The sequence below is a fragment of the Pseudomonas sp. HLS-6 genome (assembly GCF_002753995.1).
GTDB classification, from domain to species: domain Bacteria; phylum Pseudomonadota; class Gammaproteobacteria; order Pseudomonadales; family Pseudomonadaceae; genus Aquipseudomonas; species Aquipseudomonas defluvii.
In genome coordinates, this window is the sequence record NZ_CP024478.1 from 802,202 (window position 1) to 858,809 (window position 56,608).

The window sequence follows — 56,608 nt, forward strand, 5'->3', positions numbered from 1 at the left end:
GGTAGTTCAGTGACGAATAGCCAGTACCGAAGTCGTCGACCGCAATGCTCAGGCCGAGGTTTTTCAGGCTGGCGAGTATCTGCATGGCCTCGTTGACCTCGCGCATCAAGATACTTTCGGTCAGCTCCAGTTCCAGGCACGCCGGTGGAACGCCGGTTTCGTTGAGGATCGTGGCGATGCGGGTACCCAGTTGCCCATCGGAAAACTGTCTCGCAGAAATGTTCACCGAAACTTTCGGTACCCGTACCTTGGCCTGGTGCCACTCTTTGAGCTGACGACTGGCTTCACGCAGTACCCAGTCACCGACATCGACCACCAGCCCCAACTCCTCAATCACCGGAATAAAGTCGCCCGGCGGTACCAGGCCACGGGTTGGGTGGCGCCAGCGCAGGAGCGCTTCGGCGCCGGTCAGGCGTTTGCCGTCGCCGCTGAACTGCGGTTGGTAGTACAGGATGAACTCGTTCTGCTCCAGTGCATGGCGCAGGTCGCTTTCCAGCTCCAGGCGCTCCAGCGCACTGGCGTTCATATCCGCCTGGTAGAACTGGAAGTTGTTCTTGCCGCGCTCCTTGGCGTGGTACATCGCGGTGTCGGCGTTTTTCATCAGTTGGCTGAGTTCGCTGCCATCCTGAGGGCTCAGGGCAATACCGATACTGGCGGTGACGAAGAACTCGCGGTTTTCCAGCACAAAGGGACGAACCAGGCTGTTGAGGATCTGTTCGGCCACATTGATGGCGCGGTTCAGCGCCATCTCGCGGGTTGCGCGTGGTTGCAGCAGCAGCGTGAATTCGTCGCCGCCCATGCGCGCAACGGTGTCGTCAGTGTCGACACAGTCGAGCAGGCGTTCGGCCATGTCCTTGAGCATACGGTCGCCGGCCGCGTGGCCAAGGGAGTCATTGATCGGCTTGAAACGGTCCAGGTCGAGGAACATCAGCACCACCCAGGCCTTTTGACGATCAGCTTGCTGCAGTGCGGTGTGCAGGCGGTCCTGGAACAGCGTGCGGTTCGGCAGGTGCGTCAGGGCGTCGTAGTAGGCCAGACGGTGAATGCGTTGTTCGCTGGCCTTGCGCTCGCTGATGTCGGTAAAGAAACACACATAGCTGGCCAGGTCGCCTTCGTCGTCGAGCACAGCGGTAATGCCGACCCAGGCCGGGTAATGCTCGCCGGTGCGACGTTTAAGCCAGACTTCACCTTCCCAGGTGCCGCGGATGTGCAACTGTTTGACCACGTAGCGCAGGTGCGCTTCCTGCTGTTCGTCGACCGTCAGCATATTTGGCAGTTGGTCGAGCACCTCTGCTGCGCTGTAGCCGCTGACGCGGCTGAAGGCTTCGTTGGACTGGACGATATAGCCCGCCGGGTCGGTGATCAGGATGGCCGAAGTCGAGTGCTCAAACACTGTCGCAGCCATGCGCAGGTCTTTTTCAGCGCGGCGCTGCTGGCTGATGTCACGGCCGACGCCGAGTATGCCCTCGAACCGATTGTGCTCATCCCAGACCAGTACCAGGCGCAGTTCGATCGGGATCTTGCGACCATCGGCGCGCAGGCAGTCGAACAGGAACAACTGAGTGGGAAGCTGGGTACGCAATTGCTCCAGTTGTTCTGGAGCGTGCAGGGCACGGTTGAGGCGTTCGATCAGGCTGTAGATGCCGGTCAACTGTGCCGGGTTGGCAATGGTCGATTGCCAGCCGTTCTCGAAAATCCAGTCGACCTCGTAGCCCAATACCGCGTGTACCGAGGGGCTGACATAGTTGGGTTTCAGCATGCTGTCGGTGGAGAAGATGACGTCGCTGATACTTTCGGCAAGCATGCGGTAACGCTGTTCGCTGTCACGCAGCGATTCGCTGGCCTCTATCTGCTCGGTAACGTCTTTGGCCACGCCAATGATGCGGGTGACGTTGCCATCGTTGTCGCGGGTCAGGACCTCTTCGCGAATATCATAACGACGCCAACCCTGGTCACGGTGACGGAAACGTAGCTGGCAGTGCAGTTGTTCCAGGTAGCCACTCTCGCGCTGTTGCTGACGCATCCGGTTGTAGAGTGTGGCGTCTTCAGGGTGCAGAAGGATTTCCCAGAATCGCTCGCCCATCGTCTCCAGTTCGGTACGGGAGTAACCCAGGGTCTGGCCCAGGTGCCGATTGCTGAAGATCATCCGTTGGTTTTGCACGTCCTGCACGTAGAGTTGATCCGGTACGGTACGGACCACGTTCGACCAGAAACTTTCACGCTCCAGCAGCGACAGCTCGACCTGCTTGCGGCTGGTAATATCGCTGATGCTGAGGGTTACCGCTTGATAGTCAGCGCGTTGCTCGGGGAAACGCACCGTCAGCCACAGGTGCAGCTCCTGGTCATCGGCACCACTGAGGCGAACCTCCAGCTCAAGCTGATGTTGATTGTTCAGGACGGCTTCGACCAGTTGCAGGCCAATCCCTTCGTTGCGTGTATCGCCAGCAATCAGGCGTTGCCAGGCACCGTTGCGGCATTCAACCCCCAGCAGTTGCAGGGCGACTTGATTGACCTCGGTGACTTTCAACTCCTGCAGCAACGTGTTGCGCAGGGACCGGTCAAGCAGCAGGCGGTGCTCAAGCTGGTCTTGGCCACGAAGGCGCAGTCGTTCAAGCGTATTGATCAGGCCGGACAAGTCCAGCACACAAAGGGCGACCCCTGTCCCTTCAAAAATATCCTGGTAGCGTCGGCGTCCTTCTTGCAGTGCGCGTTGGCGCTTGCGCATGCTGGCCAATGCCAGCAGCGGCAGCAGGGCGCAGATCAGGCCAAGCAGGCATTTACTGATCAGAGCAGGCAACAGTTGCTGACGACTCAATTCGGCATCGTAGAGGCCGCGCAGTTGCCAGTCGCTGTTATCGAGGAATGTCAGCAGTACGCTCTGCAGTGGCTCGGCGTTGGCTGGCCGTGGCGTTTCAGGTGAGCGATGTTGATTGATGATTTCAGCCGTTCGGCTGTTTTCCAGCAGCCACAAGGGGCGGGTGGGGTTGTCCAGGTGTTCGGCCAGCGCGCTGTAATACTCAGGGCTCAGGCGCAGCAGCCAGTAACCGCTGGTCGGCCGATCTGATTGGCGTAGCAGCAGGTAGATGTAACTGTTGTCACTGTTGTTGCTGAAGTAGTACGGGTGGCCATTGCTCAGCCGTATCAATTCTTCAATAGCATGCTGGTCAGGCGATTCGCCGAGGCTGTCGCGCAACGGGCGTGCCTGGCTGTCGAACCAGGCGATGCTGCGCAGTGAGGGCAGTGCGCGCTGCAGATTGGCCACCACCTTCGGTAGCGCGCGGTCGTCAGGGGGCAGCGGATAGGGTTGGACCTGATTGAGTGCGGTCTGAGCCTTGAGGGCCATGTTCAGGCTCAGGTGATCGGCCAACTCGTTGCTGGAATCCAGGCTGTGTTGGCGCTCATCGGCAAGGGTATGGTGGTACTGATCAATCAATAGCCAGAACAGCAGGCCGAGCAGCAGCAATACCAGGATGGCCAACACCCCTTTCAACGAACCGCGCAACAATGAACCCGAGCTGGAGGGTGCGGTACGCAGGGAGGACGGCTGAGTAAGATTGGTCAAACGTTGATCCTGCGGTATGGCTGGCTGTGGCAGGTTTGAGCTGCTTATTGGGTGCGCACCCTCACGCTCAGCCGTGCAGGCCGATGCGTACTCATAAGCTGGACGCCCGAAGGGCGCTTAGCATGCCTTGAGTTGTGGCGAAGTGCCAGTCCTGTTCGCAGATCCCGACAAAGTGCTATGTCGGCGGCCCAGGCCTGCCTGGGCCAGAGCTTGGGCCTGACGGTTGTCGGTTGGCCAAGTTAATAGTCGCTTTTACTTTTTTACGTCATACAATTGGCCCCTTGAATTTACTTGCTTACAGGAGCTCAACGTTTTGGCTCAATACGTCTACACCATGCATCGGCTGAGCAAAGTTGTTCCGCCGAAGCGGGAAATCTTGAAGAACATCTCCCTGTCGTTTTTCCCCGGCGCCAAGATCGGCGTGCTCGGCCTCAACGGTTCGGGTAAATCCACCCTGTTGAAAATCATGGCGGGTGTTGATACCGAGTTCGACGGTGAAGCACGGCCAATGCCGGAGCTGAATGTCGGTTACCTGCCGCAGGAACCACAGCTCGACCCAACCAAAACCGTGCGTGAAGTGGTCGAAGAAGCGGTCAGCGTGATCAAGGATGCCCAGGCTCGCCTGGACGAAGTCTATGCGGCGTATGCCGATCCTGACGCCGACTTCGACAAGCTGGCCGCTGAACAGGCCAAGCTTGAGGCGATTCTGCAGGCCAGCGATGGTCACAACCTGGAGCGTCAGCTGGAAGTGGCGGCCGATGCCCTGCGCCTGCCTGCCTGGGACGCCAAGGTCGAACACCTGTCGGGTGGTGAAAAGCGTCGTGTAGCACTCTGCCGTCTGCTGCTGTCGGCACCGGACATGCTCCTGCTCGACGAACCGACCAACCACCTGGATGCCGACTCTGTCGCCTGGCTCGAGCACTTCCTGCACGACTTCCCGGGTACTGTGGTAGCGATTACCCACGACCGTTACTTCCTCGACAACGTCGCCGGCTGGATCCTCGAACTCGACCGTGGCGCCGGTATTCCGTACGAAGGCAACTATTCGGGCTGGCTGGAAGCCAAGTCGGATCGTCTGGCCCAGGAATCCAAGCAGCAGTCGGCCCATGAAAAGGCCATGAAGGAAGAACTGGAGTGGGTGCGCAAAGGCGCCAAGGCACGCCAGTCGAAATCCAAGGCTCGTCTGCAGCGCTTCGAAGAAATGCAATCGCAGGAATTCCAGAAACGCAGCGAAACCAACGAGATCTACATCCCGGCTGGCCCGCGCCTGGGCGACAAGGTCATCGAGTTCAAGAACGTCACCAAGGGTTATGGCGACCGTGTACTGATCGACAACCTGTCGTTCAGCATGCCTAAAGGCGCCATTGTCGGTGTGATCGGTGGTAACGGTGCCGGTAAATCGACCCTGTTCCGCATGCTGATGGGCAAGGAAACACCAGACTCGGGCACCATCGAGATCGGTGAAACCGTGCAACTGGCCTGTGTCGATCAGAGCCGCGAAGACCTGGACGGCAACAAGACCGTGTTCCAGCAGATCTCCGATGGTTCCGACCAGATCCGTATCGGTAACTACGAAATCCCTTCGCGTACCTACGTGGGTCGCTTCAACTTCAAGGGCGGCGACCAGCAGAAGTTCGTCAAGGACCTCTCCGGTGGTGAGCGTGGCCGTCTGCACCTGGCCCTGACCCTGAAGGAAGGCGCCAACGTCCTGCTGCTCGACGAACCGTCCAACGACCTGGACGTGGAAACCCTGCGTTCGCTGGAAGAAGCCCTGCTGGACTTCCCGGGCGCCGCTATCGTGATCTCTCACGATCGCTGGTTCCTGGACCGCGTGGCCACCCACATCCTGGCCTACGAGGACGATTCCCAGGCGGTATTCTTCGAGGGTAACTACACCGAGTACGAAGCCGACCGCAAGAAGCGTCTTGGCGAAGCTGCTGCCCAGCCGCACCGGGTACGGCACAAAAAACTGGCATAACCGCTCGCGGTTTTGCACTGGAACGGGGCCTTCGGGCTCCGTTTTTTTTTTGCCGAAAAATGTGGCGTACCTGTTGCCTGAAAGGCAGGCTCTCTAAGGCTAAGCATGCGCTGGCTCAGGCAAAACAGCCTGGCTGAAGACGCGCTTGAATGTGTATACATTTACATAAATGCACCATTTAATTTCAAAAAAACGACATTTTGCACTGTCGCAGTGCGCCTTGACTTGATAAAGTCCCGGGAAAAATTCTTACAAGCTAATCATCTGCCGAGACCTTCCCATGATCGAATCCGTCGAAGACTTCCTCGCACGCCTGAAAAAACGTGACCCAGCCCAGCCTGAATTCCATCAGGCGGTGGAAGAGGTACTGCGCAGCCTCTGGCCCTTCCTGGAAGCCAATCCGCACTACCTGCAGGCCGGTATTCTTGAGCGTATGGTCGAGCCTGAGCGCGCGATCCTGTTCCGCGTGTCGTGGGTCGACGATCAGGGCAAGGTCCAGGTCAACCGCGGTTATCGTATCCAGATGAGCAGTGCCATTGGCCCTTACAAGGGCGGCCTGCGTTTCCACCCGTCGGTCAACCTCGGCGTGCTGAAGTTCCTGGCCTTTGAACAGGTGTTCAAGAACTCCCTGACCTCGCTGCCCATGGGCGGCGGCAAGGGCGGCTCTGACTTTGACCCCAAAGGCAAGAGCGACGCTGAAGTGATGCGCTTCTGCCAGGCGTTCATGAGCGAGTTGTACCGCCACATTGGTGCCGACCTTGACGTACCAGCCGGTGATATCGGCGTCGGCGCACGGGAAATCGGCTTCATGTTCGGCCAATACAAGCGCCTGGCGAACCAGTTCACCTCCGTGCTGACCGGCAAGGGCATGACCTACGGCGGCAGCCTGATACGCCCTGAGGCGACCGGTTACGGTTGCGTGTACTTTGCCGAAGAGATGCTCAAGCGTCAGGACCTGCGCATTGACGGTCGCCGTGTTGCCATCTCCGGTTCCGGCAACGTGGCCCAGTACGCCGCGCGCAAGGTCATGGACCTGGGTGGCAAGGTGATCTCCTTGTCCGATTCCGAAGGTACCCTGTATTGCGAAGCGGGCCTGAATGATGAGCAATGGGACGCGTTGATGGCGCTGAAGAACGTCAAGCGTGGCCGCCTCAGTGAGATGGGCGGGCACTTTGGCCTGGAGTTCCGTGCCGGCCAGCGTCCCTGGAGCCTGCCGTGTGACATCGCCCTGCCGTGCGCCACCCAGAACGAACTGGACGCTGACGATGCCCGCACCTTGCTGAGCAATGGCTGCCTCTGTGTGGCCGAAGGTGCAAACATGCCGACCACCCTGGAGGCAGTGGATATCTTCCTTGAGGCCGGCATCCTCTTCGCTCCAGGCAAGGCGTCCAACGCCGGTGGCGTGGCCGTGAGCGGGCTGGAGATGTCGCAGAACGCCATGCGCCTGTTGTGGACTGCTGGCGAAGTGGACAGCAAGCTGCACAACATCATGCAGTCGATCCACCACGCCTGCGTGCATTACGGTGAGGAAAACGGTCGAATCAACTACGTCAAAGGCGCCAACATTGCCGGCTTCGTCAAAGTTGCCGATGCCATGCTGGCTCAAGGCGTCGTTTAAGCCTCCGGTTCGATGGCGATGATCTCGATCGACTGATCACCGGCCGGTCGTCGCCACACCACTTCGTCCCCTGGCTTGGCGCCCAGCAGCGCCCGGCCCAGGGGGGAACCCCAGTTGATCAGGCCGCTTGCGGCATAGGCCTGATCTTCTCCGACCAGTTGAACCTGATGCTGCTGACCGCTTTCATCGGCAAAGGTCACGTGGCTGCCAATCTGCACCTTGTCCCGTGATGCCGCTGGTGCAACCACCAGCGCACTCTGCACCTTGGCATTGAAATAGCGCAGGTCACGCTCGGTCTCCACGAGCCGCTGCTTGTCTGCCTGCTCACCTTGGGCGAGCAGTTCACTGCGCAGCGTGTTCAATTCGGCGACACGCTCATGCAGCAAGGTAAGACCTCGGGCGGTGACGTAGTTGGGTTGCTCGCTGATCTGACGTTCAACGGGCTGATCAGCCTGGTCACCGGCTTGATCTTCATTGACGAATGCACGACTCATGAACGGCTCCTTCTCAGGAGACCCTGCTGACAGACGTGCGCACTCTGGCTGACCCGGTTGCGACCTGTTTGCGTCGCCGCATCGCGGTCTTTCTCCTGCTGCCATTGTTCTTCGTGATCGTCCCAATGGCGGGCACGGTAGTCTCGCAGGTCCTGATGCTCCTGCATGGCCTGGCACTGGCGAAAGCCATTGTCCCAGCCGGCCTCATATTGGCGGTTGTGCAGGTAGCGTGGTACATCTTTGCGAAAGTCGCCAGCTATTAACGCTGCGGCCTGACAACCGTCACGGTCGTCTCCCGAGTGGCATTGGCAATCGCCGAAAAGGCCAGTGCACAAAGATCCGTACACAGGGGCCAGTACACTGCGGCTAATCAGTAGTTGTACCACTTGAGCTCAAGCATCACCTCGTTCTGCGCTGTGGTGAACGCGCTGAAATCGCGTTTTGCGCTCAGGCGCAGGCCGAGGTTGTTCGACAGCTCCCACTGCTGGTTCAGGCTCAGGCTTCGGCGCACTTCGCCATTGGTAAAGTAATCGCCCTTGGCCTCCAGGCTCAGGTTGCCCAGCCCGTTACGCCACAAAAGGCCGGTGTTGAAGCCCGCTGCTGGCGCAATGAAGCCGGCGAAGTCGGCGTTGTGCTCGACCCTTACGGTTCCAAGGGCAAAGCCGAGCATTTCGTCGCTCAGCGCCCAAGTACCGCCAGCGCCGCCATTTACATGACTGACCAGGGTTTCGTCACCCTCCCTGCCAAGCACCCGCTCCAGGCCGCCTGCGACTTGCCATGACCAAGGTTGCAACAGGGCGTTGCGCGGGGTCAGCGAGCGAATGGTCGCCAGGTCCAGGCGTTGCAGTTGCCACTGGTTGTTTTCGTACTGGCGTAGTTTCAGCTGGAGGATTTCGATTTGCGCCCCCAGCGGGAAGCCATACATATTGTCGTTGAGGTCGTGGTAAGCCATGCGCAGGCCATACTCGGCGAACGCACGGTCTTCTCGTGTGCCCACCCCTAACTGCCAGGTGCGCGACTGATGGCCATCTTCGGGCAGCCCTGGCCGCTTTATATCGAGCTCAGGTGGAGGGTTGCGGTTGATCGCTCGCAGCAGTTCAAAGCTGCGTTTGGCGCGCGCCGGATCACGCTCCTGGCCATTGGCACGGTAGCGTTCCAGGCGGTAGGCGGCGTCTTGCACCAAGGCCTGGCGGTCACGTGGCAGTGCGCTGAACGCCGGGCTTTGCAGTTGTGCGGTATCGGCACTGACGGCCAGCACCTGGCGCTGCTCCTCGGCATCCAGTGGCGCTGCGCGCTCCAGCAATTCACGTTCGCGCGAAGGCCGATAGTCGATACGCTCCACCAGCCCCGATTGCTTGACGGCCTTGACGGTGTCGGTAGGAATGGCCGTGAGCGGGAACTGCGAGGTCAGGTCCAGGCTTGGGCGAGCCACCTGCAGCAACTCGAGCAAACGGTAAGAGCAGTTTTCGTCAAAGAAAAAGTAGTCGAAGCGAATCTGTTTGAGTTCCCACACGTGCTCGACCATGCGCCCGGTTTCTTCCGGGGTCAGGTTCAAGCGGTACTCCCACAGGTCGCGGTTTTCCAGGCTGCGGTATTCCGAAAGCTTTTCCTGATAGGGCACCAGTGCAAACAGGCCCGGATAGCCGCCCATCAGGCCTTTCCAGGCATAGAGGATGCTGTTGTCGTTGCCTTCTATGTAGGCGCCAAAGTTGATCGCGTAACTCAGTAACGCCGTGTCGTTCTTTTGCACATCGGCCTGATCGATACGCAGCAGGGTATGGCCGAACATTGATGAGGGGCTGTTCAAGTAGGCTGCCGGGAAGATCATCACCGCACTGTGTGGCGAAACATCCTTGAACCACTGGGGGTATTCCTTGCAGTCCGGTGCGGGCAGGTCATTCAACTGCAGTTGTTCGCGCAGCCAGCGGGTGCGTGCCGGGAACACGCACTGCGCATGTTTGTCACCCAGGCTTGCTGGTGCATAGAGCGCCTGGAGCGTGGCCTTCAACTCCAGATCAGGGTGATGCCCTCCGTCTTTGGCGAGAAAGAAACGTTGGTCGTCGACATAACTTCGCCAGCCACCAAGCTTGGCGGTTTCGTAGTGACCCAAAGCGATCCAGTAGCGATCATTGGCCAACTGGTTCAGGCGGTTGTCGTCGAAAACGGGAGCTGCATGCAACGGGGCGCAGGCACAGAGCGCCAGGTAGGCAAGGCGTTTGAGCATGTCGGGCAACTACGTCTGAATGATGCCGATAGAGGCGAAGAACAACCCGCCCCATCAGGGGCGGGTAGGCCGAGCTTAAGCCTGGGTCGCGTATTTGGCCAGGCGTGGGTCGCTTTTCAAAACTGCCAGGGTATTGGTGTGGACATCTTCAGCGGTGATGTCTGCAGTCTTGAAGATCTCCTGGAAATGTTGGTGGGTGACGGCGGCGAAGTGCGCGCGGTCTTCGGGCGCTACGCCGAGAACGACGGCGTACGTGGTCAGTGCTTCACCTTGGCCTTTGGCCATGTCTTCAGACAGTTCGTTCATCATGCCATTCATGGCGAACCACGACTTGCCGCCATACGTCAGCGCGGCATTGGTCGCGCAGCCGTTAGTGCCGGACGTCATGCCGAACGTTGCGTTACCGGAGGTGCCATTGGTGGTCGATGCAAGGAAGTGGGCCGGTGTACCGCGCTGGCCCTCGAACAGCAGGTTGCCCCAGCCGCAATCCGGGCCGCCAGGCGCCTGGGCCATGGCGTTCAGGGATGCGGCGGCGAACAGAGTACCCAGAAGAATCCGTTTCATAGCATTGTTCTCTTTCTAAGAAGTACAAACCAAAGGTCAGGGTTATCTGGCATATCGGTGAGACCAGTAGCCAGCGCGGGTCGGTTATTTACCCAGCCGCGCAGCCTTCAGTTTAGGCACGATCTAACAGTTCGCTGGTTAATTGCGAAAGATTGCTGGCGGCGCACGTGCAGCGCAGGTTTCGCCCTGTTGCAGAAAGCGTTGAAGAGCCTTGCAAGCCGCAGGTTCCCGGCGCCAGAATGCTTCATCTGCCCCGCCGAAGTAAGGAAGCCCGATGCCCGATCCTGTTGCTGCGAGCCTGCGTCTTGCGCCAGAAGCCTTGACCCGGCCGTTTTCCGCTGAACAGTTCGCTTTTACCACCACCAATGATCTGGAGCCCTTTCGCGGTGTGCTTGGCCAGGAACGTGCCGTCGAAGCCTTGCAGTTTGGCGTCGCCATGCCGCGTCCTGGGTACAACGTTTTTGTCATGGGTGAGCCCGGCACCGGGCGCTTCTCATTCGTCAAGCGCTACCTGAAAGCCGAAGGTAAGCGCCTGCATACCCCCTCGGACTGGGTCTACGTCAACAACTTTGATGACCCGCGTGAAGCCAAGGCACTGGAGTTGCCGCCTGGCAGCGCCGGTGCGTTCATCGCTGATATTGGCGGCTTGATCGACAACCTGCTGGCAACCTTCCCGGCGGTGTTTGAGCACCCCTCGTTCCAGCAGAAAAAAAGCGCCATCGACCGCGGTTTCAATCAGCGCTATGACCGTGCCCTGGATGTCATCGAGCGGGCGTCCCTGGAAAAGGACGTTGCCCTGTATCGTGACAGCAGTAACGTTGCCTTCACCCCGATGAGTGACGGCAAGGCGCTGGATGAGGCCGAGTTTGCGCAGTTGCCTGAAGTCGAGCGTGAGCGTTTCCACGAGGACATTGCCGCACTGGAAGAGCGTCTGAACGAAGAGCTGGCCAGCTTGCCGCAGTGGAAGCGCGAGTCGAGCAACCAGTTGCGTCAGCTCAACGAAGAAACCATTACCCTGGCCTTGCAGCCGCTGTTGTCGCCGCTCTCGGAAAAGTACGCGGAGAACGCCGCCGTCTGCGCCTACCTGCAAGCCATGCAGGTCAACTTGTTGCGCACGGTGGTCGAACAACTGGTCGACGACAGCAAAAGCGACGCGGTGGCCCGCAAGATGCTGGAAGAGCAATATGCGCCAAGCCTGGTGGTTGGGCATCCGGTCAGTGGCGGTGCGCCGGTGGTGTTTGAGCCGCACCCGACTTACGACAACCTGTTTGGCCGTATCGAATACAGCACCGATCAAGGGGCGCTCTACACCAGCTATCGGCAACTGCGCCCCGGCGCGCTGCACCGTGCAAATGGTGGCTTCCTGATTCTTGAAGCCGAGAAAATGCTGGGCGAACCCTTTGTCTGGGATGCGCTCAAGCGTGCCTTGCAATCGCGCAAACTGAAAATGGAGTCACCGTTGGGCGAGCTGGGGCGCGTCGCCACCGTCAGCCTCACACCGCAGATGATTCCGCTGCAGGTCAAGGTCGTCATCATTGGGGCCCGCCAGCTTTACTACGCCCTGCAGGACCATGATCCGGACTTCCAGGAAATGTTCCGGGTGCTGGTGGATTTCGACGAAGACATTCCAATGGTCGACGAGAGCCTGGAACAATTCGCGCAGTTGCTCAAAACCCGTACCAGCGAGGAAGGCATGGCGCCGTTGACTGCCGATGCGGTCGCACGCCTGGCAACCTACAGTGCGCGTTTGGCCGAGCATCAAGGGCGTTTGTCGGCGCGAATCGGTGACCTGTTCCAGCTGGTCAGCGAGGCGGACTTCATTCGCCACCTGGCCAACGACGAAATGACCGACTGCGGCCATATCGAGCGGGCGCTCAGGGCCAAGGCCACGCGTACTGGCAGGGTTTCGGCGCGGATTCTCGACGACATGCTTGCCGGGATCATCCTGATCGACACCGAAGGTGCGGCCGTGGGCAAGTGCAACGGCCTGACAGTGCTTGAAGTGGGTGATTCGGCGTTCGGTGTGCCGGCGCGGATTTCCGCCACGGTTTACCCGGGTGGAAGCGGCATCGTCGACATCGAGCGCGAGGTCAATCTGGGCCAGCCGATTCACTCCAAGGGGGTAATGATCCTGACCGGTTACCTGGGCAGTCGTTATGCCCAGGAATTCCCGTTGGCCATTTCCGCAAGTATTGCGCTGGAGCAGTCCTACGGTTATGTCGACGGCGACAGTGCCTCCCTCGGTGAGGCCTGCACCCTGATTTCGGCGTTGTCGAGAACCCCGCTCAAGCAGTGTTTCGCTATTACCGGTTCCATCAACCAGTTCGGTGAGGTGCAGGCTGTCGGCGGGGTCAACGAGAAAATCGAGGGCTTCTTCCGGCTCTGCGAAGCCCGTGGCCTGACCGGTGAACAGGGGGCAATCATTCCGCGTGCCAACGTCACGACACTGATGCTCGATGAGCGTGTACTGCAGGCCGTGCGCGCGGGGCAGTTCCACATCTATGCGGTCAGCCAAGCCGATGAGGCATTGAGCCTGCTGGTGGGCGAACCCGCCGGTACGCCCGATGCCGAAGGTCAGTTCCCCGAGGGTAGCGTCAATGCCAGGGTGGTCGAGCGGCTGCGGGAAATTGCCGAGATGATCAGCGACGAGGAGCTCAAGGAGGCGGAGAAAGAGCACGCTGAACAGGCGTTGGTCGAGGTCAAGTCGTCCTGACGTGGGGGGGTGGGCGCCAGGGTCGGTATGACCATTCGGCGCCCGCTGCTGTGCTACCGCTTGTCGCTGTCGGTTTTCTTCTATTCTTCAGATCATGGACAGTCGTAGGTACAGGATAGAGACAGCTTCCGATGGGAGCTGAACAGGGTTTCTCCGAGGATCGTCGCCATGCCGCGCAGCCTCAGCCTTACTCGTCAATGCCTGGGTCTGGTCACCCGCATTGAATGCAGCATTCGTCCGCTGGCCGGTGACAATGGTATGTGGACGCTGCTTTTCGCCGCCGGCATGGCTGGCGAGCAACCTTCCGCGATCAAGGCTCAGGGGCCGTTCCACGGTCCTTATGTCGCAGAGTCAGTACTTAATGCCATCGTCGATAGCCTGACCTTGCATGGCTATCAAATTGCGGATGGGCCACAGATCTGGTGCATTCACTTGCAGGCACAGCTCAGACGGATCAACGGCGAACGGGTGCATCACGTGGGTGATTTCCAGTTCCATCCAGAGACCTGAGGGCTGCCCCCGGTTGCCTTGCGGCAACCTGACGCGGGCTTTTTCTGTCATTCGTGGCTGGTATACTTGTGCCCGTTTTCTCGCCACCGATGAGTTTTTTAATGGAACGTTTTATCGAAAACACGATGTATGCCTCTCGCTGGCTGCTCGCGCCCATCTACTTTGGTTTGTCCTTGGGGCTGCTGGCGCTGGCACTGAAATTTTTCCAGGAAATCTTCCACGTATTGCCCAACGTGTTTTCCATGGCTGAAGCCGACCTGATCCTGGTGATCCTTTCGTTGATCGACATGTCCCTGGTGGGTGGCCTGCTGGTCATGGTGATGTTCTCCGGCTATGAGAACTTTGTCTCGCAACTGAACATCGATGACGACAAGGAAAAGCTCAGTTGGCTGGGCAAGATGGACTCCACCTCGCTGAAGATGAAGGTGGCGGCCTCGATCGTGGCGATCTCCTCGATCCACCTGTTGCGGGTTTTCATGGACGCGCGGAACATCGAGACGCAGTACCTGATGTGGTATGTGATCATCCACATGACCTTTGTGGTGTCTGCGTTCGCGATGGGTTACCTGGACAAATTGACCAAGCACTGATTGCGTCTTGCTCGGTGCGCTTGAAACCGCCCGTCCGTTACAAAACGGACGGGCGGTTGCGTTTCTGGCTTGTACTTTGTTCATCCCTGTACGAAGAATGAACAGTCGCTCGTATGTCCCAGTAGTGAGGTGCTGCAATGAACCTGCACGATCTGAATACCGAGGCCAGGGCTGGTCATGTCGAGGAACTCAACCTGATCGCTATCGAAGGGGGGGATTACCTGCTTGAGGCACGCGTACATGGGCGCGCCCACCCGTTGTCTGATACACGAGGCCAGCGCTTGCGCGTGCACTCTGTGGAAGAGGCGCGCGGGCAGTTGCAGGGGTTGCCAGACCTGCCGCTGAACCTGGTGCATTGGTCGGTGCAGGACGAAATGTGCGGCATGAGCAGCACAGCGGAAGAGGATCTGAAAGTGCCGATTTCCCGGCGTTCGGCCTGGTAGCTGAACTGCTGCGCCGCAGTGTGCTAGGCTGCTCGCCCTTTTCATGAAGGGCGCGGTGTTCGTGCGCCCTGTAGCGGAGCAAGCCAATGTCCGAAATCAACCTGTCTACCGACGAAACGCGCGTCAGCTACGGCATCGGCCGTCAGCTGGGTGGTCAACTGCGTGACAACCCACCACCAGGCGTCAACCTGGAAGCGATCCTGGCCGGTCTGACCGACGCGTTCAATGGCCAGGCCAGCCGTGTCAGCGAAGAAGCGCTGTCGGCCAGCTTCAAGGTCATCCGCGACATCATGCAAGCGCAAGCGGCTGCCAAGGCTGAAGCTGCGGCCGGCGAAGGCAAGGCCTTCCTGGCTGAAAACGCCAAGCGTGAAGGTATCACTACCCTGGCTTCGGGCCTGCAGTTTGAAGTACTGACCGCTGGTGAAGGTGCTAAGCCGACTCGCGATGACAGCGTCCGTACCCACTACCACGGCACCCTGATCGACGGCACTGTCTTCGACAGCTCCTACGAGCGCGGTCAGCCTGCTGAGTTCCCTGTTAGCGGCGTGATCGCTGGCTGGACCGAAGCCCTGCAACTGATGAACGCTGGTAGCAAATGGCGCCTGTACGTACCGAGCGAGCTGGCCTACGGCGCTCAGGGCGTTGGCAGCATCCCGCCGCACAGCGTACTGGTCTTCGACGTCGAGCTGCTCGACGTTCTGTAAGCCCTGGCGTTGCTGGGGGCTCGGCTCTCCGGCAGCGGCAATGCCGGCTTCTGCGCAACCGTGCGGGAGCCAGCGTTGCTGGCGATTACAGCGGGCGCAACGCCCGTGCGTAAGAAAACAGAAACAGGTTGCGCACCAGTTCCTTGAGCACATTCGGCTCGTTTGAATTCAAACCATTCAGGTCCAGATCACCCTGGGCGTGTAGCTCATGCAGTGCGTCTTCTTCGAGCACGGCACAGACCTCACCGGTTTCCCGGTGCAGGATGCGCAGGCAAGGGTGAGGGCGTTCCAGCCAGGCGTCGATCAGATAGGTCATGACTATTCTCCTTGAGGTTTCAATGAGAATAATTCTTATTAGCAAAATAGCAAGAAGTGATTGGCAGTTGCTGCCAGAAGGTCGATCCGAGGCCGTTGCACGGCCCCGAATCCAGGTGCGGGTCAGACTTTACGGACGAACTCGGACTTGAGTTTCATCGCGCCGATGCCGTCGATCTTGCAGTCAATGTCATGGTCGCCGTCACATAGGCGGATGTTCTTGACCTTGGTACCGACCTTGACCACCAGGGACGAACCCTTGACCTTGAGGTCCTTGATCACGGTAACGGTGTCGCCGTCTTGCAGGACGTTGCCCACCGAGTCCTTTTTCACTGCCTCGTCGTTGCCTGCTTCGGCCTCACCGCTGGCGGACCACTCGTGGGCGCACTCGGGGCAGATCAGCATGGCACCGTCTTCGTAGGTGTATTCGGAGTTGCATTTTGGGCAGGGAGGCAAAGTGCTCACTAAGGTTCCTCTGGGGGTGCGTGCAAAAACCCACATTGTATAAGGTTTTGTTGCTCAGAGGGCAAGCGGGCCCATCCGAAGATGGGCCGGGGAGGGATCAGTGGGTGCGGGCGACGGCGAATTCGCTGAGTTCAACCAGCGCGTCACGGTACTCGCTGGCAGGCAGCACTTCCAGGCAGGCAATGGCGCGAGCGACATAGTCACGGGCCAGTTGCGCAGTGTAGTCCAGTGCGCCGGCAGCCTCGACGGCTGCGCGGATGCTTTCCAGATCTTCGATACCGCCCTTCTGGATGGCCTGACGAACCAGGGCAGCCTGCTCGGCAGTGCCTTCGCGCATGGTGTAGATCAGCGGCAGGGTTGGTTTGCCTTCGGCCAGGTCGTCACCGACGTTCTTGCCAAGGGTTTGCGCATCGCCCTTGTAGTCGAGCAGGTCGTCGACCAGCTGGAATGCTACGCCCAGGTGGTCACCGAAGGTACGCAGGGCTTCACGCTGAGCGTCACTGGCTTCAGCCAGGGCTGCGGCGCTGTGCGTCGAGGCCTCGAACAGCATTGCCGTCTTGCCGCGGATGACATCCATGTAGACGTCTTCGGTCGTGCTGGCGTCGCGGATCTTGGACAGCTGCAGTACTTCGCCTTCGGCGATCACGCGGGTCGCCTTGGAGAGAATCTGCATGACCGGCATCGACCCCAGCTCGACCATCATTTCGAACGAGCGCGAGTAGAGGAAGTCGCCGACCAGTACGCTGGGCGCGTTGCCCCACAGGGCGTTGGCGGTGGAGCGGCCACGGCGCATGCCGGACATGTCGACGACATCGTCATGCAGCAGGGTCGCGGTGTGCAGGAACTCGATGGTGGCAGCGAGCAGGCGCAGTTGGTCGCCATCGCGGCCCAGTGCCTTGCCGCACAGCAGCACCAGCAGCGGGCGCAGGCGCTTGCCGCCAGCCGACGTGATGTAGTCACCGATTTTCGAGACCAGCGGCACACGTGAAGTCAGCTGCTTCTTGATAATCTCGTCAACGGCGCTGAAGTCGTCCGCTACCGCACGGTAGAAAGCTTGGGGTTGCATCGGCCACAGGTGCTCCATAAAGGTTGCGCGGCATGCTAGGTTGCAGGTCCCGACCTGTCAAGGCGCGGTGCCGGTGGGCCGGGGGCGGTACTTGCAAGCGCCGCGGGGCTTGCGTACAATCGCGCACCCTGAACTTCCTGGGCAGCACCTGCCTTACGCAATTGCACAGGGCCGTTCCAGCCTTATGCAGCCATGCCAGCCAATACTCTTACCTATAAAGAGCTGGGTGAGCAGGATTATCGGAGAAATACCATGTACGCAGTAATTGTTACCGGCGGTAAGCAGTACAAAGTCGCCGAAGGTGAATACCTGAAGATCGAAAAACTGGAAGTCGCTACCGGCGAATCCGTAACCTTCGATCGCGTTCTGTTGGTCGCCAATGGCGATGACGTAAACATCGGCGCACCTGTCGTCGCTGGCGCTAAAGTAGTCGCTGAAGTGATCTCCCAAGGTCGTCACGACAAAGTGCGCATCATCAAGTTCCGTCGTCGTAAGCACCACATGAAGCGTATGGGCCACCGCCAGTGGTTCACCGAGATCAAAATCACCGGTATTCAGGCTTAATTCAGCCTAATCCCCTTATTGGAGAGTTGAACTCATGGCACACAAAAAAGCTGGTGGTAGTACCCGTAACGGTCGCGACTCAGAAGCCAAACGCCTTGGCGTGAAGATGTATGGCGGCCAGGTCATCAAGGCCGGCAACATCATCGTTCGCCAGCGCGGCACCCAATTCCACGCTGGTTACGGCGTTGGCATGGGCAAAGATCACACCCTGTTCGCTAAAATCGAAGGCGTGATCAAGTTCGAGAAAAAAGGCGAGTTCGGTCGTCGTTACGTAAGCGTTGTCGCTGCCTAATAGCGATGTCGCTGGAAAAGCCCTGTCTCGCGACGGGGCTTTTTCGTTTGTGGGGTGAGTCTCTTGCAAAACTGTTTGTATGGGCTGCCGGCGCTGGATTCTACGGTCGTTGACGGGGCCGCCGCGCTCATTTTTGCAAGAGCCTTATGTCTTTGTGTCATTCAACTCGTCGAGACGACGAGAGGCGGTTTTTATGAAGTTTGTTGATGAAGTGTCGATCCGGGTCAAAGCCGGTGACGGTGGCAATGGTTGCATGAGCTTTCGCCGTGAGAAGTTCATCGAGAACGGCGGTCCCAACGGCGGTGACGGTGGTGACGGCGGCTCGGTGTTCATGGTTGCCGACGAGAACCTCAATACCTTGGTCGACTATCGCTATACCCGCCATTTCGAGGCCCAGCGCGGCTCCAATGGCGGCAGCACCGACTGCACCGGCAAGAAGGGCGACGACCTGATCCTGCGTGTACCGGTCGGTACTACCGTGATTGACGCCAGCACCCAGGAAGTCATCGGCGACCTGGTCAAGCCAGGGCAGAAGCTGATGGTGGTCCAGGGCGGCTGGCACGGCCTGGGCAACACGCGCTTCAAGTCCAGTACCAACCGTGCCCCGCGTCAGACCACGCCGGGCAAGCCGGGCGAGCAGCGTGACCTGAAGCTGGAAATGAAAGTGCTGGCCGACGTCGGCCTGCTGGGCCTGCCTAACGCAGGCAAGAGTACGTTCATTCGCTCGGTATCGGCTGCCAAGCCGAAGGTCGCCGATTACCCGTTCACCACCCTGGTGCCGAACTTGGGCGTGGTCAGTGTCGACCGCTGGAAGAGCTTCGTCATTGCCGACATTCCCGGCCTGATTGAAGGCGCTTCCGAGGGTGCTGGCCTTGGTATCCGCTTCCTCAAGCACTTGGCGCGTACTCGCCTCCTGCTGCACCTCGTCGACCTGGCGCCGCTGGACGAGAGCAACAGTGCCGATGCTGCCGAGGTCATTGTCAACGAGCTGACCCGCTTCAGCCCGTCGCTGGCTGAGCGTGATCGCTGGCTGGTGCTGAACAAGACCGACATGCTGATGGACGATGAGCGCGACGAGCGCGTCAAGGAAGTGGTTGAGCGTCTGCAGTGGGAAGGCCCGGTGTACGTGATCTCGGCAATCTCCAAGCAGGGCACCGAGCAGCTTAGCCGCGACATCATGCGCTATCTGGAAGACCGTGCTGATCGCCTGGCCAATGACCCGGCGTATGCCGAAGAGCTGGCGGATCTCGATCAGCGTATTGAAGACGAGGCCCGTGCCCAGCTTCAGGCGCTGGACGACGCACGTGCCCTGCGCCGTAGCGGCGTGAAGAGCGTGCATGACATCGGTGACGATGACGACGACGATTGGGATGAAGAGGACGAAGACGGTCCAGAAATCATTTACGTGCGCGACTGATCCGTTGCAGTACACTAAACGCCGCTTTTTTAAGCGGCGTTTTGCTGTCTGTAGGTGCAGGCTTTGCCCGTGATTGCATCAGCGTGGTACCTGTTAGGCTGCATCGCCGGCAAGGCCGGCTCCTACAAGGCGTAGCAAGCGCTGTTTTTTAGAATCCACAGATCGGCATAGGTTGGAAGAAGATGCGGAGCAAGGTGACGGGTGCCCAGCGCTGGGTCGTGAAAATCGGCAGTGCCCTGCTGACGGCAGATGGCAAAGGCCTGGATCGCGCGGCCATGGGTGTCTGGGTCGAGCAGATGGTGGCGTTGCATGAAGCGGGTGTCGAGTTGGTGCTGGTGTCGTCCGGGGCGGTAGCCGCCGGTATGAGCCGCCTGGGCTGGACCAAGCGACCGAGTGCCATGAACGAGCTGCAAGCAGCCGCTGCCATCGGCCAGATGGGCCTGGTGCAGGCGTGGGAGTCGAGCTTCGCTGAACACGGCCGGCACACTGCGCAGATCCTTCTGACCCATGATGACCTGTCTGACCGCAAGCGTTACCTGAACGCTCGCAGCACCCTGCGCACGCTGGTAGAGCTGGGGGTTGTACCGGTCATCAACGAAAACGATACGGTGGTCACCGACGAGATCCGTTTCGGTGATAACGACACCCTGGCGGCGCTGGTGGCGAATCTGGTCGAGGCTGACCTGCTGGTGATCCTCACCGACCGCGATGGCATGTTCAATGCCGACCCGCGCACCAACCCCGATGCCGAGTTGATCTACGAAGCCCGTGCCGATGATCCGAGCCTGGATGCCGTGGCGGGTGGTACGGGTGGTGCGCTGGGCCGTGGCGGTATGCAGACCAAGCTGCGCGCTGCGCGTCTGGCGGCCCGCTCCGGGGCGCACACGATCATCGTCGGCGGGCGTCTGGAGCGCGTGCTGGACCGTCTCAAGGCGGGTGAGCGCCTGGGTACCCTGCTGTCGCCTGAGCGTGGCATGCTGGCGGCACGCAAGCAGTGGCTGGCCGGTCACCTGCAAACCCGTGGTTCGTTGACCCTTGATGCCGGTGCCGTCCAGGCGCTGCGCGAAGGGAACAAGAGCCTGTTGCCGGTTGGCGTCAAAGGTGTGCAAGGCAGCTTCCGCCGTGGCGAGATGGTGGTCTGCGTCGGTCCGGACGGCCAGGAGATCGCCCGAGGCCTGGCTAACTACAGTGCGCTGGAAGCGCAGAAAATCATCGGCCAGTCCTCCGAGGCCATTGAAAGCCTGCTGGGTTACAGCGCTGAGCCGGAGCTGGTCCATCGCGACAATCTGATTCTGGTATGAGGGAGAACCGTGTGCGTTTGATCAAAGGATTGCTGGGGGCTTTGCTGGCCCTGCCATTGTTGGCCTCGGCCGAGGAAATCGGCCAGGTGTCGACGGTGTTCAAATTTGTCGGGCCGAATGACCGCATCGTGGTCGAAGCGTTCGACGACCCGAAGGTGGAAGGGGTGACCTGCTACTTGTCGCGCGCCAAGACCGGTGGCCTGAAAGGCGGGCTGGGTTTGGCTGAAGACCGTGCCGAGGCGTCCATTGCCTGCCGTCAGGTCGGGCCGATTCGCTTCAAGGAAGAGCTCAAGGATGGTGAGGAGGTGTTCAAGGAGCGCACCTCCTTGGTGTTCAAGACCATGCAGGTCGTGCGCTTCCTGGACAAGAAGCGCAACACCCTGGTGTACCTGGTCTACAGTGACCGGATTATCGAAGGCAGCCCGCAGAATGCGGTGACTGCAATTCCGATCTTGCCGTGGGCTCAGTAATACGGCGTTGAATTCATCGCAGGCAAGCCGTGTTTCCACGGATGCCTGCGATGGCGCCACTACGCTGAAACCGCGTCCTCTTCGTGTGCTACCGCCTTGACCTCTTCGTGGCGGCTGATGAATTTCCAGTCCGCTTCATCGATGTAGATCCCGTTCGGCCCGCTGCCACCTTCCAGGTCAATGGCCACCTTGGCTGAGACTTGCGGCTTGACGCTGGCCAGAATCGGCACAAAGCCCAGTTGCAGGCTGGTCTCCAGCAGCGCCGCCTGATTGCGCTCGTCGATGTCGGCGGCCTCGTCCAGGTAGTACGGCAGGCGTACGCGACCCGCCAGGTCACGGTCCATCAAGTGCAGCAACAAGTACATGTTGGTCAGTGCCTTGATGGTCATGGTGGTGCCGTTGGAGGCGGCGCCGTCGATGTCGGTATGGATCACTGGCTGACCACCGACCTTGGTAATCTCGAACGCCAGCTCGAACAGGTCCTTGAGGCCCAACTGGTTGTGGTTGGCGGCCACCAGGCGTGCCAGGTACTCCTTGGCTTCCTCGTTCTTGTTGTCCTGCTCGGCACTCTGGCTCAGGTCAAACACCGACAGCGTTTCGCCTTCCTCATACTGACCGGCGCTGTGGATAATCTGATCGATGTGCTTGAGCGCTTCCTTGTTCGGTGCCAGAACAATGCGGAAGCTCTGCAGGTTCGATACCTGGCGCTTGTTGATCTCGCGGTTGAACAACGCCAGCTGGTGTTCAAGGCTGTCGTAGTCGCTGCGGATGTTGCGCAGGGTTCGGGCGATGTCGGTGACCGCGGCGCGGCGCGCCTTGCCCAGGGTCAGGGCTTCGTCCTGGCGGTGGGCGTAGGCGTTGATCAGCAGTTGCAGGCGGCGTTCCATGTCGTCTTCGCTGTCGAACTTGGCCACGCCCTTGAGGCGTACCTGGGCGTACAGCGCTTCGATCTGGCCATCGCAGCGCAGCAAGCCCTGCCAGCTGTCCTGGTAGTCGTTGAGCAGCGGCAGCAGGTTGTCCATCGAGTCGTCCACCGGCTCCATGAACGGGGTGCCGAACGGCAGGTCTGCCGGCAGCAGTTGGCGGCGCCGCAGGGCATCGTCAAGGGTGCGTTGCTTGGCTTCCATGTCGGCGATCTGCCGGCCGACCAGTTGCAGCTTGGCCGACAACTGCTGGACGCGTTCGGTGAAGGCGTCACTGGAGCGCTTGAGTTCGTCTTGAGCCGCCTCCAGTTGCGCGAGCTGCTCGAGTTTTTCGCCTTCTTCGGCGCTCAGTGTCTGCGCGCGGCGGTAGTCTTCCAGCGCTTTTTGAGCGTCCAGTACCTGTTGGTACAGGGCTTCGGTCTGGGTCTTGCTGGCAGCGCGGTCGGCAGCGACGGCCTGTTGCGTCTTGAGCTGTTTGAGCTCTTTTTCCAGACGCTCTTTCTGGTCGCGCAGGGCCGCGCGGTCGGCCAGTGCCTGCAGCGCAGGGGGTTCAATGTGCGACAGGTCGATAGACAGGCCCGGCACTTCAAAGCGCTCGCCCTTGAAGCGTTCAAGTACCGCTTCCAGGGATTTGACCCACAGTTCGCTGTCGTCCAGTTCGATGCCACGTTCGCCCAGGGGCAGGCTGAACAGGGCGCCGTTGAACAGACGCATCAGGCGCTCGACGTCCTGTTGAGAGAACTCTTCGCGCAGGCGGGCATAGCTGTTGTTGTCGGCGTGGTCGAGTTGCTGCTTGACCGACTTCAGTCGTTTTTCCAGGTCGCGCAGGCGTTCTTCAAGGTCTTCGGCACTGAACTGCCGTGACTGGGCGAGGGCGCCGGCCAGTTCATCGTGGGCGTCCTTGGCTGCCAACAGTTGCTGTTCCAGGACTTTGACGTCATCGATCAGGGCAAAGCGGTGCTTGAGCACTGACAACTCGCCCAGCCAGCGCTGGATGCCGGTGATTTCGCGCTCCAGACGCATCAGTTCCTGGGTACCACCGCGTTGATTGTTCTGCAGGGCGTCCTGCTCGTTGCGGTAGTGTTCAGACTGGATGACCAGTTCTTCCTTGCGGGCCATCGCGTAGTCCTGCCAGGTACCCAGCAGCGAGTCGAGCAGGGGAGACAGACGGTGCAGTTTGCCGCGCAGAATGTCACGCTGGGTTACGCCGTTGGCCAAGGCCTCGACCAGTGGGCCGGCTGAGACCAGGGCGTTGTAGTCCTGCTCCATGCGGCGTACGTCGCGGAAGGCTTCTTCACAGGCCGCGATATAGTCGACGCTGCCCGAGCGCAGGCTGTGCTCGAAGGCATCGAGGAACAGTTGCTTGAGTTTGGCCGCAGTGATTTCGCGCATGTGCAGCAGGTTGATGAACAGTGCGCGGAAGGTCTTCAGGCTCTGTTCACTGGTGGAGCGCAAGGGAATCAGGGTCAGGTCCAGCGGCACCGACGTGTGCCCGCCGACCAGCAGTCGACGCAGCTCGTCAGGCTTGAGTTCGTAAGCCTTCAGGCCATTGCGCTCGAGGTTGCTGAACAGCTCTTTCTGGCGCAGGCAGGTGTCGTTCTTCTGGTAGTGAGCCAGGTCCAGCTCGCCGGCATAGGCGAAGAACTGGTGACCGAAACCGCCGCCCGGGCCGCGTCCGACCACGCCGATCACGTGCGGGCCGTGGGGCAGTGAGACTTCACAGAGGATGTAGCTGGTGTCGCTGGCGAAGTAGAAGCGCCGCGACTGCTCCAGGCTGTACTTGCCGAAGCTCATGTCCGACATGCGTGCCAGGATCGGGAACTGCAGGGCGTTGATCGACGCACTCTTGCCCAGGTTGTTGGCGCCGTAGACCGACAGCGGGTGCTCCAGCGGGAACAGACCGAGGCTGTAGCCGGCAGTGTTGAGCAGTGCAAAGCGGCGGATGCCGTAGCGTTCCTGGCTCATGCATCAATCTCCTGTTGCTCTTCGGCGATGGCACGGGCCAGGGCCTCTTCTTCGGTTTCGTCCAGGTCGTCGAACGGGCCCAGATCAAGCGGGTCGTCAGTCTTGAGCAGTTTCTCGTCGCTGTCTTCGTCGACCAGTACGGGCGTTGGCAGTGGCAACGCGCTGTGCAGGCTGGCGGCCAGGTCGCGGTCCTGCTGGACCGACAGGCACACGTCGAGGAAGCGGTGCATCGGCGGCAGGAAGCGGTAGATACCATTCTCTTCGCTGGCAAACCCGAGTTGGGTCATGCGCCGCATGATCTTTTCTTCCAGTTCCTCTGGTGTCTGGACTTCAGCCTGGATGAACAGGTCGCGGTACTTCTCCAGCAGCGACGGCAGCTCATCACGGCCCAGGCTGCCGCCATCCAGCACGGCGATCGGGTCTCGCCCCTGGTCGGCCAGGTGTTCTACCAGAATGAAGGTGAACAGCGAGAGGCGTTGGGCGGTCTTGTTTACTTGCGCGGCGGCTTGCTCGGGGACGAAGTAGTAGAAACCACGGGTATCGCAGACCAGCTCGAAGCCCAAGGCCCTGAACAGGCCGCGGTACTGGTCCTGAAAGTTCGACAATTGAGCGTAAAGCTCCGGGTCGCGGCGGCTGATGTGGAAGCCTTTGAACAGCTCGCGGAAGATCGGCGCGAGCTGGGACAGTTCGGAAAGATCAAGATGCATGTGAGGTGCTCGCAGTAGGCTCCAGCGGCGTTTCGCGGCTGGACGTCAGGGCGAATGAGCGCAGGCTGACCTGGTGCTCGCGGGTGTGGTAGTCACGGCGCTCAAGGCGTTCGCGGGTAAAGCGCTTTTCCCGCGACAGGCGCGAGAACCAGTACAGCAATTCGTCGGTGGCGCCTTCGGGCTCCTGCTCCAGCAGCCAGGTCATCAGGTCTGGCATTGGCAGTGCGTCGGTACAGCGTTCGAGCATTTCCTTGACCGTGCGCGGTGCGCGCGGCGGTTCGCCCTTCTGGTTCTTGTGCGCCTTGGGGAACTGCGCCGGCTTGGGCTCGAAGCGGGCCAAGGCATAGACATAGGCTTCCACCTGGCTGGCGCTGCCGAGGAAAGTGCTCTGCGGCCGGGTGAACAGGGGCATTGCCGCGTGTGGCACGGCGTCCAGGCCTTTGCGGCGGATCACCGACAGGGCCAGTGCCGCGCCTCGGGTCACGGCGTTGTGTCGGCGCGCTTCTTCACGCAGGGGCAGCAGCAGTTCGCGGGCATGACGCAGGGTCAGTTGCGCGCTGGTCTGCATTTCCAGGATGCGGGCATGGGTGCGCAGCAGCATGTCGTCGTCGACCAGTTGGCCCAGGCGTGCCTGTTCGCCAAGCAGGCGCAACAGCACGGTCTCGACCTTGCGTACACCCTGCTCGAAGGCGCCGTCGGCGTTGACCAGTTGGATCATCGGCTCGACGTACTCGTCCCAGGTCGCGAGAACTTCAGCGTAACGCTGGCGCAGGGGAATCTGCCGGTCGCTGGTCTTGGCGCGTTCGGCCACGGCCACCAGTGCCTGTTCGTCGTTGTCGAGCTTTTTCAGAACGTCACGCACCCGCATGTCGAGCAGGCGCAGTTGGCGTGCGAGGTCATTGCCGTCGCGAATGTCGAAGGCGTCCTGGATGTGCCCGGCCAGACGCTCGAGGTGGCGCAGGTAGGCTTCGATTTCCAGGCACAGGCCAAGGCGGTGCTCGCGGCGCAGGTAGGCGAGGAAATCGTGGATCTGGGCATTCAGTTCAAAACGGTTCGGGCTTTTGGCCACGGGCACCAGAATATCCAGGCGAATCCACACATCGAGCAGGTTGGTGATGTCTTGCGGCGTGCTTTCCAGCTGCTGGGTCGCCAGTTGCAGGCGCAGTTCTGCCAGGCTCAGGGTGCCCTGGTCGAAGCGCTCGCACAACGGCTCGAGCAAGGCCCAGTGTTCGGCTAGGGCGCGCAGGACGCGTTTGGGTTCGATCATTGGCGGGTCGACTCGCTGCCAAATAAAAGCGCCGATTGTACTGCATCATGCGGTTGTCGATTCACCCCTTGATCGCTTGTGGGTATTCTCGGGCGGATTTCTGCCGATCAACTGCGGCGCCGGGCAGCGAAGGGCGGTAGAATGTGGGCCCTGACTTATCCACAGATGGCCGACCTTTGCTCACCGAGTCCCGCCGCCGCGCTTACCTCAATGCCATGCAAGTAGTGCCTTGGCTGCCGCGTGCCGAACTGCCGTTCGCTGCGCCGTCGCGCCCTGAACTCTTGCTGCCGTTGGAGCCGCTGGTGGAGGAGGTTGCACATTCGCCCGTGCAACAGACCGCCCCCGTCGTTGTGCCGGTGAGCAAGCCGGTTGAGCGGCAGAAAATCGAGATCCCGCGCCCCAGCACCACCCCGCGAGCTGCCAGCAAGCCGCTGGAAGAGGCCGAGGAGGCGGTAGCGCCGGTCAAGGCGGCTGTCGTTCCGCCGCCGCGTTTCGCCTTGCAATTGCTACGTGCAGGGCGTTGCCTAGTGTTGGTCGAGTTGGCCACTGGCGAACCGTTCCAGAGTCGCGATCCGTCCTACTTGCTGCTCAAGGACATGTTGCGTGCCGCAGGCTTGCCAGACAGCCCGCAGATCATCGGTGAGCCCGTGCGCTGGCCACTGTTGGTGCGTGGCAACCTTGACCAGGGGCCGGAGGCGGCCCGTGACTTCGTGCAGGGCTTTATCCAGGCCCGCCTGGAAGACGCTCCGTGCGCCTGCCTGTGGCTGGTTGGTCTGCCTGCCGTGCGCTTTGCCGGGGAGGCCGACGAGCAGGCCTTTTACCGTGAATTACCGGTCGAGGGCCTGGGGCATGCCTGGGCCTTGCCGGGCCTTGAAGTGTTGATGGACGAGCCGCAACGCAAGGCGGACGTCTGGAAAGCCATGCGTCGGCTGATGGCGCGCTGGAAACCAAGCGATGAGTGACACAATCAGTTTTCGTCGGATGACCGAGGCGGACCTAGATGCCGTACTGAAGATCGAATATGCCGCCTTCAGCCACCCCTGGACCCGAGGGATTTTCCTCGACGGGCTAAAATCCTATGAAATCTGGTTGATGTTCGAGGGTGGGCAACAGGTTGGGCACGGGGTGATCAACGTGATCATCGATGAGGCGCACCTGCTCAACATCACCGTCAAGCCGGAGAGTCAGGGGCGCGGCCTGGGCCTGCGCTTGCTCGAACACCTGATGAAACGTGCCTACGAGCTCAACGGTCGGGAGTGTTTCCTCGAGGTGCGCGCCAGCAACCAGTCTGCCTACCGGTTGTACGAGCGCTACGGCTTCAACGAAGTGGGTCGGCGTCGAGATTATTACCCCATTGCTGGTGGTCGCGAGGATGCGCTGGTGATGGCCTGCACGTTGATCGACTGAAGGCAGTTCCATGCTGCGCGTGACCTGTTCGGCGTGGCGCCTGTCAGAGACTGCGGATCATCTATGAGGCTTGAACATGCACGACCTACAAGAACTGATTGATAACAACGCCCGCTGGGCTGATGCAATCAAACAGGAAGATCCGGAGTTTTTCGCCAAGCTGGCACGCCAGCAAACGCCTGAATTCCTGTGGATCGGCTGCTCTGATGCGCGGGTGCCGGCCAACGAAATCGTCGGCATGCTGCCGGGCGATCTGTTTGTTCACCGTAATGTCGCCAACGTGGTGCTGCACACCGACCTGAACTGCCTGTCGGTGATCCAGTACGCAGTAGACGTACTCAAGGTCAAACACATTCTGGTCACCGGCCACTATGGTTGTGGCGGTGTGCGGGCCTCGATGCAGGATCGCCAGTTGGGCCTGATCGACGGCTGGCTGCGTTCGATCCGTGACCTTTACTACGAGAACCGCGTGGCGCTTTCGCAGTTGGCCACCGAGGAAGAGCAGGTCGACCGCCTGTGTGAGCTGAACGTGATTCAGCAGGTGGCTAACGTTGCTCATACCAGCATCGTTCAAAACGCCTGGCATCGTGGGCAGAGCCTGTCGGTGCATGGCTGCATCTACGGCATCAAGGATGGCCGCTGGAAGAGCCTCAACACCACCATCAGCGGCTTTGAGCAGTTGCCGCCGCAGTATCGCCTGCGCCCACAGGACTGAGCCCTGTAGCCTCATTGTCGGCGTTGGCCGGCAATGAGGCTTGAGCGATCAGATCTCTTCCAGAGGCTGTTGCAGCGTTTGCAAGCTGCGCCTTACCGCATCGGTGTTGCATTTGGCTGCGGCCTGCTCCGGGGTCATTTCCCGAATTGAACGGTAGAACAGCTCACAGGTCTGCGTCTTCGCGGTGACCTGCCATTTTTGCGTGCAGGCATTCAGCGTGGCCTCGGCATCGGCCTTGGGGTTGCTGCCCATGCCGGCCTGCCAGCAGGCGGCGCTGAGGTCCTGGCCCATCATCTTCAAACCCGCCGCGTCTGCCTGGTCCTGATCGCCGGCGTGGTTGGCTTTGTCTGCGGTGTACCAAATGGCGCTGGGGTGGTTTGAGCCCAGTACCGGCACGCGTTGCCCGGTCGTCGGGCTGATGTTCACCAGCCCCAGTACGTTCACGCGTTGGCCATAGGTTTGCTCCACCCAGGTACGTACCGGTGAACCAAATGCCACCATCGGCAGTGAGTCCCCCCTGGCGTTGCGGGTAACCGCCTTGACCATGCTCGTCTGGTAGTCGTTGAAGTACCCGTAGACACCCTCGAGCGCTTTGCCGGCAGAGGCAGGGGCGGCAATCGGGGCAATGTCGACGATGGTCTGGAAGGCCGGCGTGTTATCCACAGGTACACCGTTGACACTCAACAGGTACGCCCAGCGGTCAGTGGTGTTCGAACGCAGGTAATCTTGTGCCTGGGTCAGCGAATAGTCTGGCGGAAAGTGCAGCAGCTCGATGCTGCGGCGATTTTCCAGGGCCATGCCCAGTGGCAGGAACAGCAGCCAGTTGTAGGCCCACTTGCCGTCGCGGTTGAGCTGGCTGGCGCCCTGGTAGGCGAGTTCGCCATTGTCGAGCAGGCGCGTCAGCGGTTCGCCGTAGGTGCTGGGGACGTCTGTAATATCGGCATACAGGGTGCCATTGTCGCGCCCCACCCGGACCGTCGCTTGGGTGTAGCCGTCTCGCGCTACGCTTTGCTTCAGGTAGTGCTCGACGGTCTGTTCCAGCGTCCAGTCCCGGAAGCAGATAGCGCTGCAGTTGTTGGGGTAGGCAAACAACCTGCTGACCCGTTGCTGATCACCCAGGGTGACCCTGGTATCGGCCTGTGGTGTCGTGCTCAGGGCCAAGGCAGACAGCCCCAGCGTCAGGGTAAATAAAGTGGTTTTGCGCATAGTTGACTCCATGCCAGCGGCCTCTCTCCTTTTGCTAGTCAGGCCATACTGTAGGCATTTCTGTGGGCTTGGGAAGTGGAGCGTTTATGCGGGTGATACGGCGCAAGGTGGCGCTGCCAGTGATGGGCCTGTGGCTCGGTACGTTTGGGGCGTATGCCGATGAGCGCGACGTGCGCATGTTCGCCCTCTGGGCTGGCGACCATGAGACGCGAGTGTTCCGTGACATGCTGGTCGAGGCGCGACTCTATGGCAGGGTTCCAATACATGAGTTGCTGCGCTCAGCCAGCGACTGGCGGCTGTGCGCTGCCGAGCCATTCGCGGTACCGCCTGTGGGGCAATGGCCCGCCGTACGCTCGACCCTGCAACTGCTCAAGGCCCTGGATGATCAGCACGTCCTGCGCCGCTACGAGGTCGTCTCGGCGTACCGTAATCCCACGCTCAATGCGTGTGCCGGTGGCGCTGTTGGCAGTGCACACACCCGCGCCTTTGCGGTTGACCTGTTGCTGCCCCGTGGTACTGATCCCGCGTCGTTGTGCCGTTTCTGGCAAACCCAAGGTGCTGCCTGGAACATGGGATTGGGGCGCTACCCTACGGGGCGGATTCACATCGATACGGCCGGCTATCGGACCTGGGGTGGGGATTTCAGCTCAGGTTCATCGTATTGCCAGCGGCTTGCGACTGCGCCGTGATCCAGTCAGCGAAGCGTCGGTATGTAGCGTGCTCGGCAATGGGCTGGGGGCAGAGCAGGTAATACGCTGAGCCGTCCTTGATAAAGCCCTGAGGCGCCTGCAGTTGCCCGGCCGCGATTTCGTCCTGCACCATCAGGAACGAGGCCATTGCCAGGCCCAGGCCAGCCACTGCAGCCTGGATGCACAGGTAGAAATGCTCATAGTCGGCTCGGCTGCAGTCCTGGGCTGACTGCTTGCTCAGGCGTAACCAGGTGTTCCAGGCATTGGGTCGTGAGCCTGTATGCAGCAGCCGTTGCCCTACTAGTCCCTGTGTGGCCAGGGCGTTGTTGCACACCGGGCCTACGTATTCGTCACAGACCTTAACGGCGTCCAGGCCTTTGCTCCATGGGAAGTCATCGCGGCGCAGCGCAAGGTCAATACCGCTGCCGATAAAATCCACCGGGCCGCCGGCCGCCACCAGATGGATGTGGATGTCTGGGTGCGCGGCATGGAAGGCCGGCAGGCGCGGAATCAGCCATTTCATGGCGATAGTCGGCTCGCAGGAGAGCACCAGAACGTTTTCCCGCGCCTGTTGTTGCAGGCGATAGACCGCACCTTCCAATTGCTCGAACAGCGACTGGGTGGTGCCATGCAGGGCGCGTCCGGCGGCCGTGAGGAAAATCGCCCGGTTGCGTCGCTCAAACAACTGCACCCCGAGGGACTCCTCCAGCAAGCGCACCTGCCGGCTGACGGCACCATGGGTGACGTGCAGCAGTTCGGCGGCGCGAACGAAGCTTTCGGTTTGCGCCGCGACGTCGAAATAGCGGAAGGCGGAGAGGGCGGGCAGCTTCATATCTGTGAGGAAAACTAGCGGATTTGTCGCACTATAAATCGCTTTTTAGCCACAACGAAGCTTTCGATAATAAGCACCGTACAGAACAGATGTTCTGCGGAGGGGGGCATGCTTAATGGGTGCGTGGCGCCTGCATCGCGGGCAAGCCCGGCTCCTACAAGGATCCATTGCGATGGCGTCGGTGCTAGCCGCCCGAGCAGAGCGCATCTGTGCATTTTACTAGCTGATCGAGGCGCTTTACGTGAATGAATTGATTGCTGTTGCCCTGTTCACCGTTCTGGCGGTGATCAGCCCCGGTGCAGACTTTGCCATGGTCACGCGTAGTAGCTACGCCTTCGGTCGCAGGGCTGGTCTCATGGCGGCGTTGGGGATTGCCTGCGGAGTGCAGGTGCATGTGTTGTACACCGTGCTGGGAATCGCGTTGATCATCAGCCAATCACCGCTGCTGTTTCTGGCGATGAAGGCGTTGGGTGCGGGCTACTTGATTTATCTGGGTTATAAATCCTTCACCAACACTCAACGCATCGCGCTGGGGGATGATGACGGCGCCAGTCGTCTGGGCGTGTTCGCTGCATTGCGCTCGGGCTTTCTGACCAACGCCCTGAACCCCAAGACCATGCTCTTTGTGGTCAGTGCCTATACCCAAGTGGTACAGCCTGACAGCTCGTTGGCGACTGACTTTGGCTATGGCTTCTTCATGTCCTTCGCCCATTGGGTATGGTTCAGCCTGGTGGCCGTCTTTTTCTCCAGCGATGCTCTGCGGCGCACGATGCTCGATCGTCAGGGGCTGGTGGACAAGGTGATTGGCATGGCTTTGATTGGCCTTGGGGTAGCGGTGGTCTTTGCCAGTGTTCGCTAGTGTGGAGCAAGCGAGCCTTGTTCGGTGCTTGATGTTGGATTGAGACGGTATCGATGGGGTGCCAGCGTGTTATGCGCTGTCGGGGATGAGGTTGGTACTTTTTTGCGGGCAAGAAAAAGGGCTTACCTTGCGGTAAGCCCTTTTTAGTACTTGGTGGCTACACAGGGACTTGAACCCCGGACCCCAGCATTATGAATGCTATGCTCTAACCAACTGAGCTATGTAGCCAAGTGGCGCGCATTATTAGCCTGAAACGGATATCTGTCAACACCTGTTTCTAAAAAAAATTCGCGCATGATCAATTGCTTAGGCATTTCGGCCTGTTACGCCTGTATTACACGAAAAACATGGTGCTCTGCTTAAAGGATTCCGGATAATTGGATCCCAATTATCCGGATGGAACGCATTCCCATGGCCTTGAGCAGTGCCCAGTCCAGTTCGCCTTCTACCTTGGCAAGCGCCCAAAGCAGCCCGCTGGTGATGCGAATTATCGCCGCCTGCGCATTGGCGCACTTGATCAACGATCTGATCCAGGCCGTGCTTCCGTCGATCTACCCGCTACTCAAGGCTAATTATGGGCTGAGCTTTGCTCAGATCGGCTTGATTACCCTGACATTCCAGATCACGGCCTCGTTGCTGCAGCCTTGGGTGGGCTTTTACACCGACCGCAAACCCATGCCCAACCTGTTGCCGCTGGGTACGCTGTGTACGCTGGTCGGTATTGTGATGCTGGCGTTCGTCGGCAGTTTCTCGATGATCCTGCTGGCCTCGGCGCTGATTGGTATTGGCTCCTCGACGTTCCACCCCGAGACGTCACGTATTGCCCGCCTGGCGTCGGGTGGCCGCTATGGGTTGGCGCAGTCGACCTTCCAGGTGGGCGGTAACGCAGGTTCGGCGTTTGGCCCGTTGTTGGCTGCGGCGATTGTGATTCCCTTCGGGCAGGGCAATGTGGCCTGGTTCGGTCTGTTTGCGGTATTTGCCTTGCTGGTGACCTACGCGCTGAGCCGTTGGTACCGCGAGCACCTGAACCTGTTCAAAGCCAAGCAAGGTCAGCGTGCGAGCCATGGCCTTTCCCGTCAGCGGGTCATCGGCGCCCTTGTGGTGTTGGGGCTGTTGGTGTTCTCCAAGTACTTCTATATGTCCAGCTTCACCAGCTACTTCACGTTCTACCTGATCGAAAAATTCGACCTCTCGGTCGCCAGTTCGCAGTTGTACCTGTTCCTGTTCCTCGGTGCGGTTGCGGCGGGTACCTTTTTCGGTGGGCCGATTGGGGACCGGATCGGGCGCAAGGCCGTGATCTGGTTTTCGATCCTCGGGGTGGCACCGTTCACCCTGCTGCTGCCTTATGTCGATCTGTTCTGGACCAGTGTGCTCAGCATGATCATCGGCTTCATCCTGGCCTCGGCCTTTTCGGCCATCGTGGTTTACGCCCAGGAGCTGGTGCCGGGTAATGTCGGGATGATCGCCGGGATTTTCTTCGGCCTGATGTTCGGCTTTGGCGGTATCGGCGCGGCACTGCTGGGTTACCTGGCCGATAGCCATGGGATCGAGTACGTCTACAGCCTCTGCTCGTACCTGCCGCTGTTCGGCCTGCTGGCGATCCTGCTGCCGTCCACAGGCAAGCAGTGAGGTTTGGCTGCGCCGCCAATCGTTACCGACCTTGGTGCTATTGCTCAGGCGTAACGATTGACGGGCGGCGCAGGCTTCCCCTAGAGTGCCGCCCTTCATTTTCTCCAGTAGCCGAACCATGAGCCGCCTCACCCGCCCTTACACGTTGATACAGCCTGTCATGCAGGCCGTAAGGCGTGACTGGCCGAGCGATACGGTGCTCAAGCGTCGGCGTAGCGTCCTGTTCGCCTTTACCTTCTCTCCGCCCACCTGCCCGAACTGACAGGACGGACGCGGGCGTGGTGTTGCCACGCGTGCTTGTCCGTATCGAATACACGCCTTTGTGGTCTGCATGTGTGAGTGCAGGGATATCGCTATCCCTGCGTCAGTGGGTTTGGAGTCAAGATGGACAAGCGTTTTCTGGCGGGCCTGTTGTTCGCGGTTTCTGTTGTTGGCCTGAGCCTGGGGGCGACGTTGCCCTTGGTGTCCCTGCGGCTGTTCGAGGCCGGAGCCGGTACCCTCAAGATCGGTATTGTGTCGGCGATTCCCGCGGCGGGCATGATGCTTTCGGCGTTTATGGTCGACGCCTGCTGTCGGCATCTGACGCGCCGTACCATCTACCTGTTGAGTTTCGGGATGTGTGCCCTGAGCGTCGCATTGATCGAGGTGGCGTTCTCCTCGGTCTACCTGCTGTGCCTGTTACGCCTGATGCTGGGGATCGGCATGGGTATTGCGATCATTCTCGGCGAGTCCTGGGTCAATGAGCTGAGTGAAGAGCACAACCGTGGCAAAGTCATGGCGTTGTACGCCACGGCGTTCACCGGTTTCCAGATGGCGGGGCCGACCATGCTGGCGCTGTTCGGCGCGCAAAGCCCGTGGGTAACGATCGTGGTGAGCCTGTGCTACCTGCTGGCCCTGGCCTGCATTGTCTGGACGGTGCCTGATGACTACGTCGAGCATGGCGAGGAGGGCGAGAAGAGCTTTTCCCTGGCGGGCTTTTTCCAGGTGGCACCGGCCCTGTGCATGGGCGTGCTGTTCTTTTCCTTCTTCGATGCGGTGATCCTCTCGCTGTTGCCTGTCTATGCCTCCAGCCATGGCTTCGCCCTGGGCGTTGCGGCGTTGATGGTCACGGTGATCCTGACCGGCGACATGGTGTTCCAATTGCCCTTGGGTTGGTTGGCCGACCGCTGCGAGCGCACGATGGTGCACCTGGTCTGTGGCGTCGTAGCGATGCTGATTGGCGTGGCATTGCCTTGGCTGTTGCAACTACCGTGGCTGCTCTGGCCGATGCTTGTCGTGTTGGGGGCGGTTGCAGGTGGCGTCTATACGCTCGCCCTGGTGCTGATCGGGCAACAATTCAAAGGGCAGGATCTGATTACGGCCAATGCCAGTGTTGGCTTGTTGTGGGGCGTTGGCAGCCTGATTGGGCCGCTGATCAGTGGTGTGGCCATGGACATGGCGCCCCATGGGCTGCCAATGGCCCTGGCGGCGGTTGCAGGGCTGTTTGTGTGCTTTGCCCGCGGCTCTAACCGTGCCGCGCGTTTGGCCGCTGAGCGGTAGAGGCTTGCCCGCGAACACTGCATCGCAGCCTGCCTGATGCATCTCGTCTTGATCGCGGGCAAGCGCGCTCCCACAGGGGGGATCGCGATTGGTCAGAACTGAGTCGCCATAAACGATAAAACCGCGCCAGGGCGCGGTTTTATCGGGTGGTGCGGGCTTAGACGTTATCCGCTAAGTCAGGCCTGAGGCAGCCGCCAGACCTGAGGGGGTGCCAACTTCTTAAAATTATGTACCCGGTTCTGTACCCGGTTTTGTGCTTCGTGCCTGCTTCAGTGTGAGGTGAGATGATTAGCGCTCGTCATGCCCTCGGTCAGTTGTCACTGCGTCTCTGAAGGCAATGTAGGCTAGCTTGTCCTTTAGGTCTTTCATTTTGGACTCCACAAGCTTCGACACATCTTCATCGCTTGCGGTGGGTGGCGTTTCGTCAGGCCACATTAGCTCCCAGCGAGCTAAAAGCGTTAGGTAGCGCTCGGTGTATTTCAGGGTTTCATCTAGTTGAGCCTCGAACAAGGCTGATTGCTGGTTGGCAATCGCGAGCTTTCGCGCTACTGACTCTTTGAGCTGCCTTTTATAGTCCCTTTCTGCGTTGAGAGCTTTCCCTTCCTCCTCAATTAGCGAAGTGATCGTGGCTGTTTCGTCCTTTTTTTGCTTCTGGGCGATGGCGTGTAGGCGGTCAATCGTTTCGTTCGTCAGCGTAAAGGTGATGGGCTGCCTGCCATTGCTGTCCGAGCGATAGCGGCGCTGACGGATTGCTCCCTGGAGCCTGATCACCAGGACTGGCATGTCTTGCTGAATCTGCCTGATAGCAGAGGCGACGTGCTCATAACTCGCAAACCTAGTAAACGCGTCACCCTTAAGTTTGCTCATGTAGTCGGCGCTGAGGCGATGCTTCAGGTACTCGGCGGCCCATTTCCATTCGTCATCCTGCTTTCGTAGCCACTTCAGCGGTTTCTCGTTTTCTGACATCTCATCCTCCAGGCGGGCCGTTTTGGCTATGAGCCAAAGCCAAGCCTTCGGGAGAGATTTATACCGTTACTGTTTCGTTACGCAACCGTTATCAGCTTTGCCACTAATATGTTAGTAAAACGTTACGTGTTGTTATGTGAGTCGTTACTGTAACTAAGATATAGTAGATATAGGGTATATTTGCGAGTTAAAAATTGGAGGTTCTATGCTTGCTAGGCTTCTTGATGCGAAGCTAAGGGCGGGTGATCCAGATGCTAAATTTTTGCTCATTGCATTCTGGAAGCACTATGGCTCGGTGACGCCTAAGCCTCGTTCGCAGAAGCAATTGGCTGAAGACCTGCGGCTTCCGGTGCAAGCAGTTTCAAAAGCGGTTGCCCAACTGGTTGATGTGGGGGTACTGCGAGTCGTTACTCAGCCTGAAGGGAAGGGGCGGCCAAGGTGTACCTACGAGATGAGCAAAGCTATCCAGTCGGCTCTGCGGGATGTCGAGGAAAGGACGCTGAACCACCCCGGTTTGGTCAAGCATGTCTTGGGTGGCGAGCGCATCAGGGCCATCTGGTCTGGCTGGAAGGACGATGCGCCGACTGCGAAGGAGCTCAACACACGCTCGCGAGACGAGAAGCGAGTTGCTCCAGTGCGGCAGGGGAAGCTCAGCTTGGCGAATCGTTTGCTGCTCATGATCTTGCTAAGCCATGCAGATCCGTTTGGGGTTGCCAGGGGGCTGAGTAGCAAGGAGCTCTGCTTGCTGACGGGAATGGATGCGGCCTCTCTCAAGCAGCGCTTGCGCAGGCTTACGGAGCTGGGATTCATTCGTAGACACATACCTGGGTTGGCGAGTCCGATTTTCGCTGAGAAGCTCAGGAGCGTTTATTGGCTTAATCTGAACCACCTTCAGCTTTCACCTGCTGACGACGTTGTTTCCGTCGTGGTGCATAAGAAGGCCGCCGATCAAGACATCGACTACAAGTTTTTGGCTGGCGTCAGACTTGATCGCAACTCCTTCCTAAGGCGAGGGGAATACTTGGCACCTCGCAGCGTGGTTCGTCTCTTCAGGCGAGCGCCAGATCATGCGTTTGATCAGCTTGAGCTTTTTATTTGTGACTGCGTATTGGGCTTTCTGTCGCGCCACTGGGTTCAGGCTGATTCCGCCGGATGGGGAAAGGTGCGCGGTGTGGACTCGACGGTGAAGGAGCAAGTGGCGGCATTCTTTCGACTGCCGATGCTTGATCCCAAGGACAAAGCGATTCTGGACCACGAGGAGATTTTCGACTTCTTCCACCACCAAGTCCTTGAGCTGGCCAGAGAGGTGGTCCAACGTTTTTCGCAGGTATCCAGCATTGATCTGGCCAGGGTTAGCTACATCTTGGTTCCGGCGCATGTGTCGACTGGCCACCGTTGCATCGCTCTGTTGACTGAAAGAGCCTCGGACGAGGGTCTGGCCAAGCATTGGATGGTCACCAAGGGGTGCGATGATCCTGTGGTGAAAAGCGTGTTAAGGGAGGTGGATATTCCGCTGGAGCTGCGCGAAAAGTCAGGGTTGCTCACGCCAGCACGAGCTGCTGGGTAACAGGCAGTTTTTTTATACGGCCCTCGCAGATCCTCTGGGACATACAGAGGAGCCCTGCTGATGCGAATTTTCCGCTTACAAGACGTGATCACTGCTACTGGCCTGTCTAGGTCGACCCTGTACAAGTACATCTCGGAAGGCACCTTCCCGAAACCGGTATCGTTGGGCGACCGCTGCGTCGGCTGGGTCGATAGCGAGGTGCACGACTGGATCCTGGCCAGGATTGAGGAGCGTGACCAAGCAGAGGGTGCTGCAGTACGTTCCACCGGCCACCTGAGCATGGCTAGCTAGAACTGACCACCTGTGCCATGACCAGTCGGAGCTGGTCATGGCGCTTATGCCGGCTGCCTGAATCTGGCTGCTCGGCGATCTTCAGAAAGCCGGAGCAATGTTGCTCCCCATCGATCCGGCAGACTCTGGCTAGGCATCGGTCTCCATGGGCTTTTGGTCTGGTTTATGTCCGGAATACGTCTTCAGCAAAAAATGCCGTTGCGGCTTGGTGCGCAGTGTGGATTTTTCCGAGCCAGCCGGAGCTGTCAGTTGCGGTGTGGGTAGTATGCTTTTACTAGCTATTCCTACCCGAAGGGTTCTTGCCTCACTAACCGTGCAGTAGCAAGCTTCACCGACCAGATCCCATGTACCTGGAGGGGCTTAATCATCTGGCACTGAAGCACTATCTGAAGGGGCAATTATCCGGGGGATCTACCAACCACCAAGCAACACGATCAGTTCACCACGGGAGACCAGCTACCCATTCATCGCGGATGAGCTTCGTCACCGAGCATCCAGTCGAGGGTGATCAGGCAGGGAAATGTATCCAGTAAATTAAAACTCCGCAGGCATGGCTTATGAAACTCAACCATGAGAGGTCATAACCATGTTCAGCGATACCAATACCACCCAGCGCTACCCACTCCGTCACCCTGACAATCCCAACCTCCATCTGCACTACGGGGATACCTTCGAGGGCTTTCCCATACAGAGCGAAGTAGGCCCCTTTATTCGAGAGTGCCTGTCTGATCTCAAGCGCACCATCGACCTGGCTTTGGCTGAGTATCCGAGGGTGCTGGCGTTCAGGGTGGATCTCAGGCTACCCCAAGGTATCGAGCTACCCGACTTCGCCTATAAAAACCAGATCATCAGCCGGTTCTTCGAATCGTTTACGAAGAAGATCCAGTACCACCAGGGGCGGGTAGCTGAGCGTAGCTACTCGCGCGGTTGCAAAGTACGGTATGTCTGGTCGAGAGAGATCGGTCAGGCCGGCCGGCAACATTATCACCTGCTGATCCTGTTGAACCGCGATGCCTACTACACCATTGGGCGTCTGGGGTCAGACCGGGTGAACATGATCAGCCGTATCGAGGAGTCCTGGGCAGGTGCGCTGGGGCTACCAGTCGACCTGGTGACGGGGCTGGTGCATATCCCGAAGAATGCTGAGTACCTGATTGATCGAGTAAAGCGTCAAGGCAAGGGCGATGAGCTGGATGATCTGTTCTATCGAGCCAGCTATCTGTGTAAGAAAGCGACCAAGTCCTACGGGGATCGTCAGCGAGGATTCGGCACTAGCCGAGGGTAGTGGCTAGTTCGCCTTTGCGACCATTAACTCAGACCAGCGAGTGGTATAGGCGGGGGAAAGCAACTCTCTGCGCATTGCCCACTCGACTGGCTTGGCTATGCGTCCTGGCTGCAGGGTGCCGCGTCCCCAGCGATTGTTGATCGCATCCAGAGTGCTCATCAGTCGCTCGGTTTTCACGGGCTGCTCGGGAGCAAACAGATCCGGCGTGTATTCGTTCCTGCGACACAGATCTAACAGCATCACCTGAGCCTTGGCGTAGCTGAATCCCTCTCTGAACACCTGCTGCAATCCCGCTTGGACGGCCTTGATGATCAGCCTGCTGTCATCGGTCGGATAGGGCAGTTGGCAGAGGATGCCATTGGCGTACTTAGCCTCGGTTGGGTTGAACATCCCAGTGCGCAGACTCACACGCACCTGCCGGCAGAGCGACTCCTGCTTGCGCAGCTTTTCAGCAGCGCGGGTGGCGTAGCTGGTCACGGCTTCCTGGATGGGAGCTAACTCACGCAGGCGCTTGCCGAACGAGCGGCTAGAGCAGATCTCCTGCTTTGGCTCGGTCTCGTTCTCGATCTCCAGGCACGCCACCCCGCGCAGTTCGCGTACAGTTTTCTCGACCACGACATTGAATCGCTTGCGCAGTGTCCAGGCATCCATCTGTGCCAAGTCCCAAGCGGTCTTGATTTGCATGCCCTCCAGGTGAGCACGCATCCGGGGACCAACGCCCCAGACTTCCTCTACTGGCATGGCCTTGAGCAGCCTGTCGCGCCGAACCGGATCGCGGATGTCTACGACGCCACCAGTTTGCTTCTGCCAGCGCTTGGCGGCGTTATTGGCGAGCTTGGCCAGTGTCTTGGTGGTGGCGATGCCTATGCCGACCGGGATACCAGTCTTCTGCTTAATCTCTGTTTGCACCTGACGGCCTATCGACTCCAGTGGTTCGGGTAGACCGGTCATATCGGCAAAGGCTTCGTCGATGCTGTAGACCTCGATGCTTGGGAAGCAGCCTTCGAGGATGGTCATCACACGCTCGCTCATGTCGCCATAGAGGGCGTAGTTACTGCTGAAGGCGACGATCCCATGGCGCCTGAGGTCGCCCCTGATCTCGTGGAAGAGGGCGCCCATTTTCACGAACGGCTTAGCATCGGCAGAGCGGGCAATCACGCAGCCGTCGTTGTTGCTGAGCACCACGATGGGCGTTCGCAACAAGTCAGGGCGGAACACTCGCTCGCAACTGGCGTAGAAGCTGTTGCAGTCGATCAGTGCGTATACCGGCTCAGCCATGGGTGAGGTGATTCCGCAGGCTATGAGTGACGACGCCCCAGATCGTCAGCTCATCGTTCTCCAGGATGTAGCGCGGAGAGTAGGCCGGGTTCTCCGACTGCAGGATGAACTGGCCCTGCTCCTGTGCCAGGCGCTTTACTAGGATATCGCCGTTGAGGCAGGCCACTACTACGTGACCCGGTTTGGCTGGGATAGCGCGGCTGACGATCAGATGGTCGCCGTCGAAGATGCCTGCCCCTGTCATGCTGTCACCGCTCACAGCGACCACATAGGTGTGCGTAGCTTGCAGATCCAACAGAGCATCAAGCGAAAGCTTGTGTTCCATGTGGTCTAGTGCAGGGCTGGGAAAGCCGGCCGGAACGCGTGCATCAAAGAGGGGAAGGAGAGCGCTGCTGCTCTGCAGCGGGCCGAGGATAAGTGCGGTGCTCATAACGGGCTGCCCATTAACTGTATTTGTATACAGTAATCATCGCTCCGCTATCCAGACAAGGCGCGTTCGTCGCCGGTGTCTGGGGTATGCACGGATTGTTTACAGGCGAAAAGTAGACAGATCGCCCTGTCGGGCCGTTCTCGCTAGGTTGGTGGAAACCGACCAGGAGGATCTCCTATGAACTTGCTGCCCACCCTTAACGATCTTTTGCCGTTGGCGCTGCTGCTGCCTGCACTGCTCGGGCTGGCCAAGCTGGCCTACGGCGGCACGACTGATTGAGAGATAGCCTCGCCTGGCGGCATCGACTCAAAGCCAGGCATGCCTGCCGTTAGTCAGCGATACAGCCAGGGCTGTAGCTCTTCCAGGTTGGCGACCACGATCTGCTGAGCCGTGGCCTTGGCATGCACCTTGGTCGGATCGATCTGATAGCGCTGCAGCACGTACTGCACCAACGCGCCTCGGGTCTCGATCACCAGTTGTCCATCATGCATACCGTAGTCTGCTTCGATAATCGTTCGCTGCTCGGGTTTCAGGCGTGAGTCCGGCTCGATGATGACTTGCGCCCGCGTGCTCCACCCCGGATCTTGTTCGCGAGTATTTTCGGTCTTGTCGTCCATCAACTCCGGCACACCGCGAAAGCGGCTGAGCACGAAGTCGCGATAATCCCTGTTCTTCTCGCAATACGCCCGCACATGCCAGCGCATACCTGTGTAGATCAGTGTGTGTGGTGCAATCAGGCGCGTTTCGCCGTCCGGAGTGGTGAAAGACACGTACTCACATTCCAGCCGCAGCCCTTCGCGGCAGGCGCGCAGAAGCGGGCGCAGCAGCTCCGGACGTACCGTGCGATCCGGCACCAGCAGCACCTCGGTGTGCGCATAGGCCAATGCCAGGCCCTCGATGTGTGGTGCACGGTCATGGTTCTGGTTGAGCAGGTGCAGGTAGGCGCTGGCGCTGTCATCGATAAACAGTGGTTTGAAGTGGCGGCTCGGCACATACCCCTTCAAATGCTTGTCGTATTCCAGGTTCTTCGGCGCGTAGTCGGTAATGTAGGAATTGATGTCCTTCGACGCTTGCTGGCGGCTGATACCGAAGCTCTGCATCAGATGTCCGGTGGTTAAGCGTCCTTCCCACCACACCACCGTTTCGATCAGGCGATAGCGCAGCGCCAGATCCCAGCGCACGGACTCGATTTCCTGTTTGCGTTTCATGCCGGCCTCACTTGCTCGAAAACTTTACCTGTACGGACGCACACTCTAGATACGTCAAGCCACGCTACATATCTTGATCCTGACAAACAAGCCGGCCAATCCAGGCTGGCTCAGGAAGTGCAATCAAGGAGTAGTGAAATGGCATTGATCAACTGCGGCGAGTGCGATCGCATGGCCAGCGACCAGGCGGTTGCCTGTCCGCATTGTGGTGCGCCTATCGCTAAGCAGACTGCCAACGTTCAAATGCATCCCGCCCAAGCTATGAGCCGCAACGTCGGCTTCTGGCTGGGCGTCGGTATTTTTCTGTTTCCGGTCATCTTTGTTTGGTTCCTGCTGCGCCAAGGGCATAGCACTACCAGCCGGGTGATCGGCTTTGCCTGGCTCGCGCTGATGGTCGTTGCGATGGCCTCGGGGGATCGTCCGTCCAGCAAGCCTGCTCCAGCCTCAAGCAGTCAGAGTCAACCGGCGAAAGTGGTCGCTCCCGTTGAGCCGCTGCTAGAAGTGAGCGCTCAGCAACTGGCCCAGGCCTATGACCGCAATACGGTCGCAGCCGATCAGCAGTTCAAAGGTAAGCGCTTCAAGGTCACTGGCGTGGTGGAGTCGATCAATACCGATTTGTTCGGTAATCCTTACGTCACCCTGCGTGGCGGGGTAAACCAGTTCATGGAGCCGCAATTCCAGCTCGATGACGCCCATGCTAACTACGCCGCAGGACTGCAGAGTGGTATGCGCATCAGCCTGATTTGCACAGGTAGTGGCGATGTGGCCAAGACACCAATGTCCAAAGGCTGCGTACCGGCAAATTGACCTGGATACCAGAGAGCGCCGAGCATGGCTTTACCCAGCACGGATGAATAAAAAGGGAAGCACCATGACCTGGAGTATCGATAAGGCCTCAGCCTACGGAGGCATTCTTTTGACCCGCACCGGTCAGATCCTACTGCGCGAGCCGGCCAACCACTTCGCTGGCTATGTTTGGACCTTTGCTAAAGGCACGCCAGAGCCAGGGGATACACCGGAGATTACGGCACTGCGAGAGGTCAGAGAGGAGACTGGCTATGAGGTAGAGATCGTTGATGTCTTGCCAGGGCTATTCAACGGCAGCTTGAGTACCAATGCCTATTTTGTCATGCGTCATATCGGCCCACAGGGCAAATTCGACCGGGAAACCCAGGCTACCCGCTGGGCTGATTTTGACCAGGCGGAAGCGCTGATTGGGCAGACGAACAACCCCACTGGACGGTTGCGGGATCTGGCTGTGCTTGCCGCTGCGCGCCACTGGTTTGAGGAAAATACGACTGTCGTACTTCCCGATGGCGAGCGAGACGCTGGGCAGCCAGCCTGCGCCGCGGACTGGAACATTCGCCCGCTGCCTGAGCGGCATAGCGTGTTGAAACTGGATTTCAAACTGGATGCCGATGAGGCTGCGGCGATACGCAAGGGTTTCATTCCGCAAGTGATGGAGGAGAAATGGTTTTCCTACTACGCAAATGACACCTTGTTTCAGCATCGTAGCTGGACGGGGTTCTGTATCGATCAGGTGCATTTCGTGCCAGTAGGGAATGGCTTGCGTGCGACTCATGCCGAGGTCAATCGTGAGCCTGAGCAATGGGGCGAGACAGACGATGTTGCTGATATCCGACGCATTGAGAGCATGGTGCGTGAGCTGGCGAGATTTCACCTAGCCGGTAAAGGGCATCCCAAGGATCCATTTGTGCAGGCTATTGAGCAGGCCGCTCAGCCGAATTACTTGGGCTCGCCTACCGTTGTGCAGTCGCTTCTTTCTGGTTGGCTGGAGACTGTTTTTCACTGTTTGAACAAGCAGGCCTCTTACGCGGAAAAGATGGATGCACTGCATGGGTTGGTGCGCATCATGACCGAAGACGGCACTGGCTATGTGCGGATGCCGGGCTGGCATACCGATGAGCAGCTGGGGAGCGCGTTGGTCAAATGGATGGGGTTGAATGCCGAGTATTGCGAGGGGGAGTCCCTGCAGTTCATCGTGGGGGAGGCACTGGCCGCCATATCCTTGTCTGTGGTGGAGCTGCAGGAGCGTTACCTGGTCAACGGCTCTGATCTAGATGGCTTTCATGAGCAAATGGGCAGGTTGCTGGCGTTCTCTACGGCTGTTTTTCTGGGTACGAACACGATCAGCTTCCCGGACACCGATTTGCCTCTGCTGATAGCTCCACCCAAGCCGAAGCCCTGTTTCGAGGAGTTGCTCGCGCAGCTCAATCAGAGCCTCAAGCGCTTGCCGTCCTTTCAGTTCGGCATGCTTGGCCTGTCGCCAGGCGAGGTCTTGCAGTTCAAGCTGAACCCTGAAGTGACATGCGTGATCGCGCCGAATAATCAGGTCGAATACCAAGGGGCGTTGATGAGCGTTTCGCGCGCTGCAGTGCTGGCGCTGGGTAGTCACGGTCGTAACGTTAAGGCAGCGCGTGGCCCGGATTACTGGTGTTATAAGGGGGAGTCGCTGACAATGCTGCGGAAAAAAAATAACTGAGTTCATGTTTACCAGGGTTTGGTTAGGAGTCCTCGAAGTAGGATTGGGTTGAGCCGTCGATGTCAGTTTTTTGCATTTATGTGGTTTGTTTTCGGGAATGCCTGTCGAGCAATTTTGGGGGGGTGTAAGTGGCTTTGAATCTACGTACTCGTGTCATTGAGCGCCTGCAGTCACTGCCGGACACCCAGCAAACCGCTCGCGAATTAGCGCTATGGATCTTCGAGCAGTTTCCAGTCGAGTGCGCGGAAAAGAAGGCTAATAGCGGCAGCTATATACAAACTGACGCCGATCTGTTGCAGCAGTTAGTGGCAGAGATTGGTGGTCAGCGTACGCAATGGCAGAAAAAACATCCGGAGTTAAAAACGACGGAAAGTCGCCCGCGCCGATACTACTGGACGGAGATGGCCGCAGAGGCTGAGGTTGAGGCGGCAGAAGGGGGGGCGCTCCCGATTTCGGGTGGTGGTAAATCTCTCAATGAGCATGCGCTGTACCCGCTTTTGGCTCAGTTTCTTAGCGTCGAAAAGCTGGGCGTTCGCGCAATGCGTATCGACGAAAAGCGTTCCGCAAATCGCGCGGGTAGCGGTGGCAACGAGTGGCTGCATCCAGACTTGGTTGGGCTTGAGGATTTGACTGCCGACTGGGCGAGAGGGCTTCGCGAGTGTGTCAGCGTAATTGGGGCTGTGCGTGCCCGCTTGTGGTCATTTGAAGTGAAGCTGTTGCTTAACCGATCCAATGCTCGAAAGAGCTATTTCCAAGCGGTTTCAAATTCCCGCCGCGTCAGGATAGTTGTCGTGTGAGTTGATTCGATGAGTCTTGGTCGGTGGGCGGACGTGAGAGCCGTGTGGCGCGTTATTCGATAGAGCATCGGGAGTGGGTGGTGCGGCAGATGATGCCGCCCTTGAACCGGACGGTGCCGGAGCTGGTGGAAGCGACAGGCATTACTGATGCCACCCTGTATGCTTGGCGCAAACAGGCCAGAGCAGCGGGAGCAGTGGTGCCGGGAGATGGACAGCAGGCCGACCAGTGGTCGAGCCAGGACAAGTTTCGGGTGGTGCTGGAAAGCGCCAGCCTCAATGCGGCTGAGCTGGCGGAGTACTGCCGGCGCAAAGGCCTGTATGTCGAGCAGATCAACGCCTGGCGCGAAGCCTGCGAGCAGGCCAACAGCCTGGCTCAGCCGAGCAAGACCCGGCGCGAACGCGAAGAGGAAAAGGCCGCGAAGAAGCGCATCAAGCAGCTGGAGCGTGAACTACGGCGCAAGGATGCGGCGCTGGCAGAAACCGCGGCTCTGCTGGTGTTGCGAAAAAAAGCCGAGGCGCTCTGGGGGAAGGACGAGGACGAATGATCAGCGCCCCGGATCGCCGTGAAACGCTGCAGTTGATCGAGGACGCCGTGGCGGCGGGAGCGCGGCGGGCGCAGGCCTGCGCCGAACTGGGCCTGTCGCTGCGCAGCCTGCAGCGCTGGCAGCACTGCCCGGAGGATCGGCGTCCTTCGGCACAGCGAGCTGAGCCGGCCAACAAGCTGACCCCGCAAGAGCGCCGCCGCGTGCTGGAGGTTGCCAATCAGCCCGAGTTTGCCAGCCTGCCGCCGCAGCAGATCGTGGCGCGGCTGGCCGATCAGGGCACCTGGCTGGCCTCGGAGTCGACCTTTTACCGGTTGCTGAAGGACGCCGAACAGCAGCATCCGCGCGGCCGTAGCCGCCCACCGGTGAAACGAGCGCTGACGACCCATGTGGCCGACGGCCCGAACCAGCTGTGGTGCTGGGACATCACCTGGCTGCCGACCACGGTCAAGGGCCGTTACTTCTACTGGTACATGATCAAGGACGTCTACAGCCGGAAGCTGGTGGCCAACGAGGTGCATGAAAGTGAAAGCGCCGAGCAGGCCGCCCAGCTGCTACGCCTGGCCTGCCTACGTGAACAGCGAGCAGGCCAGCCGCTGGTACTGCACTCGGACAACGGCAGCGCTATGAAGGGCTCGACCATGCTGGCGGCCATGCAGAACCTGGGTGTGATGCCCTCGTTCAGCCGCCCGCGGGTGAGCAATGACAACGCCTATGCCGAGGCCTTGTTCCGCACGGCGAAGTACTGCCCGCTGTGGCCGGAGCGGCCCTTCGACACGCTGGAGCAGGCCAGGAACTGGGTGAACAGCTTCGTGGCCTGGTACAACCATGAACATCGCCACAGCGCCCTGAAGTTTGTGACCCCGGCGCAGCGACATACTGGCCAGGCGGAAGAGTTGCTGCGCAAGCGTATCGAGCTGTACGAGGCGGCGCGTGCACGGCACCCGGAGCGCTGGAGCGGCAACATTAGGAACTGGGTGCTGGCACCAATCGTGTGCCTGAACCCGGAGCGGGAAGCGGTACTGCAGCAAACATCAAAGGCAGCGTGACACGCTCACGCGACAACTACCTTGAAAATCGCCGAATTCATCCTGGGCTAACTTCGGTTATTTGGTCGCCGCTACAGTGGAGGGTGACGGCACGCTGAAGGAATTGCGTATGCTCGCTGCAGCTCACGGCATCGGCCTGATCCAGCTTGACGTGACCAATCCTACGGAAAGCCAGATTCTCATCCCGGCCCGTGAACGCAACGAAGTCGATTGGGATATGTGTAATCGGTTAACGACAGAAAATCCGGATTTTGCCGATTTCATTGGGCGCCTTCGACGCTTCTACCAGACAGGGGAACTCTCCGACGCGGAATGGACGTTACTTCCTCGATCTGAAGCTTCATCTTGACGTTAGCTAGGCCTCGGTACTGATTTCGGACGACTGCCAGTCGTAAGCAAGGAACCATAGTAGATAGAACTTCTCCTCCTCGGTGCCGTCGCGGCGCTGATCTATTTCGTTGTCCAGAGTGCCAAACATTAGACAGCCAGAGCGACAGAGCATCTAAAAGTTCGCCTCCAAAAAGCCTGGATACCGGGTCAAACGGGACGGCTTGGATGCGACTTCCTTACCACCCAGCAGGAGACACGTCTAAGCAACCCAACTCCACCTGACAACAGCGCGTGCAGCATAAGCACTGATCGGATGCGCTGAACAATAGTCGCGGCAGGTCGGGAACTAATCCGACTAACGCTCACGCTCATGGCAATCGCGGTAAACAGCTAAATCCAAACCATTGCTAGGAGTGCGCTCCCCCAGGTCGTCCTTAGCCGGAAGATGAGCCGATCAGTTACAGTTACCTCTTTCCCCAGATATCCGCGCAACTAATTGAATTCGAAGGGACACCATGCTTACAGGCAAGCTCCGCAATCAGGTCGACAAAATCTGGGAAGCCTTCTGGACCGGCGGCATCAGCAACCCCATCTCGGTCATTGAGCAGTTCACCTACTTGCTGTTCATCCGTCGCCTCGACGACATCCACACCCAGCGCGAACAGGTCGCTAACGCCATCGGCGTGCCGCTGAGCAACCCGGTGTTCACGCCGGGGCAGGATGCGTTGCGCTGGCACAAGTTCAAGAACATCGACCCGCAAAAGATGTACGAGCGGGTGCGTGACGAGGTGTTCCCCTTCATCAAGAATCTGCACGACGCCGACAGCACCTTCGCCCAGCACATGAAGGACGCCATCTTCATGATTCCCAAGGCCTCAGTGCTGGATCAGGTGGTGCAACTGATCGATCAGCTCGACCTGCGCGACCGTGACACCAATGGTGATCTCTACGAGTACATGCTCTCCAAGCTGAGCAGCGCCGGCACCAACGGCCAGTTCCGTACCCCGCGGCACATCATCCGTCTCATGGTAGCGCTGACCGCGCCGGTGCTGGATGGCGACAAGAGCGACACCATTTGCGATCCAGCTGCCGGCACCTGCGGCTTCCTGATGGCCGCCGAGGAATACGTGCGCGCCCGCTACGGCGACCCGGTGCTGCGCCACGACAACGACAGCCACTTCCACAACCGCATGTTCACCGGCTTCGACTTCGACCAGCACATGCTGCGCATCGGAGCCATGAACCTGCTGCTGCACGGAGTCAACAACCCCACAGTGGCCTACCGCGACAGCCTGAGCGACCACGGTGAAGACAACATCCGCGAAGCCTACTCGCTGATCCTTGCCAACCCTCCGTTCAAGGGCTCGGTGGCCTATGACGAGCTATCGCCCGACCTGCTCTCGGCGCTCGGCAAATCGCCGAAGAAGGCGCAGACGCGGCGCAAGACCACCGACAGCGGCGACGAGGCTGCCGAAAAGAAAGGCCCCTCGGAAAAGAGCGAACTTCTGTTCCTGGCGTTGATCCTGCGCCTGCTCAAGACCGGCGGTCGCGCCGGGGTGATTGTCCCGGACGGTGTGCTGTTCGGCTCCACCAAGTCGCACCAGGCGATCCGCCAGACCCTGGTTGAGCAGCACAAGCTGGAGGCGGTGATCTCCATGCCGTCCGGGGTGTTCAAGCCCTACGCCGGGGTGTCCACCGCTATTCTGCTGTTCACCAAGACCGGCAACGGCGGCACCGACGACGTGTGGTTCTACGACATGCGGGCCGATGGCTGGACCCTGGACGACAAGCGCAACGAGCTGCTCTCCGATGCGCAGCAGGTGGCGCTCAACCGGCGCCTGCTGGGCGAGCAGGGCGTGTCCTTCGAGGCCCATGCGCAATGCAACCTGCCGGATATCCTCGACCGCTGGTTCGCCCGCGACGGCGAGAAGGGGCGCGCGCGTAGCGAACAGTCGTTCCTGGTGCCCAAGGCAGAAATCGTCGGCAACGGCTACGACCTGTCGATCAACCGCTACAAACAGGTGATCTACGAGGATGTGCAGTACGAAGCGCCGCAGGCGATTCTGACGCGGATCAAGGAGTTACAGCGGGCCATGGATGAGGGCATCGCGGCGTTGGAGGGGATGTTGTGAGTTGGCCGTTGGTGAAATTGTTAGCGGTTGCTCCAGTTGCCCCGCTCAACCCGCTGGAAAGCTGCTTGCCAGAGCAAGATGATTGCTGGCTCTTGAATCTTGATCAGGTCGAAGCGAACTCTGGCCGCGTATTTTCCAGGCTGCGAGTCGCTCTGGATGAAATGAGCTCATCCACCCATGCTTTTGGCCCGCAGCACGTCCTCTACTCGAAGCTGCGCCCCAACCTGAACAAGGTCGTGGTGCCGGACGAGTACGGCTATTGCACCAGTGAATTGGTGCCTTTGTTGCCCGACAAGGAAAGGCTTGATCGGGACTATCTGGCTTTCTATCTGCGCTCGCCCGACTTCGTGAACTGGGCCGTCGGAAAAACGGCAGGCGCCAAGATGCCTCGCTTGAGCATGCAGCTGTTTGGCGAGCGGACGATTCCCTTGCCGTCTCTGCCTATCCAGCGTCATATCGCCCAGATGCTGGAGCAGGCAGATCTGCTGCGACGGCAGGCGCAGCAGTTGGAGGCGGAGCTTGATCGGCTGGCGCAGGCACTGTTTCTGGAGATGTTCGGCGATTATCGGCAACAGACCGCCGAAAACTTCGTTCCTCTTGCAGAAGTCGCCGATGTGGTTTCTGGTGTGGCCAAGGGCAGCAAGTTGAGCGGTGCGGTTCGCACCTTGCCCTATCTGCGGGTTGCCAACGTGCAGGATGGTTTTCTTGATCTGTCCGAGATTAAGGAAATCGAGGCCACCGAGCGCGACATCAAAAAATACCGACTCAAGGCTGGCGATATTCTCATGACTGAGGGGGGGGACTTCGACAAGCTGGGGCGTGGCGCCATGTGGTCGGGCGAAATCGCCGAGTGCATTCACCAGAACCATATTTTCCGCGTGCGCCTTTCCGACGGCTACGAGCCGCGATTCTTCGAGTGCTACCTACGTACGCCGATGGTTAAGACCTACTTTCTCGGCTGCGCGAAGAAGACCACCAATCTGGCCTCGATCAATATGTCGCAGCTCAAGGCCTTGCCGACACCTAAAGAGCCGCTTGGCAGGCAAAAGCAGTTCGTTGCGGCACTCCACAAGATCGAGGCGCAGCGCCAGATAACGCGAAGTCAACAGGCGGAGCTGGAACAGGCCTTTCAGTCTCTGATGCAACGCGCCTTCAAGGGCGAACTGGCTCCGAAGCTGGCATGATCCGTCTATAGCCAGCATTCCAAGGAATCACGGATGAGCAACTTCCACTTCATGGCCGAATGGCCGGAGCTGCAGGAGCCCGCCGGCAAGGCCGAAAGCCTGGTGCATGCCGACCCGCGCGCTGCGTGCTTCTATGCGCGCTACGCCATGGAGCGGGCGGTGAGCTGGGTCTACCGCTTCGATCCGGCCATGGATCAGCCCGGCTACGACCACAGCCTGAACACCCTGATCCACCAGCCCTGCTTCAAGAACATGCTGCCGCCGCCGCTGTTCGGCAAGTTCAGGCTGGTGCAGAAGGTCGGTAACGCCGCGGTGCACAGCGAGCGCAAGGTGTCCTCCGCCGATGCCGCCCAGGTGCTCAGGGAGCTGCACCACATTCTCTACTGGTTCTACCGCAACTACAGCGCCCAGCCGTCGCAGAATCAGCTGTTCGACGCGGCGCAGATCCCGCAGACGGTGGCTGTCGACGCGCAACTGGTGCAGCAGAGCGTCAAGCAGCTCAAGGCGCTGGAGCGCGAACTGCAGGAGCGCGACGAGAAGGCCGCCGCGACATTGGCCGAGCAGGAGCGGCAAAACGCCGAGCTGCGCGCCGAACTGGCTCGCTTGCAGGCGCAGGTGGCTAGCCACAAGGCCCAGCATCAGCAACTGCCGGACAGCCACGACTGGTCCGAGGCGCAGACCCGTAAGTACCTGATCGACCAGTGGCTGCGCGAGGCCGGCTGGCAGCCGGACGGTGCCCAGGTGGCCGAGTATGAGGTCACCGGAATGCCCACTCCCAGCGGGCTGGGCTACGTGGACTATGTGCTGTGGGGTGCCGACGGCAAGCCGCTGGCGGTGGTGGAAGCCAAGCGCACCACCTTCGAGCCTCAGCAGGGACGCCAGCAGGGCAAACTTTACGCCGACTGCCTGCAGCAGATGCACGGCCAGCGCCCGCTGATCTACTACACCAACGGCTATCAGCTGTGGTTCTGGGACGATACCAGCTATCCGCCACGCATGGTGCAGGGTTACCACACGCAGGACGAGCTGCAGCGCATGCTCGACCGCCGCGGCCTTGCCAGCCCGCTGGCTGAGGTAGCCGTCGACAGCGCCATCGCCGGCCAGGGCCGTCCCTATCAGGTGCAGGCGATTCGCTCAGTGTGCGAGCAGTTCGAGCAACACAAGCAGCGCAAGAGTCTCCTGGTGATGGCTACCGGCACCGGCAAGACGCGCACTGTGATCGCTCTGGTGGATGTACTGATGCGCGCCGGCTGGGTGAAGAACGTGCTGTTCCTCGCTGACCGCAACGCGCTGATCAATCAGGCCAAGAAGGAGTTTTCTAAGCTGTTGCCCAAGGCCAGCGCGGAAATTCTCTCCGGCGGTAGTCGCGCGTTGAGGAGTCGGGTAGCGCTGGCGACCTATCCGACCATGATGAACCTGCTCGATGCGCCGGCTGACCGGCGCCTGTGCGGTGTCGGCCATTTCGATCTGGTGATCGTCGACGAGGCACACCGCTCGATCTACCAGAAGTACCGCTACCTGTTCGACTACTTCGATGCGCTGTTGGTCGGCCTGACCGCCACGCCCAAGAGCGAGATCGACAAGAACACTTACCAAGTCTTCGACATCGAGAACGGTGTGCCAACCTTCGCCTACGAGGCACACGAGGCCTTCGCAGATGGCGTGCTGGTGCCGCCGCGCGGCTACAGCGTGCCTCTCAAGTTCATGCGCCAGGGGATGAAGTATGCCGAGCTGCCTGCGGAGGAGCGCGAGGAGTGGGAGAGTAAAGAGGAGCTGGCCGACCGCGAGGAGGTGCTGCCCTCGGAGGTAAACCAGTTCCTGTTCAATACCGATACCGTCGACAAGATGCTGCAGACGCTGATGGCGCACGGCATTAAGGTGGCCGGCGGCGACCGGCTGGGCAAAACCATCGTCTTCGCGGCCAACAATGCCCATGCCCAGCTGATCGTCGAGCGCTTCGATCATCACTACAAGCACTACAAGGGCCATTTCGCCCGGGTGATCACCTACAAGGAGAAATACGCCGATACCCTGATCGACGAGTTCAAGGGCGAACGGGCTCCTACTGATCCGAATGTGCCGCTGACCATCGCAGTATCGGTGGACATGCTGGATACCGGCATCGACGTGCCGGAGGTGGTCAATTTGGTGTTCTTCAAGGTGGTGCAGTCGCGGGTCAAGTTCCTGCAGATGCTCGGGCGCGGCACGCGGCTGTGCAAGGATCTGTTCGCTCCCGGCGAGGACAAGACCGACTTCAGGGTGTTCGACTACTGCCAGAATTTCGAATTCTTCGAGGCAACACCCGAGGGGGCGGTGGACAGCTTGGCCAAGCCGCTGTCGCAGCAGATTTTCGCCAAGCGCCTGCAGTTGGCCACGGCGCTGGCGGCTGCCGAGGATGCGGCGGAGCAGAATTACCGGCACTACACGCTCGACCTGCTGCATCACCGTGTGGCGGGTATGAACCTCGACAACTTCATGGTGCGGCCGCGGCGCCAAATGGTAGAGCGCTACCTAAAGCGTGAGGCCTGGAACACTCTGGATACCCTGCAGCTCGGCGAGCTGAGCGACCAGCTCGGCCCACTGCCCAGTGAGGCCGCGCCGTTCAGTGCTTCCGAGGCGGGCAACGAGCTGGCGCTGCGCTTTGACCATCTGGTCCTTCGCCTGCAGCTGGCGCGGTTGGAGGAAGGCATGACCCCGGAGGGTCTGCGCCTGCAGGTACTGGAGTTGGCTAGCCAGCTGGAAGCCAAAGCCAGCGTGCCTGACGTCAAGGCGCAACTGCACTTCATCCAGCAGGTGCAGAGCGACGACTGGTGGCAGGACGTGACTATCCCGATGCTTGACGAGCTGCGCCTGAGGCTCCGTTTGCTGTTGCAGTTCGTCGACCGCGAGGGGCGCAAGGTGGTCTACACCCACTTCGCGGACGAAGAGGGCGAGGCGACCGAGAAGGATGTGGTCAGCATCATCGCCAGCGGCGGCGCTCTGCTGCAGTACCGCAAGAAGGTCGAGGCCTTCATCAAGACCAACGAGGACCAGTTGACCATCCAGCGCATCAAGCGCAATCGCCCTGTCACCGCGCGTGACCTGGAGGTGCTGGAGGACCTGCTGTTCGCCGCCAGCGGCTTGCCGGATCGCGAGACTTACGAGAAGAGCATTCATCCGGACAAGCCGCTGGGAGTATTCATCCGTGAGTTGGTGGGTCTGGATCGCGGTGAAGCCAAGGAGGCCTTCGCCGAGTATCTGGACGAGCGGCAGATGAACAGCGCGCAGATCCAGTTCGTCAATTTGCTGATCGACTACTTCACCCAGAACGGCGTGCTGGCCCCCGAACGCCTTACCCAGCCACCGTTTGCCGCTGGTCTGTTGTCGCTGTTCCAAGCCCCGCAGATTGCCGACTTGGCGCAGCGCATCCGCGCGATCAACGCGAATGCAGAAGCAGTGAACGAGCCAGACGGGCCGGAGGTGCCGAAGACTGCGGAGAGCGGGAATTGAAGCGGTCTGCGGGCTGGCTTCTTAGTTATTGCTCACTACAGAGCAAAAAAGAAAGTGACGCAGTCAAGGATACACTTTGCGGTTGTATCCTTGACTGTGTCGCGATCTAGTTTGCGGGTCGTCCTGGCCGACTGAATATCAAGCACGTCAACACTGCTGCGACCAGAAGTGGCGGAAATCGCACCATCAGAACCACCAGCAGTATCACCGCCAGGCAGCCCGCCAGAATGCCGGCAAATATCATTGCGGCACCGAAAGTGCGTAGCAGCCGTTTCATACCTCCGCCTCCTGGCGCGCAGCTTTTGCCTCAAGCTTTTCAGCCAGGCTGGTTTTGGTGGGAGTGGCTTGAGGGTTGATGGCTATCGGGCTTTCTCCTTCTGGGTAGAACTCTTCAACTATGGCGCTGGCATCCTCCTCGCTGTCTTCGAATGCGCCGTTGCCGAATCCGCGTCGTGCAGCTTCATCCAAAGCCGCCTGATTGAAGCCTGCAGCCTGCCGCCGCGAATCGAGTTCGCTGGCTGTCACCAGTGCTTCAGCCATGTCCATGCCGCCGCGTACCGTCAGGTCGGCGTAGAAGATCGGCGTGCCATGGCTCTGGCGAGTGGACTTGCCACGCAGGCGCAGTTCCAGCGGTAGGCATGCCAGGCGGTTGCCCGAAATGGCCTGGAAGTAGTGCAAGCGAGCGGCCAGGGTGCGGATGCTGTTGAAGCCGGTGGTGCGGAAGACAAAGCTGCCCAGCGGATCCTCATCGCCAATGACTACATTCAGCCGGCCATAGGGCTTGCAGGCACTACCTTTCGCCAGTGGGCAGGCATCCGGCGACGGGCAAGGCAACGACTGCATGCCATCCTGAGTGACTCGTTTGCAGGTCTCGCCATTGCCGACGCAAACAGGTCGGCCCGATTGCCGGTCGAACAGCGTGTAGTCGGCTCGGAAATTCAGCTCCGGCTCGTTGAACAGCAGGCGTACCGGAATGCTGCGTAGCTTGTCGTCCTTGCCCTGGCGTAGCTCGTCATTGAGTGGGTGCAGCAGCCAGCCGTCCTTGCCTTGCACCTGGGAAGTGATGGTGAATTGGTCATCCTTCTCCGGCAGTCGCTTGCCGTTCTTCTCGATGACCTTACCGATGGAAATCCGCCCGAGTACTGGTGGAGTGATAGCCAGACCTTTGAGCATGGTGAGTCTCCTGGAAATGAAAAAAGGCCAGCCACGCAGCGCTAACTGCATGGACTGGCCAAGGGGAGGGATGGAGTAGTTGGGTTTCAGCCCACCAGGAAGCGTCGTGCACCTGGTTTCAGCAGTGGGTACTTGGCTTGCAGGTAGGGCTTGTCCTTGAGCAGTTGAGCGACATCGAAGCCGATGCTGTCCTTGGCTTTGCGCCAACTGACGTAGCCATTGGAAAACTCCGCCCGACTGGCGTCGCCCATGGCCTGCTGCAGCATCTGCTTGAGCTCGGCCTCGCGCTTTTCCTTGTCGGCAATCGACTGACGCACAGCTTTCAGCTCGATGTAAGCCGCTGAAAGACCAGCATGCTGGCTGAAGTCGACGACCTGGCCGTTGTCCTCCGGGTATAGGCAGCGCAGGGCCGACTCAGCGGAGGCGGTGCCATCGGCCGGCGGTGGGGTGTCGGTTTCCACGTAGTGCCAGAACTTGCGCTCCAGCTCGATCAGGCGAGCGATCATCTGCTCGTCCCGCTCGATGCGGTGGATCTCCAGCGTCTGGCCACCCAGCAGCACGGCCACATCAGCCGCCTGCTTACCGGTAACGGCGAGCTGGTGCATTACCTGCAGCTGAACATACTCAGGCACGCCCTCTTTCCAGAGGCGTGCCCCGTTTATGCCGGCTGTCTTGCATTCGAGGATCTGCACATCGTCGGCCCCGATCACCTCGCGGTCGATGTTGGCCAGCATCCAGGGCAACTCCGGATCAGGATGCTGCAGCACGGCGTTGATGCGGCGTACCTTGTTCTTAGTGCGCTTGCTGTAGTGCCAGGCCACGATGGGCTCCAACACGTTGCCCCAGTACATCGGGCTTTCCTCATCCTGAGGATCGGCCTTGGGCATGCCAGCATCGCGACCGGTCTTTTCCATCCACAGCTCCAGCTGCGACTTATAGGGATTCAGCCCCACGGCCGCCGCAGCATCCGAACTGCCGATGCCTTGCTTGCGGATCTGCAGCCAGCCCTCGCGTGGTAGCTCCTTGGTGCTGACCAGACGCAGGGCCGGGCGGGTTTTGCTGGTGCTGCGATTCAATGAAGTAGCTTTCATAGCGTTCACCTTGCAGAAATAGAAACGCCCGACCTGCAGCGAAGCGGGTCGGGCGTTATGGGGTGGGTAAAAGGTCAGGCGACCAGTTGCAGGGCTGTATCCAGGGCGCGTTGCTTGATCTGGGCACCCTGGCCGAACCAGGCGGAGTCGAGGCGATACTCAGTGCTGCGCGCCCGGCGCTCGTGATCGACGTACTCGGTCACGGCATTGAGCAGGCCCCAGGCAGTGCCGCGTGCTGAGTCCAGCTGGCTGCCCCGGCCACGGC

General features: G+C 59.7%; 51 protein-coding genes, 1 tRNA gene and 1 pseudogene (2 of these 53 cut by a window edge). 31 read left to right on the top strand and 22 right to left on the bottom strand.

What is annotated here, in order from left to right; genetic code table 11:
- On the bottom strand, positions 1–3,562 hold the 5' portion of the coding sequence (locus tag CS390_RS03520) for an EAL domain-containing protein (RefSeq protein WP_099773494.1). Its footprint begins 278 nt before the window's first position; 3,562 of the gene's 3,840 nt are visible here — the first part of the coding sequence; its start codon is at positions 3,560–3,562; its stop codon lies beyond the left edge, outside the window.
- A 313-nt stretch (positions 3,563–3,875) separates the two neighbouring features.
- Here CS390_RS03520 and ettA point away from each other — a divergent pair, with 313 nt between their 5' ends.
- Positions 3,876–5,540 (top strand): energy-dependent translational throttle protein EttA, encoded by a 1,665-nt coding sequence (gene ettA / locus CS390_RS03525; RefSeq protein ID WP_065759270.1) that lies wholly within the window; start codon positions 3,876–3,878, stop codon positions 5,538–5,540.
- A 280-nt stretch (positions 5,541–5,820) separates the two neighbouring features.
- Complete coding sequence (gene gdhA / locus CS390_RS03530; RefSeq protein WP_099773495.1) at positions 5,821–7,158, top strand: NADP-specific glutamate dehydrogenase; 1,338 nt, start codon at positions 5,821–5,823, stop codon at positions 7,156–7,158.
- Here gdhA and CS390_RS03535 read toward each other — a convergent pair.
- The 4 genes and pseudogenes from CS390_RS03535 to CS390_RS03550 all read right to left on the bottom strand — a co-directional run bounded on the left by CS390_RS03535 (position 7,155) and on the right by CS390_RS03550 (position 10,440).
- A complete protein-coding gene (locus CS390_RS03535; protein WP_099773496.1) occupies positions 7,155–7,652 on the bottom strand; it encodes a GreA/GreB family elongation factor in 498 nt (165 codons plus the stop codon). The genes gdhA and CS390_RS03535 overlap by 4 nt on opposite strands.
- A gap of 74 nt (positions 7,653–7,726) precedes the next feature.
- Positions 7,727–7,939: pseudogene (locus CS390_RS25215) on the bottom strand (hypothetical protein); the annotation flags it as partial.
- Positions 7,940–8,022: 83 nt separating this feature from the next.
- Positions 8,023–9,876 (bottom strand): DUF4105 domain-containing protein, encoded by a 1,854-nt coding sequence (locus tag CS390_RS03545; RefSeq protein WP_099773497.1) that lies wholly within the window; start codon positions 9,874–9,876, stop codon positions 8,023–8,025.
- A gap of 75 nt (positions 9,877–9,951) precedes the next feature.
- Positions 9,952–10,440 (bottom strand): DUF3015 domain-containing protein, encoded by a 489-nt coding sequence (locus CS390_RS03550; RefSeq protein ID WP_099773498.1) that lies wholly within the window; start codon positions 10,438–10,440, stop codon positions 9,952–9,954.
- 274 nt (positions 10,441–10,714) lie between these two features.
- Between CS390_RS03550 and CS390_RS03555 the strand changes: the two genes are divergently transcribed.
- From CS390_RS03555 to CS390_RS03575, 5 genes are all read left to right on the top strand, one after another.
- Positions 10,715–13,153: a Lon protease family protein gene (locus tag CS390_RS03555; RefSeq protein ID WP_099773499.1), complete on the top strand. Its 2,439-nt coding sequence runs from the start codon at positions 10,715–10,717 to the stop codon at positions 13,151–13,153.
- Positions 13,154–13,321: 168 nt separating this feature from the next.
- Positions 13,322–13,663: a hypothetical protein gene (locus CS390_RS03560; protein ID WP_099773500.1), complete on the top strand. Its 342-nt coding sequence runs from the start codon at positions 13,322–13,324 to the stop codon at positions 13,661–13,663.
- Positions 13,664–13,764: 101 nt separating this feature from the next.
- Complete coding sequence (locus CS390_RS03565; protein WP_065760624.1) at positions 13,765–14,253, top strand: TIGR00645 family protein; 489 nt, start codon at positions 13,765–13,767, stop codon at positions 14,251–14,253.
- 137 nt (positions 14,254–14,390) lie between these two features.
- The gene (locus tag CS390_RS03570) at positions 14,391–14,696 is read left to right on the top strand and encodes a DUF6482 family protein (protein ID WP_065760623.1); all 306 of its coding nucleotides are present in this window, start codon (positions 14,391–14,393) and stop codon (positions 14,694–14,696) included.
- 86 nt (positions 14,697–14,782) lie between these two features.
- Positions 14,783–15,400, top strand: a complete 618-nt coding sequence (locus CS390_RS03575; RefSeq protein ID WP_065760622.1) for an FKBP-type peptidyl-prolyl cis-trans isomerase — start codon at positions 14,783–14,785, stop codon at positions 15,398–15,400.
- Positions 15,401–15,485: 85 nt separating this feature from the next.
- Here the strand turns inward: CS390_RS03575 and CS390_RS03580 are convergent, their stop codons facing one another.
- The 3 genes from CS390_RS03580 to CS390_RS03590 form a co-directional block, all read right to left on the bottom strand.
- Positions 15,486–15,716, bottom strand: a complete 231-nt coding sequence (locus CS390_RS03580) for a hypothetical protein (protein WP_099773501.1) — start codon at positions 15,714–15,716, stop codon at positions 15,486–15,488.
- A gap of 122 nt (positions 15,717–15,838) precedes the next feature.
- On the bottom strand, positions 15,839–16,180 hold the full coding sequence (locus tag CS390_RS03585) for a zinc ribbon domain-containing protein YjdM (RefSeq protein ID WP_065760620.1): 342 nt from the start codon (positions 16,178–16,180) through the stop codon (positions 15,839–15,841).
- 97 nt (positions 16,181–16,277) lie between these two features.
- On the bottom strand, positions 16,278–17,246 hold the full coding sequence (locus CS390_RS03590; RefSeq protein WP_099773502.1) for a polyprenyl synthetase family protein: 969 nt from the start codon (positions 17,244–17,246) through the stop codon (positions 16,278–16,280).
- A 252-nt stretch (positions 17,247–17,498) separates the two neighbouring features.
- Between CS390_RS03590 and rplU the strand changes: the two genes are divergently transcribed.
- The 5 genes from rplU (at position 17,499) to CS390_RS03615 (ending at position 21,290) form a co-directional block, all read left to right on the top strand.
- A complete protein-coding gene (rplU, locus tag CS390_RS03595; RefSeq protein WP_065760618.1) occupies positions 17,499–17,810 on the top strand; it encodes a 50S ribosomal protein L21 in 312 nt (103 codons plus the stop codon).
- 34 nt (positions 17,811–17,844) lie between these two features.
- Positions 17,845–18,102 carry a 50S ribosomal protein L27 gene (gene rpmA / locus CS390_RS03600; protein ID WP_065760617.1) on the top strand — a complete coding sequence of 86 codons (258 nt, stop codon included), beginning with the start codon at positions 17,845–17,847 and terminating at the stop codon, positions 18,100–18,102.
- Between the two features lie 193 nt (positions 18,103–18,295).
- Positions 18,296–19,519 carry an Obg family GTPase CgtA gene (gene cgtA / locus CS390_RS03605; RefSeq protein WP_065760616.1) on the top strand — a complete coding sequence of 408 codons (1,224 nt, stop codon included), beginning with the start codon at positions 18,296–18,298 and terminating at the stop codon, positions 19,517–19,519.
- Positions 19,520–19,701: 182 nt separating this feature from the next.
- The gene (proB, locus tag CS390_RS03610) at positions 19,702–20,820 is read left to right on the top strand and encodes a glutamate 5-kinase (protein ID WP_099773503.1); all 1,119 of its coding nucleotides are present in this window, start codon (positions 19,702–19,704) and stop codon (positions 20,818–20,820) included.
- A gap of 11 nt (positions 20,821–20,831) precedes the next feature.
- Entirely contained in the window at positions 20,832–21,290 is a 459-nt protein-coding gene (locus tag CS390_RS03615; RefSeq protein ID WP_099773504.1) for a CreA family protein, read from the top strand.
- 59 nt (positions 21,291–21,349) lie between these two features.
- Here the strand turns inward: CS390_RS03615 and mksF are convergent, their stop codons facing one another.
- Genes mksF through mksB form a run of 3 tightly spaced genes read right to left on the bottom strand, consistent with a single transcriptional unit; the run spans position 21,350 to position 26,152 of the window.
- A complete protein-coding gene (mksF, locus tag CS390_RS03620) occupies positions 21,350–24,178 on the bottom strand; it encodes an Mks condensin complex protein MksF (RefSeq protein WP_099773505.1) in 2,829 nt (942 codons plus the stop codon).
- Positions 24,175–24,885: an Mks condensin complex protein MksE gene (gene mksE / locus CS390_RS03625; protein ID WP_065760612.1), complete on the bottom strand. Its 711-nt coding sequence runs from the start codon at positions 24,883–24,885 to the stop codon at positions 24,175–24,177. Before mksE ends, mksF begins: the two co-directional genes overlap by 4 nt.
- Complete coding sequence (gene mksB / locus CS390_RS03630; protein WP_065760611.1) at positions 24,875–26,152, bottom strand: Mks condensin complex protein MksB; 1,278 nt, start codon at positions 26,150–26,152, stop codon at positions 24,875–24,877. Before mksB ends, mksE begins: the two co-directional genes overlap by 11 nt.
- A 176-nt stretch (positions 26,153–26,328) precedes the next feature.
- On the opposite strand from mksB, the gene CS390_RS03635 reads away from it, so the two are divergent.
- The 3 genes from CS390_RS03635 to can all read left to right on the top strand — a co-directional run bounded on the left by CS390_RS03635 (position 26,329) and on the right by can (position 28,274).
- Positions 26,329–27,114, top strand: coding sequence for an energy transducer TonB (locus CS390_RS03635; RefSeq protein ID WP_099773506.1), 786 nt, complete (start codon positions 26,329–26,331; stop codon positions 27,112–27,114).
- A complete protein-coding gene (gene rimI, locus CS390_RS03640) occupies positions 27,107–27,559 on the top strand; it encodes a ribosomal protein S18-alanine N-acetyltransferase (RefSeq protein ID WP_099773507.1) in 453 nt (150 codons plus the stop codon). Before CS390_RS03635 ends, rimI begins: the two co-directional genes overlap by 8 nt.
- 76 nt (positions 27,560–27,635) lie before the next feature.
- Positions 27,636–28,274 (top strand): carbonate dehydratase, encoded by a 639-nt coding sequence (gene can / locus CS390_RS03645; protein WP_065760608.1) that lies wholly within the window; start codon positions 27,636–27,638, stop codon positions 28,272–28,274.
- Positions 28,275–28,322: 48 nt separating this feature from the next.
- On the opposite strand, the gene CS390_RS03650 is transcribed toward can, so the two are convergent.
- Positions 28,323–29,480 (bottom strand): hypothetical protein, encoded by a 1,158-nt coding sequence (locus CS390_RS03650; RefSeq protein ID WP_099773508.1) that lies wholly within the window; start codon positions 29,478–29,480, stop codon positions 28,323–28,325.
- A 122-nt stretch (positions 29,481–29,602) separates the two neighbouring features.
- Between CS390_RS03650 and CS390_RS03655 the strand changes: the two genes are divergently transcribed.
- The gene (locus CS390_RS03655) at positions 29,603–30,169 is read left to right on the top strand and encodes a D-Ala-D-Ala carboxypeptidase family metallohydrolase (RefSeq protein ID WP_099776527.1); all 567 of its coding nucleotides are present in this window, start codon (positions 29,603–29,605) and stop codon (positions 30,167–30,169) included.
- Here the strand turns inward: CS390_RS03655 and CS390_RS03660 are convergent.
- Entirely contained in the window at positions 30,123–31,001 is an 879-nt protein-coding gene (locus CS390_RS03660; RefSeq protein WP_099773509.1) for a LysR substrate-binding domain-containing protein, read from the bottom strand. The genes CS390_RS03655 and CS390_RS03660 overlap by 47 nt on opposite strands.
- Before the next feature lie 241 nt (positions 31,002–31,242).
- On the opposite strand from CS390_RS03660, the gene CS390_RS03665 reads away from it, so the two are divergent.
- Positions 31,243–31,860 carry a LysE family translocator gene (locus CS390_RS03665; protein ID WP_065760605.1) on the top strand — a complete coding sequence of 206 codons (618 nt, stop codon included), beginning with the start codon at positions 31,243–31,245 and terminating at the stop codon, positions 31,858–31,860.
- Between the two features lie 151 nt (positions 31,861–32,011).
- Here the strand turns inward: CS390_RS03665 and CS390_RS03670 are convergent.
- Positions 32,012–32,088: transfer RNA gene (locus CS390_RS03670), tRNA-Met, on the bottom strand.
- Between the two features lie 183 nt (positions 32,089–32,271).
- Between CS390_RS03670 and CS390_RS03675 the strand changes: the two genes are divergently transcribed.
- From CS390_RS03675 to CS390_RS03680, 3 genes are all read left to right on the top strand, one after another.
- Complete coding sequence (locus CS390_RS03675) at positions 32,272–33,489, top strand: MFS transporter (RefSeq protein WP_099776529.1); 1,218 nt, start codon at positions 32,272–32,274, stop codon at positions 33,487–33,489.
- A 118-nt stretch (positions 33,490–33,607) separates the two neighbouring features.
- Entirely contained in the window at positions 33,608–33,751 is a 144-nt protein-coding gene (locus CS390_RS25045) for a hypothetical protein (protein WP_176717444.1), read from the top strand.
- A 122-nt stretch (positions 33,752–33,873) separates the two neighbouring features.
- The gene (locus tag CS390_RS03680; protein WP_099773510.1) at positions 33,874–35,028 is read left to right on the top strand and encodes an MFS transporter; all 1,155 of its coding nucleotides are present in this window, start codon (positions 33,874–33,876) and stop codon (positions 35,026–35,028) included.
- 288 nt (positions 35,029–35,316) lie between these two features.
- Here the strand turns inward: CS390_RS03680 and CS390_RS03685 are convergent, their stop codons facing one another.
- Positions 35,317–35,994, bottom strand: a complete 678-nt coding sequence (locus CS390_RS03685; RefSeq protein WP_024086255.1) for a hypothetical protein — start codon at positions 35,992–35,994, stop codon at positions 35,317–35,319.
- Positions 35,995–36,199: 205 nt separating this feature from the next.
- Here CS390_RS03685 and CS390_RS03690 point away from each other — a divergent pair, with 205 nt between their 5' ends.
- The 3 genes from CS390_RS03690 to CS390_RS03700 all read left to right on the top strand — a co-directional run bounded on the left by CS390_RS03690 (position 36,200) and on the right by CS390_RS03700 (position 39,137).
- The gene (locus tag CS390_RS03690; RefSeq protein ID WP_013970860.1) at positions 36,200–37,561 is read left to right on the top strand and encodes a hypothetical protein; all 1,362 of its coding nucleotides are present in this window, start codon (positions 36,200–36,202) and stop codon (positions 37,559–37,561) included.
- A 60-nt stretch (positions 37,562–37,621) separates the two neighbouring features.
- The gene (locus CS390_RS03695; RefSeq protein ID WP_096827201.1) at positions 37,622–37,852 is read left to right on the top strand and encodes an AlpA family transcriptional regulator; all 231 of its coding nucleotides are present in this window, start codon (positions 37,622–37,624) and stop codon (positions 37,850–37,852) included.
- 586 nt (positions 37,853–38,438) lie between these two features.
- Positions 38,439–39,137 (top strand): inovirus Gp2 family protein, encoded by a 699-nt coding sequence (locus CS390_RS03700; RefSeq protein ID WP_099773511.1) that lies wholly within the window; start codon positions 38,439–38,441, stop codon positions 39,135–39,137.
- Between the two features lie 3 nt (positions 39,138–39,140).
- Here CS390_RS03700 and umuC read toward each other — a convergent pair whose 3' ends face one another.
- The 3 genes from umuC to CS390_RS03715 all read right to left on the bottom strand — a co-directional run bounded on the left by umuC (position 39,141) and on the right by CS390_RS03715 (position 42,053).
- A complete protein-coding gene (gene umuC, locus CS390_RS03705; RefSeq protein ID WP_099773512.1) occupies positions 39,141–40,415 on the bottom strand; it encodes a translesion error-prone DNA polymerase V subunit UmuC in 1,275 nt (424 codons plus the stop codon).
- Entirely contained in the window at positions 40,408–40,845 is a 438-nt protein-coding gene (locus CS390_RS03710; protein WP_157767112.1) for a LexA family transcriptional regulator, read from the bottom strand. The genes umuC and CS390_RS03710 overlap by 8 nt, the downstream gene beginning before the upstream one ends.
- A gap of 332 nt (positions 40,846–41,177) precedes the next feature.
- On the bottom strand, positions 41,178–42,053 hold the full coding sequence (locus CS390_RS03715; protein ID WP_099773513.1) for a WYL domain-containing protein: 876 nt from the start codon (positions 42,051–42,053) through the stop codon (positions 41,178–41,180).
- Between the two features lie 138 nt (positions 42,054–42,191).
- Here CS390_RS03715 and CS390_RS03720 point away from each other — a divergent pair, with 138 nt between their 5' ends.
- The 5 genes from CS390_RS03720 (at position 42,192) to CS390_RS03740 (ending at position 47,293) form a co-directional block, all read left to right on the top strand.
- On the top strand, positions 42,192–42,860 hold the full coding sequence (locus CS390_RS03720; protein ID WP_099773514.1) for a hypothetical protein: 669 nt from the start codon (positions 42,192–42,194) through the stop codon (positions 42,858–42,860).
- A gap of 64 nt (positions 42,861–42,924) precedes the next feature.
- Complete coding sequence (locus tag CS390_RS03725) at positions 42,925–44,556, top strand: NUDIX hydrolase (protein WP_099773515.1); 1,632 nt, start codon at positions 42,925–42,927, stop codon at positions 44,554–44,556.
- Between the two features lie 128 nt (positions 44,557–44,684).
- Positions 44,685–45,353, top strand: coding sequence for a hypothetical protein (locus CS390_RS03730; RefSeq protein ID WP_256587561.1), 669 nt, complete (start codon positions 44,685–44,687; stop codon positions 45,351–45,353).
- Positions 45,354–45,397: 44 nt separating this feature from the next.
- Positions 45,398–46,944 (top strand): IS3 family transposase gene (locus CS390_RS03735; RefSeq protein ID WP_256587615.1). Its coding sequence is split into 2 segments (ribosomal slippage): positions 45,398–45,884 and positions 45,884–46,944, totalling 1,548 coding nucleotides; the frame shifts between segments, so codons are not numbered across the junction.
- 109 nt (positions 46,945–47,053) lie between these two features.
- A complete protein-coding gene (locus CS390_RS03740; protein ID WP_256587562.1) occupies positions 47,054–47,293 on the top strand; it encodes a hypothetical protein in 240 nt (79 codons plus the stop codon).
- A 6-nt stretch (positions 47,294–47,299) separates the two neighbouring features.
- On the opposite strand, the gene CS390_RS25220 is transcribed toward CS390_RS03740, so the two are convergent.
- A complete protein-coding gene (locus CS390_RS25220) occupies positions 47,300–47,422 on the bottom strand; it encodes a hypothetical protein (protein ID WP_256587563.1) in 123 nt (40 codons plus the stop codon).
- A gap of 367 nt (positions 47,423–47,789) precedes the next feature.
- On the opposite strand from CS390_RS25220, the gene CS390_RS03745 reads away from it, so the two are divergent.
- From CS390_RS03745 to CS390_RS03755, 3 genes are read left to right on the top strand one after another with little or no spacing between them, the layout of a single operon-like run.
- Entirely contained in the window at positions 47,790–49,406 is a 1,617-nt protein-coding gene (locus tag CS390_RS03745; RefSeq protein ID WP_099773516.1) for a class I SAM-dependent DNA methyltransferase, read from the top strand.
- On the top strand, positions 49,403–50,590 hold the full coding sequence (locus CS390_RS03750; RefSeq protein WP_099773517.1) for a restriction endonuclease subunit S: 1,188 nt from the start codon (positions 49,403–49,405) through the stop codon (positions 50,588–50,590). Before CS390_RS03745 ends, CS390_RS03750 begins: the two co-directional genes overlap by 4 nt.
- Positions 50,591–50,623: 33 nt before the next feature.
- Positions 50,624–54,079, top strand: a complete 3,456-nt coding sequence (locus tag CS390_RS03755) for a DEAD/DEAH box helicase family protein (protein WP_099773518.1) — start codon at positions 50,624–50,626, stop codon at positions 54,077–54,079.
- Positions 54,080–54,352: 273 nt separating this feature from the next.
- On the opposite strand, the gene CS390_RS03760 is transcribed toward CS390_RS03755, so the two are convergent.
- The 3 genes from CS390_RS03760 to CS390_RS03770 form a co-directional block, all read right to left on the bottom strand.
- Positions 54,353–55,252 carry a hydrolase or metal-binding protein gene (locus tag CS390_RS03760; protein WP_099773519.1) on the bottom strand — a complete coding sequence of 300 codons (900 nt, stop codon included), beginning with the start codon at positions 55,250–55,252 and terminating at the stop codon, positions 54,353–54,355.
- Positions 55,253–55,338: 86 nt separating this feature from the next.
- Positions 55,339–56,343 (bottom strand): YqaJ viral recombinase family protein, encoded by a 1,005-nt coding sequence (locus tag CS390_RS03765; RefSeq protein ID WP_099773520.1) that lies wholly within the window; start codon positions 56,341–56,343, stop codon positions 55,339–55,341.
- 74 nt (positions 56,344–56,417) lie between these two features.
- Positions 56,418–56,608 carry the 3' end of a DUF932 domain-containing protein gene (locus CS390_RS03770; protein ID WP_099773521.1) on the bottom strand. 778 nt of this gene lie beyond the right edge of the window, so the window shows 191 of its 969 coding nt (coding positions 779–969); its start codon lies beyond the right edge, outside the window; the stop codon is at positions 56,418–56,420.

What these genes read in the sequence shown, in the direction of transcription:
- CS390_RS03590 (WP_099773502.1), bottom strand. Translation starts at nt 17,246, where the DNA reads ATGCAACCCCAAGCTTTCTACCGTGCGGTAGCGGACGACTTCAGCGCC.
- CS390_RS03725 (WP_099773515.1), top strand. Translation starts at nt 42,925, where the DNA reads ATGACCTGGAGTATCGATAAGGCCTCAGCCTACGGAGGCATTCTTTTG.
- CS390_RS03545 (WP_099773497.1), bottom strand. Translation starts at nt 9,876, where the DNA reads ATGCTCAAACGCCTTGCCTACCTGGCGCTCTGTGCCTGCGCCCCGTTG.
- umuC (WP_099773512.1), bottom strand. Translation starts at nt 40,415, where the DNA reads ATGGCTGAGCCGGTATACGCACTGATCGACTGCAACAGCTTCTACGCC.
- proB (WP_099773503.1), top strand. Translation starts at nt 19,702, where the DNA reads ATGCGGAGCAAGGTGACGGGTGCCCAGCGCTGGGTCGTGAAAATCGGC.
- CS390_RS03740 (WP_256587562.1), top strand. Translation starts at nt 47,054, where the DNA reads ATGCTCGCTGCAGCTCACGGCATCGGCCTGATCCAGCTTGACGTGACC.
- mksF (WP_099773505.1), bottom strand. Translation starts at nt 24,178, where the DNA reads ATGAGCCAGGAACGCTACGGCATCCGCCGCTTTGCACTGCTCAACACT.
- CS390_RS03685 (WP_024086255.1), bottom strand. Translation starts at nt 35,994, where the DNA reads ATGTCAGAAAACGAGAAACCGCTGAAGTGGCTACGAAAGCAGGATGAC.
- CS390_RS03550 (WP_099773498.1), bottom strand. Translation starts at nt 10,440, where the DNA reads ATGAAACGGATTCTTCTGGGTACTCTGTTCGCCGCCGCATCCCTGAAC.
- CS390_RS03650 (WP_099773508.1), bottom strand. Translation starts at nt 29,480, where the DNA reads ATGCGCAAAACCACTTTATTTACCCTGACGCTGGGGCTGTCTGCCTTG.
- CS390_RS03755 (WP_099773518.1), top strand. Translation starts at nt 50,624, where the DNA reads ATGAGCAACTTCCACTTCATGGCCGAATGGCCGGAGCTGCAGGAGCCC.
- cgtA (WP_065760616.1), top strand. Translation starts at nt 18,296, where the DNA reads ATGAAGTTTGTTGATGAAGTGTCGATCCGGGTCAAAGCCGGTGACGGT.
- CS390_RS03660 (WP_099773509.1), bottom strand. Translation starts at nt 31,001, where the DNA reads ATGAAGCTGCCCGCCCTCTCCGCCTTCCGCTATTTCGACGTCGCGGCG.
- CS390_RS03570 (WP_065760623.1), top strand. Translation starts at nt 14,391, where the DNA reads ATGAACCTGCACGATCTGAATACCGAGGCCAGGGCTGGTCATGTCGAG.
- CS390_RS03695 (WP_096827201.1), top strand. Translation starts at nt 37,622, where the DNA reads ATGCGAATTTTCCGCTTACAAGACGTGATCACTGCTACTGGCCTGTCT.
- CS390_RS03680 (WP_099773510.1), top strand. Translation starts at nt 33,874, where the DNA reads ATGGACAAGCGTTTTCTGGCGGGCCTGTTGTTCGCGGTTTCTGTTGTT.
- rpmA (WP_065760617.1), top strand. Translation starts at nt 17,845, where the DNA reads ATGGCACACAAAAAAGCTGGTGGTAGTACCCGTAACGGTCGCGACTCA.
- CS390_RS25045 (WP_176717444.1), top strand. Translation starts at nt 33,608, where the DNA reads ATGAGCCGCCTCACCCGCCCTTACACGTTGATACAGCCTGTCATGCAG.
- CS390_RS03745 (WP_099773516.1), top strand. Translation starts at nt 47,790, where the DNA reads ATGCTTACAGGCAAGCTCCGCAATCAGGTCGACAAAATCTGGGAAGCC.
- CS390_RS03580 (WP_099773501.1), bottom strand. Translation starts at nt 15,716, where the DNA reads ATGACCTATCTGATCGACGCCTGGCTGGAACGCCCTCACCCTTGCCTG.
- mksE (WP_065760612.1), bottom strand. Translation starts at nt 24,885, where the DNA reads ATGCATCTTGATCTTTCCGAACTGTCCCAGCTCGCGCCGATCTTCCGC.
- gdhA (WP_099773495.1), top strand. Translation starts at nt 5,821, where the DNA reads ATGATCGAATCCGTCGAAGACTTCCTCGCACGCCTGAAAAAACGTGAC.
- CS390_RS03575 (WP_065760622.1), top strand. Translation starts at nt 14,783, where the DNA reads ATGTCCGAAATCAACCTGTCTACCGACGAAACGCGCGTCAGCTACGGC.
- rimI (WP_099773507.1), top strand. Translation starts at nt 27,107, where the DNA reads ATGAGTGACACAATCAGTTTTCGTCGGATGACCGAGGCGGACCTAGAT.
- CS390_RS03760 (WP_099773519.1), bottom strand. Translation starts at nt 55,252, where the DNA reads ATGCTCAAAGGTCTGGCTATCACTCCACCAGTACTCGGGCGGATTTCC.
- CS390_RS03555 (WP_099773499.1), top strand. Translation starts at nt 10,715, where the DNA reads ATGCCCGATCCTGTTGCTGCGAGCCTGCGTCTTGCGCCAGAAGCCTTG.
- can (WP_065760608.1), top strand. Translation starts at nt 27,636, where the DNA reads ATGCACGACCTACAAGAACTGATTGATAACAACGCCCGCTGGGCTGAT.
- CS390_RS03765 (WP_099773520.1), bottom strand. Translation starts at nt 56,343, where the DNA reads ATGAAAGCTACTTCATTGAATCGCAGCACCAGCAAAACCCGCCCGGCC.
- CS390_RS03715 (WP_099773513.1), bottom strand. Translation starts at nt 42,053, where the DNA reads ATGAAACGCAAACAGGAAATCGAGTCCGTGCGCTGGGATCTGGCGCTG.
- CS390_RS03710 (WP_157767112.1), bottom strand. Translation starts at nt 40,845, where the DNA reads ATGAGCACCGCACTTATCCTCGGCCCGCTGCAGAGCAGCAGCGCTCTC.
- CS390_RS03720 (WP_099773514.1), top strand. Translation starts at nt 42,192, where the DNA reads ATGGCATTGATCAACTGCGGCGAGTGCGATCGCATGGCCAGCGACCAG.
- CS390_RS03560 (WP_099773500.1), top strand. Translation starts at nt 13,322, where the DNA reads ATGCCGCGCAGCCTCAGCCTTACTCGTCAATGCCTGGGTCTGGTCACC.
- mksB (WP_065760611.1), bottom strand. Translation starts at nt 26,152, where the DNA reads ATGATCGAACCCAAACGCGTCCTGCGCGCCCTAGCCGAACACTGGGCC.
- rplU (WP_065760618.1), top strand. Translation starts at nt 17,499, where the DNA reads ATGTACGCAGTAATTGTTACCGGCGGTAAGCAGTACAAAGTCGCCGAA.
- CS390_RS03535 (WP_099773496.1), bottom strand. Translation starts at nt 7,652, where the DNA reads ATGAGTCGTGCATTCGTCAATGAAGATCAAGCCGGTGACCAGGCTGAT.
- CS390_RS25220 (WP_256587563.1), bottom strand. Translation starts at nt 47,422, where the DNA reads ATGTTTGGCACTCTGGACAACGAAATAGATCAGCGCCGCGACGGCACC.
- CS390_RS03700 (WP_099773511.1), top strand. Translation starts at nt 38,439, where the DNA reads ATGTTCAGCGATACCAATACCACCCAGCGCTACCCACTCCGTCACCCT.
- CS390_RS03565 (WP_065760624.1), top strand. Translation starts at nt 13,765, where the DNA reads ATGGAACGTTTTATCGAAAACACGATGTATGCCTCTCGCTGGCTGCTC.
- CS390_RS03675 (WP_099776529.1), top strand. Translation starts at nt 32,272, where the DNA reads ATGGCCTTGAGCAGTGCCCAGTCCAGTTCGCCTTCTACCTTGGCAAGC.
- CS390_RS03690 (WP_013970860.1), top strand. Translation starts at nt 36,200, where the DNA reads ATGCTTGCTAGGCTTCTTGATGCGAAGCTAAGGGCGGGTGATCCAGAT.
- CS390_RS03655 (WP_099776527.1), top strand. Translation starts at nt 29,603, where the DNA reads ATGGGCCTGTGGCTCGGTACGTTTGGGGCGTATGCCGATGAGCGCGAC.